Annotated in this window: 60 protein-coding genes (1 of these 60 cut by a window edge); 52 read left to right on the top strand and 8 right to left on the bottom strand. The window is 65.1% G+C overall.

Annotated features, from left to right (window positions below):
- The first annotated feature begins 349 nt into the window (after nt 1-349).
- The 35 genes from AC5RVB_RS12215 (at nt 350) to glmM (ending at nt 26,461) form a co-directional block, all read left to right on the top strand.
- Nucleotides 350-5,365: a hypothetical protein gene (locus AC5RVB_RS12215; protein ID WP_494142826.1), complete on the top strand. Its 5,016-nt coding sequence runs from the start codon at nt 350-352 to the stop codon at nt 5,363-5,365.
- Nucleotides 5,366-5,397: 32 nt separating this feature from the next.
- Nucleotides 5,398-5,529, top strand: a complete 132-nt coding sequence (locus tag AC5RVB_RS12220; RefSeq protein ID WP_494142827.1) for a hypothetical protein — start codon at nt 5,398-5,400, stop codon at nt 5,527-5,529.
- A 506-nt stretch (nt 5,530-6,035) separates the two neighbouring features.
- Entirely contained in the window at nt 6,036-6,344 is a 309-nt protein-coding gene (gene rpsJ / locus AC5RVB_RS12225; RefSeq protein WP_146361073.1) for a 30S ribosomal protein S10, read from the top strand.
- A 17-nt stretch (nt 6,345-6,361) separates the two neighbouring features.
- Nucleotides 6,362-7,018: a 50S ribosomal protein L3 gene (gene rplC / locus AC5RVB_RS12230; RefSeq protein ID WP_227903858.1), complete on the top strand. Its 657-nt coding sequence runs from the start codon at nt 6,362-6,364 to the stop codon at nt 7,016-7,018.
- A gap of 4 nt (nt 7,019-7,022) precedes the next feature.
- Entirely contained in the window at nt 7,023-7,637 is a 615-nt protein-coding gene (gene rplD / locus AC5RVB_RS12235; protein WP_227903856.1) for a 50S ribosomal protein L4, read from the top strand.
- A complete protein-coding gene (rplW, locus tag AC5RVB_RS12240) occupies nt 7,634-7,939 on the top strand; it encodes a 50S ribosomal protein L23 (RefSeq protein WP_066295939.1) in 306 nt (101 codons plus the stop codon). The genes rplD and rplW overlap by 4 nt, the downstream gene beginning before the upstream one ends.
- Nucleotides 7,940-7,969: 30 nt before the next feature.
- The gene (rplB, locus tag AC5RVB_RS12245; protein WP_146361090.1) at nt 7,970-8,809 is read left to right on the top strand and encodes a 50S ribosomal protein L2; all 840 of its coding nucleotides are present in this window, start codon (nt 7,970-7,972) and stop codon (nt 8,807-8,809) included.
- A gap of 12 nt (nt 8,810-8,821) precedes the next feature.
- Entirely contained in the window at nt 8,822-9,103 is a 282-nt protein-coding gene (gene rpsS / locus AC5RVB_RS12250; protein WP_104052734.1) for a 30S ribosomal protein S19, read from the top strand.
- A 38-nt stretch (nt 9,104-9,141) separates the two neighbouring features.
- The gene (gene rplV / locus AC5RVB_RS12255; RefSeq protein ID WP_227903853.1) at nt 9,142-9,507 is read left to right on the top strand and encodes a 50S ribosomal protein L22; all 366 of its coding nucleotides are present in this window, start codon (nt 9,142-9,144) and stop codon (nt 9,505-9,507) included.
- Nucleotides 9,508-10,347 carry a 30S ribosomal protein S3 gene (gene rpsC, locus AC5RVB_RS12260; RefSeq protein ID WP_227903851.1) on the top strand — a complete coding sequence of 280 codons (840 nt, stop codon included), beginning with the start codon at nt 9,508-9,510 and terminating at the stop codon, nt 10,345-10,347.
- Nucleotides 10,348-10,764, top strand: coding sequence for a 50S ribosomal protein L16 (gene rplP / locus AC5RVB_RS12265; protein ID WP_146361096.1), 417 nt, complete (start codon nt 10,348-10,350; stop codon nt 10,762-10,764).
- A 2-nt stretch (nt 10,765-10,766) separates the two neighbouring features.
- Complete coding sequence (gene rpmC, locus AC5RVB_RS12270) at nt 10,767-11,096, top strand: 50S ribosomal protein L29 (RefSeq protein WP_269436328.1); 330 nt, start codon at nt 10,767-10,769, stop codon at nt 11,094-11,096.
- On the top strand, nt 11,093-11,398 hold the full coding sequence (rpsQ, locus tag AC5RVB_RS12275; RefSeq protein ID WP_279326965.1) for a 30S ribosomal protein S17: 306 nt from the start codon (nt 11,093-11,095) through the stop codon (nt 11,396-11,398). Before rpmC ends, rpsQ begins: the two co-directional genes overlap by 4 nt.
- Before the next feature lie 392 nt (nt 11,399-11,790).
- On the top strand, nt 11,791-12,159 hold the full coding sequence (gene rplN, locus AC5RVB_RS12280) for a 50S ribosomal protein L14 (RefSeq protein WP_055239356.1): 369 nt from the start codon (nt 11,791-11,793) through the stop codon (nt 12,157-12,159).
- Nucleotides 12,160-12,162: 3 nt separating this feature from the next.
- Nucleotides 12,163-12,522, top strand: coding sequence for a 50S ribosomal protein L24 (gene rplX, locus AC5RVB_RS12285; RefSeq protein WP_227903850.1), 360 nt, complete (start codon nt 12,163-12,165; stop codon nt 12,520-12,522).
- Nucleotides 12,522-13,091 carry a 50S ribosomal protein L5 gene (gene rplE, locus AC5RVB_RS12290; protein WP_227903847.1) on the top strand — a complete coding sequence of 190 codons (570 nt, stop codon included), beginning with the start codon at nt 12,522-12,524 and terminating at the stop codon, nt 13,089-13,091. The genes rplX and rplE overlap by 1 nt, the downstream gene beginning before the upstream one ends.
- Before the next feature lie 90 nt (nt 13,092-13,181).
- Nucleotides 13,182-13,580 (top strand): 30S ribosomal protein S8, encoded by a 399-nt coding sequence (rpsH, locus tag AC5RVB_RS12295; RefSeq protein WP_227903844.1) that lies wholly within the window; start codon nt 13,182-13,184, stop codon nt 13,578-13,580.
- A gap of 18 nt (nt 13,581-13,598) precedes the next feature.
- On the top strand, nt 13,599-14,135 hold the full coding sequence (gene rplF / locus AC5RVB_RS12300; RefSeq protein ID WP_227903842.1) for a 50S ribosomal protein L6: 537 nt from the start codon (nt 13,599-13,601) through the stop codon (nt 14,133-14,135).
- Nucleotides 14,136-14,137: 2 nt separating this feature from the next.
- Complete coding sequence (gene rplR / locus AC5RVB_RS12305) at nt 14,138-14,521, top strand: 50S ribosomal protein L18 (protein ID WP_227903841.1); 384 nt, start codon at nt 14,138-14,140, stop codon at nt 14,519-14,521.
- Nucleotides 14,522-14,550: 29 nt separating this feature from the next.
- On the top strand, nt 14,551-15,228 hold the full coding sequence (rpsE, locus tag AC5RVB_RS12310; RefSeq protein ID WP_227903839.1) for a 30S ribosomal protein S5: 678 nt from the start codon (nt 14,551-14,553) through the stop codon (nt 15,226-15,228).
- Nucleotides 15,228-15,440 (top strand): 50S ribosomal protein L30, encoded by a 213-nt coding sequence (gene rpmD / locus AC5RVB_RS12315; protein WP_227903837.1) that lies wholly within the window; start codon nt 15,228-15,230, stop codon nt 15,438-15,440. The genes rpsE and rpmD overlap by 1 nt, the downstream gene beginning before the upstream one ends.
- A 1-nt stretch (nt 15,441) precedes the next feature.
- Nucleotides 15,442-15,897, top strand: a complete 456-nt coding sequence (gene rplO / locus AC5RVB_RS12320) for a 50S ribosomal protein L15 (protein ID WP_227903836.1) — start codon at nt 15,442-15,444, stop codon at nt 15,895-15,897.
- 247 nt (nt 15,898-16,144) lie between these two features.
- Nucleotides 16,145-17,455 (top strand): preprotein translocase subunit SecY, encoded by a 1,311-nt coding sequence (secY, locus tag AC5RVB_RS12325; RefSeq protein WP_227903834.1) that lies wholly within the window; start codon nt 16,145-16,147, stop codon nt 17,453-17,455.
- Entirely contained in the window at nt 17,452-18,024 is a 573-nt protein-coding gene (locus tag AC5RVB_RS12330) for an adenylate kinase (RefSeq protein ID WP_227903832.1), read from the top strand. The genes secY and AC5RVB_RS12330 overlap by 4 nt, the downstream gene beginning before the upstream one ends.
- 29 nt (nt 18,025-18,053) lie before the next feature.
- Nucleotides 18,054-18,878, top strand: a complete 825-nt coding sequence (gene map, locus AC5RVB_RS12335) for a type I methionyl aminopeptidase (RefSeq protein WP_227903830.1) — start codon at nt 18,054-18,056, stop codon at nt 18,876-18,878.
- A 297-nt stretch (nt 18,879-19,175) separates the two neighbouring features.
- Nucleotides 19,176-19,397 carry a translation initiation factor IF-1 gene (gene infA, locus AC5RVB_RS12340; protein ID WP_055239372.1) on the top strand — a complete coding sequence of 74 codons (222 nt, stop codon included), beginning with the start codon at nt 19,176-19,178 and terminating at the stop codon, nt 19,395-19,397.
- An 84-nt stretch (nt 19,398-19,481) separates the two neighbouring features.
- A complete protein-coding gene (gene rpmJ, locus AC5RVB_RS12345) occupies nt 19,482-19,595 on the top strand; it encodes a 50S ribosomal protein L36 (protein WP_012397712.1) in 114 nt (37 codons plus the stop codon).
- Nucleotides 19,596-19,796: 201 nt separating this feature from the next.
- Complete coding sequence (gene rpsM, locus AC5RVB_RS12350) at nt 19,797-20,174, top strand: 30S ribosomal protein S13 (protein WP_227903828.1); 378 nt, start codon at nt 19,797-19,799, stop codon at nt 20,172-20,174.
- Nucleotides 20,175-20,240: 66 nt separating this feature from the next.
- Nucleotides 20,241-20,642 carry a 30S ribosomal protein S11 gene (gene rpsK, locus AC5RVB_RS12355; protein WP_049829160.1) on the top strand — a complete coding sequence of 134 codons (402 nt, stop codon included), beginning with the start codon at nt 20,241-20,243 and terminating at the stop codon, nt 20,640-20,642.
- Nucleotides 20,643-20,820: 178 nt separating this feature from the next.
- On the top strand, nt 20,821-21,831 hold the full coding sequence (locus AC5RVB_RS12360; protein ID WP_227903826.1) for a DNA-directed RNA polymerase subunit alpha: 1,011 nt from the start codon (nt 20,821-20,823) through the stop codon (nt 21,829-21,831).
- A gap of 65 nt (nt 21,832-21,896) precedes the next feature.
- Nucleotides 21,897-22,442: a 50S ribosomal protein L17 gene (rplQ, locus tag AC5RVB_RS12365; protein ID WP_227903824.1), complete on the top strand. Its 546-nt coding sequence runs from the start codon at nt 21,897-21,899 to the stop codon at nt 22,440-22,442.
- 38 nt (nt 22,443-22,480) lie between these two features.
- Nucleotides 22,481-23,410, top strand: a complete 930-nt coding sequence (locus AC5RVB_RS12370; protein WP_494142828.1) for a tRNA pseudouridine synthase A — start codon at nt 22,481-22,483, stop codon at nt 23,408-23,410.
- A 330-nt stretch (nt 23,411-23,740) separates the two neighbouring features.
- Nucleotides 23,741-24,184, top strand: a complete 444-nt coding sequence (gene rplM, locus AC5RVB_RS12375; RefSeq protein ID WP_146361130.1) for a 50S ribosomal protein L13 — start codon at nt 23,741-23,743, stop codon at nt 24,182-24,184.
- A 39-nt stretch (nt 24,185-24,223) separates the two neighbouring features.
- Nucleotides 24,224-24,721: a 30S ribosomal protein S9 gene (gene rpsI / locus AC5RVB_RS12380; RefSeq protein WP_227903822.1), complete on the top strand. Its 498-nt coding sequence runs from the start codon at nt 24,224-24,226 to the stop codon at nt 24,719-24,721.
- 369 nt (nt 24,722-25,090) lie between these two features.
- On the top strand, nt 25,091-26,461 hold the full coding sequence (gene glmM / locus AC5RVB_RS12385) for a phosphoglucosamine mutase (RefSeq protein WP_227928794.1): 1,371 nt from the start codon (nt 25,091-25,093) through the stop codon (nt 26,459-26,461).
- A 12-nt stretch (nt 26,462-26,473) separates the two neighbouring features.
- Here the strand turns inward: glmM and coaA are convergent, their stop codons facing one another.
- Complete coding sequence (coaA, locus tag AC5RVB_RS12390; protein WP_341482220.1) at nt 26,474-27,391, bottom strand: type I pantothenate kinase; 918 nt, start codon at nt 27,389-27,391, stop codon at nt 26,474-26,476.
- A gap of 187 nt (nt 27,392-27,578) precedes the next feature.
- Between coaA and glmS the strand changes: the two genes are divergently transcribed.
- From glmS to AC5RVB_RS12425, 7 genes are all read left to right on the top strand, one after another.
- Nucleotides 27,579-29,486 carry a glutamine--fructose-6-phosphate transaminase (isomerizing) gene (gene glmS, locus AC5RVB_RS12395; protein WP_494142829.1) on the top strand — a complete coding sequence of 636 codons (1,908 nt, stop codon included), beginning with the start codon at nt 27,579-27,581 and terminating at the stop codon, nt 29,484-29,486.
- 13 nt (nt 29,487-29,499) lie between these two features.
- Nucleotides 29,500-29,850, top strand: a complete 351-nt coding sequence (locus AC5RVB_RS12400; protein WP_227903810.1) for a holo-ACP synthase — start codon at nt 29,500-29,502, stop codon at nt 29,848-29,850.
- 10 nt (nt 29,851-29,860) lie between these two features.
- Nucleotides 29,861-31,420, top strand: coding sequence for an NAD(P)H-hydrate epimerase (locus AC5RVB_RS12405; RefSeq protein ID WP_494142830.1), 1,560 nt, complete (start codon nt 29,861-29,863; stop codon nt 31,418-31,420).
- A gap of 48 nt (nt 31,421-31,468) precedes the next feature.
- Nucleotides 31,469-33,661 carry a glycogen debranching protein GlgX gene (glgX, locus tag AC5RVB_RS12410; protein ID WP_227903807.1) on the top strand — a complete coding sequence of 731 codons (2,193 nt, stop codon included), beginning with the start codon at nt 31,469-31,471 and terminating at the stop codon, nt 33,659-33,661.
- On the top strand, nt 33,658-35,991 hold the full coding sequence (treY, locus tag AC5RVB_RS12415; protein ID WP_494142831.1) for a malto-oligosyltrehalose synthase: 2,334 nt from the start codon (nt 33,658-33,660) through the stop codon (nt 35,989-35,991). The genes glgX and treY overlap by 4 nt, the downstream gene beginning before the upstream one ends.
- Nucleotides 35,988-37,739 (top strand): malto-oligosyltrehalose trehalohydrolase, encoded by a 1,752-nt coding sequence (gene treZ / locus AC5RVB_RS12420; protein WP_494142832.1) that lies wholly within the window; start codon nt 35,988-35,990, stop codon nt 37,737-37,739. The genes treY and treZ overlap by 4 nt, the downstream gene beginning before the upstream one ends.
- Before the next feature lie 200 nt (nt 37,740-37,939).
- Nucleotides 37,940-38,323, top strand: a complete 384-nt coding sequence (locus AC5RVB_RS12425; RefSeq protein WP_494142833.1) for a VOC family protein — start codon at nt 37,940-37,942, stop codon at nt 38,321-38,323.
- Here the strand turns inward: AC5RVB_RS12425 and AC5RVB_RS12430 are convergent.
- The 6 genes from AC5RVB_RS12430 to AC5RVB_RS12455 form a co-directional block, all read right to left on the bottom strand.
- Nucleotides 38,320-39,756 carry a mannitol dehydrogenase family protein gene (locus AC5RVB_RS12430; protein WP_494142834.1) on the bottom strand — a complete coding sequence of 479 codons (1,437 nt, stop codon included), beginning with the start codon at nt 39,754-39,756 and terminating at the stop codon, nt 38,320-38,322. The two genes, AC5RVB_RS12425 and AC5RVB_RS12430, sit on opposite strands and share 4 nt — an antisense overlap.
- A gap of 97 nt (nt 39,757-39,853) precedes the next feature.
- Nucleotides 39,854-40,738, bottom strand: coding sequence for an ABC transporter permease (locus AC5RVB_RS12435; protein ID WP_227903797.1), 885 nt, complete (start codon nt 40,736-40,738; stop codon nt 39,854-39,856).
- Nucleotides 40,738-41,664 (bottom strand): ABC transporter permease, encoded by a 927-nt coding sequence (locus AC5RVB_RS12440; RefSeq protein ID WP_494142835.1) that lies wholly within the window; start codon nt 41,662-41,664, stop codon nt 40,738-40,740. Before AC5RVB_RS12440 ends, AC5RVB_RS12435 begins: the two co-directional genes overlap by 1 nt.
- Entirely contained in the window at nt 41,661-42,791 is a 1,131-nt protein-coding gene (locus AC5RVB_RS12445; protein WP_494142836.1) for an ABC transporter ATP-binding protein, read from the bottom strand. The genes AC5RVB_RS12440 and AC5RVB_RS12445 overlap by 4 nt, the downstream gene beginning before the upstream one ends.
- Nucleotides 42,788-43,987 (bottom strand): extracellular solute-binding protein, encoded by a 1,200-nt coding sequence (locus tag AC5RVB_RS12450; protein ID WP_227928809.1) that lies wholly within the window; start codon nt 43,985-43,987, stop codon nt 42,788-42,790. Before AC5RVB_RS12450 ends, AC5RVB_RS12445 begins: the two co-directional genes overlap by 4 nt.
- Before the next feature lie 10 nt (nt 43,988-43,997).
- Entirely contained in the window at nt 43,998-45,056 is a 1,059-nt protein-coding gene (locus AC5RVB_RS12455) for a LacI family DNA-binding transcriptional regulator (RefSeq protein ID WP_227903790.1), read from the bottom strand.
- A 230-nt stretch (nt 45,057-45,286) separates the two neighbouring features.
- Between AC5RVB_RS12455 and uxaC the strand changes: the two genes are divergently transcribed.
- The 10 genes from uxaC (at nt 45,287) to tsaD (ending at nt 55,528) form a co-directional block, all read left to right on the top strand.
- Nucleotides 45,287-46,717, top strand: coding sequence for a glucuronate isomerase (uxaC, locus tag AC5RVB_RS12460; protein ID WP_494142837.1), 1,431 nt, complete (start codon nt 45,287-45,289; stop codon nt 46,715-46,717).
- Between the two features lie 120 nt (nt 46,718-46,837).
- Nucleotides 46,838-48,064 (top strand): D-mannonate dehydratase ManD, encoded by a 1,227-nt coding sequence (gene manD, locus AC5RVB_RS12465; RefSeq protein WP_494142838.1) that lies wholly within the window; start codon nt 46,838-46,840, stop codon nt 48,062-48,064.
- Complete coding sequence (locus tag AC5RVB_RS12470; protein ID WP_494142839.1) at nt 48,061-49,701, top strand: UxaA family hydrolase; 1,641 nt, start codon at nt 48,061-48,063, stop codon at nt 49,699-49,701. The genes manD and AC5RVB_RS12470 overlap by 4 nt, the downstream gene beginning before the upstream one ends.
- 49 nt (nt 49,702-49,750) lie before the next feature.
- A complete protein-coding gene (gene mgrA / locus AC5RVB_RS12475; protein WP_227903783.1) occupies nt 49,751-50,797 on the top strand; it encodes an L-glyceraldehyde 3-phosphate reductase in 1,047 nt (348 codons plus the stop codon).
- Entirely contained in the window at nt 50,797-51,339 is a 543-nt protein-coding gene (locus tag AC5RVB_RS12480; RefSeq protein ID WP_341482219.1) for a GNAT family N-acetyltransferase, read from the top strand. Before mgrA ends, AC5RVB_RS12480 begins: the two co-directional genes overlap by 1 nt.
- Before the next feature lie 12 nt (nt 51,340-51,351).
- The gene (alr, locus tag AC5RVB_RS12485; RefSeq protein WP_494142840.1) at nt 51,352-52,659 is read left to right on the top strand and encodes an alanine racemase; all 1,308 of its coding nucleotides are present in this window, start codon (nt 51,352-51,354) and stop codon (nt 52,657-52,659) included.
- The gene (gene tsaE, locus AC5RVB_RS12490) at nt 52,656-53,195 is read left to right on the top strand and encodes a tRNA (adenosine(37)-N6)-threonylcarbamoyltransferase complex ATPase subunit type 1 TsaE (RefSeq protein WP_494142841.1); all 540 of its coding nucleotides are present in this window, start codon (nt 52,656-52,658) and stop codon (nt 53,193-53,195) included. Before alr ends, tsaE begins: the two co-directional genes overlap by 4 nt.
- 58 nt (nt 53,196-53,253) lie before the next feature.
- Nucleotides 53,254-53,922 (top strand): tRNA (adenosine(37)-N6)-threonylcarbamoyltransferase complex dimerization subunit type 1 TsaB, encoded by a 669-nt coding sequence (gene tsaB, locus AC5RVB_RS12495; protein ID WP_494142842.1) that lies wholly within the window; start codon nt 53,254-53,256, stop codon nt 53,920-53,922.
- 26 nt (nt 53,923-53,948) lie between these two features.
- Nucleotides 53,949-54,449, top strand: a complete 501-nt coding sequence (gene rimI, locus AC5RVB_RS12500; RefSeq protein ID WP_227903995.1) for a ribosomal protein S18-alanine N-acetyltransferase — start codon at nt 53,949-53,951, stop codon at nt 54,447-54,449.
- Nucleotides 54,446-55,528 carry a tRNA (adenosine(37)-N6)-threonylcarbamoyltransferase complex transferase subunit TsaD gene (gene tsaD, locus AC5RVB_RS12505; RefSeq protein WP_227903777.1) on the top strand — a complete coding sequence of 361 codons (1,083 nt, stop codon included), beginning with the start codon at nt 54,446-54,448 and terminating at the stop codon, nt 55,526-55,528. The genes rimI and tsaD overlap by 4 nt, the downstream gene beginning before the upstream one ends.
- A 128-nt stretch (nt 55,529-55,656) precedes the next feature.
- Here the strand turns inward: tsaD and AC5RVB_RS12510 are convergent, their stop codons facing one another.
- Nucleotides 55,657-56,485: the 3' portion of a glutamate--cysteine ligase gene (locus AC5RVB_RS12510; RefSeq protein ID WP_227903775.1), read on the bottom strand. The gene runs 317 nt beyond the window's last position; 829 of the gene's 1,146 nt are visible here — the last part of the coding sequence; its start codon lies beyond the right edge, outside the window; the stop codon is at nt 55,657-55,659.

Below are 56,485 nucleotides of genomic sequence, written 5' to 3' on the forward strand. Positions count from 1 at the left end.
CTCAGCCGGGCCGGCCGCTCCCCGGGACGCGGTACAGGCCGGGCAGGGGATTGCCGGCCCGCCCGCGGGTCCGGGGCATGCCGACCGCCGCGCAGGGCAGCCCGGACAGCCGGTTCCCCCGGTATGGGCATCCCCCTCGGCACCCGCGCCGTCACGGCCGGTACCCCCGCCCTCCGTCCCGGCTGCCTCTCCCGTTACCCCGGCGGGGCAGACCGGTACGGCCTCCACCCCGGTGTCCTCAGCACCACAATCCCCTTATGTTCCGGCCCCGGGCAGCACGGGTGCTCCGGTACACCCAATAGGAACAGGCGGACGCCGTGGTCTCCCGCCCGCGACTCCCTCAACTCCCGTGCCGCCCAGGCCCGCCAGGCCCGCCAGGCCGGCTCCTCCGGTCAAAACCGAGGCACAGCTGCAGGCCGAGAAACGGCGGAGGGACCTGCGGAACATCAACATCACGCTGTACTCCGCGAGTCTGCTGCTCGTTGCGGCCGCGGCCCTGTTTATTGGGTTGGCCATCCCGGCCGGGGCACGCTTCCTCGGCGTTGTGGGGGTCACCGCACTGTTCTATGTATCCGGGCTCGTGGTGCATGCCCGCAGCCGCCGCCTTCGTCCGGCTGCCGTGGCCTTCACCGGTACGGGACTGGCGCTGATACCGGTTGTCGGGCTGGCATTGCACACAGTGGTCCTGCAGGACGGTCCGGCCGCATGGCTTATCACGTCGCTGGCGGGCACCGTGGCGTTTGCCTTTGCCGCCGCGAGGATTGACAGCCGGGTAGTTACCTACCTGGCACTGACGTTCCTGCTGTCATCCGGACTGGCCTCGGGCGCTGTCCTCCGGTCGGGGATCATCTGGTATTTCCTGTTTACCGTAGTGCTCGCAACCCTGATCAGCCTTGCCGCGATCCGGCGGCCGAAGTGGCTGAACAATCTGTATCTCGACGCCTTCGTGAGGTCGCACCGGTACCTGGTTCCTGCCGCGGCCATTGCCGCGGTCCAGATATCCGGGGACCTGACGGCGGGGCAGCTGTCCATCCTGTTCCTGGCCTTCGCTCTCCACTACGCAGTCATGATGTGGCAGGGCCCGGCGAGGAACCAGCTGGCCAACAGCTACGGCCTGCGCGCCGCTGGAACCGTGGGCCTCACCGCCCTCTGCTACTCCTTCACCGGCAGTACGCAGGCGACGCTGCTGGCGTTCGCCATACAGATCGCAGCGCAGCTGTCCGGCATCCTGCTGCGGAAACCGGTGTATGGAGCAGCGGCTCTGCTGCAGATCGCCTCACGGACTGCAGGACTGCCCCTGGACGAGGGATTGGACGCAGAAGCAGCAGCTGGTCGGCGCGGCGCAGGAACAACGGGCGTACCTTCGGGCGGGCAGGCTGCCGGCGGAGCAGTGCCGCGCCGCGGAACGCCGGACCCGGCTCCCGCCGCGGGCGGGGTCAGCCTGGCGAAGAAACCGGCCGTGGAGCCGGAAATCCGGGCGCGCAGGTTCTTCCGCACAGACGTGGCCGCCCTGCTGGTGATGCAGGCTGCCACGGGTCTTGCCGCCGGGCTGTTCCAGGCCCTTGGCACATCGGAATCGTCGGGAAGCACAATGATCTTCTCGGCCACCATCCTGGTGGTCCTGGGCACCTATCTTGCAGCGGCAAGGACAGTGGGCGGGCTGCTGGAATTCGCCGCCATTGTTCCGCTGGGCCTGTCTTTTGTCCCTCATGCTTTGCTGGCGAAGGAACCATTGTGGCCATCCGTCCTGGTCACGGCGGCGCTTACTGCGTACCTGATGGTGCGTGCCAGGGGAGAAGCAACACGCATGCAGTTTGTGCTTGGGGCCAGGGCCGCTGGTGTTCTGCTGCTCCCGTTGACCGTGCTGGCGTCGGTGTCGGGCGCGGGGGGAGCGGACGGCTGGTCCTGGGCGCTGTTAACCGCCGTAGTGGCCATGGCCGCCAATCAGACGGCGTCAGTTATCCGGGTATCCGCGGGGAAACCGGAGTACGTGCCGGGGTGGGTGATCCTCGCTTCGGCAACGGGAACCGCCGCTGGTGTCCTGGTGCTGTGCTTCGAACCGCGGTTGGAGCCAACCCATGCCGTGGCTGCGCTCTGGGTACTGGTTGCCGTCAATATCCTGACCACGCTTCGTCTTGCCCGCAGCCGGTTCCTGACGGCCGGCCCGCTGGGCTTCATGGCCGCTGCCCTGATGGGTGCCGGGCTGTTGGGCGTGCGCGGCTACGAGCTTCTGGTTGCGGCGGCACTGGTGTACTGCGTGCTCATGGTCCGGAAGTTTGGGCCGCGCGGACACCGTACCTTCTACATAGCCGTGGGACAGGTTTTGATAACCGTCCTGACGGGGCTGGCGGCAGCGGACCTGGGCATGGATGTGCACGGCATCTTCACGGCGTTGGCGGCATCACTCGCCGTCCAGCATCTCGCCCGGATCGTCCTGCATAGACGCCTGCGGCCCTTGGGACTGGCCCGGACCTTTATGTGGGCAACGCTGACGGCGCTGTCAATGACGGCACCGGCGTATTACATCCTGACCGATACGGCGGCCCGGCCCGGAACCGGGCTGGCACTGCTGGTCATTGCCGTCACTTCTGCACTGATCACGCAGGGCGTAGCCGCCTTCACAGCGGCAGGTCGGTCCCGGGTCAGCCCGGACACCGGGGCGGCAGCCGTCGTCCCCGTTTCCGGTCCCGTCGTCCCCGTTTCCGGTCCCGTCGTCCCCGCGGCCGGCCCCTTCACCACACCTGCCCCCGCCGTACGCCCCCGCGCTGCGGCTGCCGGTCCGGACCGGGGAGCCGGCCACGCCGCGCTCGCAGCCACCACCGCCGCTTCGGCGCTGGCGCTGCTGCTCAGCGTAAGCGTCCGCACCGTGGACGCGACTGACGGGACCGTCGCCCTTGCTGTCCTCGCAGGAGCCTTGGCCCTGAATATTCTCACTGCACTGCTGCTGCGGCATTCCTGGCCGGTTCTGCTGGCTCCTGCCGGTTTTGTGGCTACCGCTGCCACAGGGGCAGGGCTGTTGGGGGTGCGCGGCTATCAGGTACTGGTTTCCGCCGCACTGATCTACTGCGTCTATTTTGTCCTCGGACGCACCAACCCGTTCCGTGGTGCCTATCTGCTGGCGGCGCAGGTTCTCCTGATTGTTCTTGCCGCCCTGGTGACGGCAGACCTGACCGGGGAAATTCACAGTGTCTTTGCCGCGGCTGCGGTGGGCATCGCCGTTTGCGAAGTGCTGCGGGTACTTTTCGCCCGCCAATTGGAACCGCTGGGCCTGGCCGGTCCTGCCCAGTGGGGAAGCCTGTGTGCCGCCGGAACCGTAGCGCTGGCCTATGTGGTCCTGATGGGTTCCGGGCGACAGGACGGAACCCTTATGTTCCTCCTGACCACCGCCGCTGCGGTGGCTGTCCTGATCCAGTTGTCCACCGCGATGCGGGTGCGGCGGGGTACAGCCCTGCCGTTCGCGGCTGCACTGATGCTGTCGGCCGGACTGATTGTTGTGATTGCCGCCGCTGCGTCCCGAGGCATTGATGCGCCGGTGGTGTGGAGCCTGGCATTGATCTGGGGAGGGCTGGCAGCGAACATCGCCATTTCGCTGGTACTGCTGCGATTCGCCTCGTACGAGGTGGCAGCACCGGCGGGGTTCACCGCGGCAGCGATGCTCGGCGGTGGAGTCTTCGGGATACACGGCTATGAGGTGCTGGCGCTGGCAGCCCTCGTCTACTGTGCCTCGCTGGCACTGAACCGGGAGCTCACCACGCGTGGCCTGTATCTTCTGGGTATCCAGGCACTCGTGGTGCTCCTGTCTGTTCTCGTGGCTGTGGACCTTGGTGCGGGACGGCATGGGACATTCGTTGCCGGAACCGCCGTCCTCGCTGCCCAGCACATCATCCGGACGCTTCTGGACCGGCATTTCGGCAATCTGGGATACGCCGAAGTCTCGGGGTGGGTCAGCCTGTGCCTCCTGCTGCTGGCGCCTCTGGGATATGCAATTAACGCAGGACCCGGCGTCAGACGGGACGTCGTGACCGTCCAACTGATCCTGCTGCTGCTCAGTGCCACAGTTGCCTTTATCCGGTGGAATGCAGACCGTCAGCCGCGCTCGCAGTGGGTCATCTATATCGCCGGCCTGGCACTGGGCACACTGCCCGTAGTGCTGACCCGCCTGCCGGACTTTGACAAAGCAGGGCTGCTCCCGGAACCGGTCCTCAGCCCGGTGGCAGCCGGAGCAACCCTGCTGGCACTGGCCGCTGCCGGGCTATGGGGCGAGTTCCGGCACACCCTGGAGATACCCCTGCGCACGGCACTGCTCTCAATCTCGGCAGCGTATACGGCGGCGGCCCTGTTTCTGGCGGCAGCATCGGGCAGCGCCCTGCTGGCAGCGGCAGTCTTCGGCTTTGCCGGTGCCCTCTTTCTGGCATTGTCCTTCTCCAGACAGCGTCCCTGGCTGGCGGTCGGGCTGCCACCCCTGGTGGCGGCAGGCATGCTTTTCCTGAGCTGGTCCACGGCAGGCTCGGCGCTGGGCGGGCTGCTGGAGACGGGGTATGCCGCGCTGGTCCCTGCGTGGGCTGCCGCAGCGGTGCTGCTGGCAATCCGGTTGCTGATCCCGGGGCACGCTGCGGAAGCGGGAGCGAAGCACCGGGACGGTGTCCTGCGGAGACACATCATCGGCGCCGGTGCCTCCCTCATCCTGACCTTGGCAGCGGTCCCGGCCATGGCACCCGATGCTTCGGCGGCGGCCGGTTCCCTGACCCTGGCCGCGGCGCTGGGCGTTGGGCTGATCGAGGTGCCGGCAAGGTTCCGGGAACCGGCGGTACAGGCAGCGGCGCTCCTCACGGCGCTGGCGGTCCAGCGCATTGCATGGCTTCTCCTCGGAGACGTCAACGGCTTCTGGTCCCTGCAGTACTGGGCATGCGTCCTGGCCGGCCTGGCCGCCTACGAGTACCTCCGGAAACGAGAAAACCGGGGCACCATTGTCCTGGCGGCCGCGGCGGCAATCCTCTCGCTGAGCGGGCTCTCCACCATCATCAGCGGCGGTGCGGGCAAACAGTTGTGGGCACTGGTGGCCCACGCCGGGCTGCTGGCTTTCGGCCTGCTTGCCAGCAGGAGACTCTTTACGCTCTGGGGCGCAGCCGGCGTTGTGCTGGCGGTGCTGTGGTACCTGCGGGGCTACACCTTCCTGTGGCTGGCACTTCTGGGTATCGGCCTGATCGCGCTGGCCGTCTGGCGGCTCACACGGGTGCGCTCCGATGAGCCGGAGCGGAAGGACAGTCGCGGCGAGGGGGAGCCCGGCCCGGAGAACGCCCAGGCAGGCCCGGCGGAGGGATCCCGGGCTCCGCTGACCGGGGCAGGGGAGGAGCGGGGCTACTGACGTGCACCTGGGCCCTCGGTTAGGCTCGGAGGATGGAATTTCTTATCTTCCTGGCCATTGCCGCAGCTGCGGCGGCAGGGATTGGCTGGGCCCGCCGCCGGTTCCGTCCGGAAATTGACCGGGCACGGCGGATCCGGTGTGCCAACCGGGAGGGCAGGCCCTGACTTTCCGGCCAGGCGTGGCAGCCGGCACGGATTTTCCGCAAACCGTGACGGCCGGCACGAACTTTCCGGCCCGCCGCCCTCTGCGTTAGACTGATCAGGTCAAGCTCTCCGATGCGGCTGCGCCGCAGGGGAAAAGCCGGATTGGCCATCTGCGCCGAGGTCTGGCAGACTAGAGAAGTTGTTCAAGCGCTTTTGTGCCCACACACGCCCACGTTCCGGCTGTACAGCAGGAACAGGGAAGTGTTGAGATTCAGTCCCGGCCAGGATAATGCCTGGTGCAGGGTCGGATCCTTCAGGGGAAGAGCCCATATATAACCCGCCCCCATTCTTGCTGGGCGTCGTTGGTTTCATCACCACGACACGCCCGAGCGCGGGGGTCGGAGCCTCGACAGGGTGAGGAACCCGGATTCATCCGGATTCAGTCTGTTGGAGGGGCGCCTGGCCGTAAGGCAGTTCGGCGCAAAAACTGTACAGAGAGCATTACTCGAAGAAAGAGGCACGACGCCATGGCGGGACAAAAAATCCGCATCCGGCTGAAGTCGTACGACCACGAGGTCATCGACGTATCAGCACGGAAGATCGTTGAGACGGTCACGCGTGCAGGCGCAACGGTAGTAGGCCCCGTGCCGCTGCCCACGGAAAAGAACGTTTACGTTGTTATCCGTTCGCCGCACAAGTACAAGGACAGCCGCGAGCACTTTGAAATGCGCACGCACAAGCGCCTGATCGACATCATTGACCCCACGCCTAAGGCCGTTGACTCGCTGATGCGTCTTGACCTGCCTGCAGACGTGAACATCGAAATCAAGCTGTAGGGGGGGGAGCGGATAATATGTCTACTTCACTTACACGCCAGGTAAAGGGACTGCTGGGCACCAAGCTCGGCATGACCCAGGTTTGGGACGAGAACAACAAGCTCATCCCCGTAACCGTCGTCCAGGCTGACTCCAACGTCATCACGCAGCTGCGCAACGCGGAAAAGGACGGCTACACCGCCGTTCAGATCGGCTACGGCCAGATCGACCCGCGCAAGGTGACCAAGCCGCTGGCCGGCCACTTTGAAAAGGCCGGCGTTACGCCGCGCCGCCACGTAGTTGAACTGCGTACCGCAGACGCCGACACCTACGAGCTGGGCCAGGAACTCTCTGTTGAGATTTTCGAAGCCGGCCAGAAGGTCGACGTCGTCGGAACCTCCAAGGGCAAGGGCTTTGCCGGTGTCATGAAGCGTCACGGCTTCCACGGCGTCGGTGCCTCCCACGGTGCACACAAGAACCACCGTAAGCCGGGTTCCATCGGTGGCGCATCCACCCCGGGCCGCGTCTTCAAGGGCGTTCGGATGGCTGGCCGTATGGGCGCCGTCCGTCACACCACGATGAACCTCACGGTTCACGGTGTGGACGCCGAGAAGTCGCTCCTGCTGATCAAGGGTGCCGTTCCCGGCGCCCGCGGCCAGGTCGTCCTCGTACGCACCGCCGTGAAGGGAGCTTAGTCTCATGGCTAACGAAACCACTGTTGAATTCCCCGCAGAGATCTTCGACGTTCAGACGAACGTACCGCTGCTCCACCAGGTGGTAGTTGCTCAGCTTGCAGCCGCCCGCCAGGGTACGCACAAGACGAAGACCCGCGCCGAGGTGAGCGGTGCAGGCCGCAAGCCGTTCAAGCAGAAGGGCACCGGCCGGGCTCGTCAGGGCTCCATCCGTGCGCCTCACATGACCGGCGGCGGCGTGGTCCACGGACCGACGCCTCGCGATTACAGCCAGCGCACCCCCAAGAAGATGAAGGCTGCTGCACTGCGCGGCGCCCTGTCCGACCGGGCACGCAACGGCCGTATCCACGTCCTCGAGACCCTGGTTGCCGGCACCACGCCGTCCACCAAGGATGCACTGAGCGCCCTGCGTTCGGTCTCCGACCGCAAGAACCTGCTCGTTGTTATCGAGCGCGCCAACGATGTTGCTGCACTGTCCGTGCGCAACGTCCCGGAAGTTCACGTGATCTACGTAGATCAGCTGAACACCTACGACGTGCTGGTATCCGACGACGTGGTCTTCACCAAGGCTGCCTACGACGAGTTCGTTGGCAAGAACACTGTCAAGGAGGACGCCAAGTGAGCGCGACCACCGCTAAGGACCCGCGCGACGTAGTGCTTGCACCCGTCGTCTCGGAAAAGAGCTACGGCCTGATCGACGAAGGTAAGTACACCTTCCTGGTCGACCCCCGCTCGAACAAGACCGAGATCAAGCTGGCCGTGGAGAAGATTTTCTCCGTCAAGGTCGACTCGATCAACACCATCAACCGTGCCGGTAAGCGTAAGCGCACCAAGTTCGGATGGGGACAGCGCAAGAGCACCAAGCGCGCCATTGTCACCCTCAAGGACGGCACAATCGACATCTTCGGCGGTCCGCTCAGCTAGGGCGGAGACCACTTTAACGAGGAATAAATAATGGGAATCCGTAAATACAAGCCGACTACCCCGGGCCGTCGCGGCTCGAGCGTAGCCGACTTCACCGAAATCACGCGGTCGACGCCGGAAAAGTCGTTGGTACGTCCGCTGCCCAAGAAGGGCGGCCGTAACAACACCGGTAAGATCACGACCAGGCACAAGGGTGGTGGACACAAGCGTCAGTACCGTCTGATCGACTTCCGTCGCCACGACAAGGACGGCGTCAACGCTCGCGTTGCCGAGATCGAATACGATCCGAACCGTACCGCCCGCATTGCGCTGCTGCACTACGTTGATGGCACCAAGCGTTACATCATTGCTCCGAACAAGCTCAAGCAGGGCGACTTCGTAGAGGCCGGCGCCGGGGCTGACATCAAGCCCGGCAACAACCTGCCGCTGCGCAACATCCCCGTGGGTACCACCATCCACGCAGTTGAACTGCGTCCGGGTGGCGGCGCCAAGATGGCCCGCTCCGCCGGTGCATCTGTTCAGCTCGTTGCCAAGGAAGGCCGTTTCGCCCAGCTGCGTCTGCCCTCCGGAGAAATCCGCAACGTTGACGTTCGCTGCCGCGCCACCATTGGCGAGGTCGGCAACGCCGAGCAGTCCAACATCAACTGGGGCAAGGCCGGCCGTATGCGCTGGAAGGGCGTACGCCCGACCGTCCGCGGTGTCGCCATGAACCCGGTTGACCACCCGCACGGTGGTGGTGAAGGTAAGACCTCCGGTGGACGCCACCCGGTCAACCCGAACGGTAAGCGCGAAGGCCGCACCCGCCGCCCCAATAAAGAGAGCGACAACCTCATTGTGCGTCGCCGTCGTTCCGGCAAGAACAAGCGATAGGAGCCTGGAAACATGCCACGCAGCCTGAAGAAAGGCCCCTTCGTCGACCAGCACCTGTTTCTCAAGGTAGCGGCCGAAAACGAAAAGGGCACCAAGAACGTCATCAAGACGTGGTCCCGCCGTTCGATGATCATCCCCGACATGCTCGGGCACACGATCGCCGTACACGACGGACGTAAGCACATTCCGGTGTTTGTCACCGAGTCGATGGTCGGGCACAAGCTCGGCGAATTCGCTCTGACGCGGACATTCCGCGGCCATGTGAAGGACGACCGCAAGGGCAAGCGCCGCTAGGCGCTGCTCTTTCGGCAGAAGACGAGAGAAGGAAAGCAATGGAAGCCAAGGCAATTGCGCGTCATATCCGCGTAACGCCTATGAAGGCCCGGCGCGTCGTCAACCTTGTTCGTGGCAAGCAAGCGAATGAGGCTCTGGCAATTCTGAAGTTTGCCCCCCAGGCAGCTTCGGAGCCGGTACTTAAGGTAGTTCAGTCGGCTATGGCCAATGCACGTGTCCTCGCGGACCGTGACGGCGTGGCCTTCGACGAAGGTGACCTCTTCATCAGCGAAGCATTCGTTGACGAAGGACCCACCATGAAGCGGTTCCAGCCGCGGGCCCAGGGCCGCGCCTACCGCATCAACAAGCGGACCAGCCACGTCACCGTGGTAGTCGCAACCCCTACGATCGAGGAGGAACGCTAAGTGGGACAGAAGGTAAACCCGCACGGGTTCCGACTCGGCATCACCACTGACCACGTATCGCACTGGTTTGCTGACAGCAACAAGCCGGGCCAGCGTTACAAGGACTTTGTCCGCGAGGACATCAAGATCCGTCAGCTGATGTCCACCGGCATGGATCGCGCCGGCATCGCCAAGGTTGAGATCGAGCGCACCCGTGACCGTGTTCGTGTGGATATCCACACCGCACGTCCGGGCATCGTGATCGGTCGCCGCGGCGCCGAAGCTGACCGCATCCGCGGCGAGCTCGAAAAGCTCACCGGCAAGCAGGTTCAGCTGAACATCCTCGAGGTCAAGAACCCCGAGATGGAAGCACAGCTTGTTGCCCAGGGTGTTGCTGAGCAGCTCTCTTCCCGCGTGGCTTTCCGCCGTGCGATGAAGAAGGCCATCCAGTCCGCACAGCGTGCAGGTGCAAAGGGTATCCGTATCCAGTGCTCCGGCCGTCTGGGCGGCGCTGAAATGAGCCGTTCGGAGTTCTACCGCGAAGGCCGTGTGCCCCTGCACACCCTCCGCGCGCAGATCGACTACGGTTTCTTCGAAGCCAAGACCACCTTCGGCCGCATCGGCGTGAAGGTCTGGATCTACAAGGGCGACGTCACCGCTAAGGAACTGGCTGCACAGCAGGCTGCTGCACCGTCCCGCGGACGCTCCAACGACCGTCCGGGCCGCGGCCCCGCCGACCGTGGCGACCGTGGCGGCGACCGCCGTCGTCGTAACGACCGCGGCGACAAGGCCGCCGCGCCTGCTGCAGAGGCTCCGGCCGCTGAGGCAGCTGCCCCCGCAGCAGAAGGAGGACAGGCTTAAATGCTTATCCCACGTCGAGTCAAGTTCCGTAAGCAGCACCACCCGGGTCGCTCCGGCGCTGCAACCGGCGGCACTGCCGTCAGCTTCGGCGAGTGGGGTATCCAGGCTCTGACGCCTGCATACGTCACCAACCGCCAGATTGAAGCTGCACGTATTGCCATGACACGCCACATCAAGCGTGGCGGCAAGGTCTGGATCAACATCTACCCGGACCGTCCGCTGACGAAGAAGCCTGCTGAAACCCGTATGGGTTCCGGTAAGGGTTCTCCGGAGTGGTGGGTTGCAAACGTCAAGCCGGGCCGGGTTCTCTTCGAACTCTCCGGTGTTTCCGAAGAGGTAGCTCGTGAGGCCCTGCGCCTGGCGATCCATAAGCTGCCGTTGAAGGCACGCATTGTGCGTCGCGAGGGTGGTGAATAGAAATGGCAGTTGGATCAAAAGAGCTGACAACTGAGCAGCTGGACGGCTTCGATAAGGACCGTCTCGTCGAGGAACTGCGCAAGTCCAAGGAGGAGCTGTTCAACCTCCGCTTCCAGTCGGCCACCGGCCAGCTGGAAAACCACGGTCGTCTGCGTGCAGTCAAGCGCGATATCGCCCGCATCTACACGGTGCTGCGTGAGCGCGAGCTGGGCATTCGTCCCGAGGTAGTTGCTCCCGTTGAGGAAGCAGCACCCGAGGCACCGAAGAAGTCCAAGAAGAAGGCTACTGAGTCTGAAGCTGAAGCCAAGGTCGCTGAGGATGATGCCAAGTGAGCGAAAACAAGAATGAGGCAGCAGTGACAACTGACGCAAACGGCGCCGATGCCCGCGGGTACCGGAAGACCGCACGCGGCTACGTGGTCTCGGACAAGATGGACAAGACCATCGTTGTCCAGGTTGAAGACCGCGTGAAGCACGCCCTTTACGGCAAGGTTATTCGCCGGACCGAGAAGCGCAAGGCCCATGACGAGCAGAACGCTGCCGGCATTGGTGACCTCGTGCTGATCGCCGAGACCCGGCCGCTGTCCGCTACCAAGCGGTGGCGCCTGGTCGAGATCCTCGAAAAGGCCAAGTAACCTAGTAGTAAGCAATACCGGCCGGACCGCCGGTGTGTTCGCCAGGCTCCCCGGAGCGTGAAGAACATGCCGGCCCCGTCCACAGCGTAAGGGCCCCGGCCGCGTTATCATCTACGATTTCGCATCCGGGGCCTTTTCGCGATAAACTTGAAATCTTGTCTGTGTGGTGCGGAAGTGTGCCCGGAGAACGGCCGTGTTCGAGCCGGAATTCCGAGCCGGTTTCCTCACCGCCGAATGAGACAAAAGCCCGATAATCTTGTTCGACGCCTTGAAGGCGGCCCGCACTGGCGTGCGGCCGGCGGGCAGGCGTTGAGTACCAGTATTACGGGGTCCACCCATATCCGTTCCGCAAGGCTCATATTTGAGAACCGGCGCGACGACAGGAGTAATAAGTGATTCAGCAGGAGTCGCGACTGAAGGTCGCCGACAACACGGGTGCCAAGGAAATCTTGACCATCCGCGTTCTCGGTGGATCCGGCCGTCGCTACGCAGGCATTGGCGACACCATCGTTGCCACCGTCAAGGATGCAATTCCCGGCGGCAACGTCAAAAAGGGCGACGTGGTCAAGGCCGTCATCGTCCGTACCAAGAAGGAACGCCGCCGCCAGGACGGTTCCTACATCAAGTTCGATGAGAACGCTGCAGTGATCTTGAAGAACGACGGCGACCCCCGTGGTACCCGTATCTTCGGGCCGGTCGGCCGCGAACTTCGCGACAAGAAGTTCATGAAGATCATTTCGCTGGCTCCGGAGGTGCTGTAGTCCATGGCAAAGATCAAGAAGGGTGACCTCGTTCAGGTCATCACCGGTGCAAAGGCTGAGCGCGGCGGAGACCGCGGCAAGCAGGGCAAGGTTCTGAAGGTTTTCCCCGAGAGCAACCGCGTTCTCGTTGAAGGCATCAACCGCGTCACCAAGCACACCAAGGTTGGCCAGTCCTCCCGTGGTTCCAAGACCGGCGGCATCGAGGTTGTTGAAGCCCCGATCCACGTTTCCAACGTCGCCGTTGTCGACCCGGAAACCAAGAAGCCGACCCGTGTTGGCTTCCGCACTGAAACCGTCGAAAAAGATGGCCGTGAGCGCACAGTGCGTATCCGCGTGGCCAAGGGCTCTGGGAAGGACCTCTAATGACTGAGACTGTCACCAAGATCGTTCCCCGTCTGAAGACCCGCTACGCAGCGGAGATCAAGCAGACCCTGCAGGACGAATTCAACTACGCAAACGTCAACCAGGTTCCCCGCCTCGTCAAGGTGGTCGTGAACATGGGTGTTGGAGATGCCGCCAAGGACTCCAAGCTCATTGACGGTGCTGTCCGGGACCTCACCCAGATCACGGGCCAGAAGCCCCAGGTCACCAAGGCACGCAAGTCCATCGCGCAGTTCAAGCTGCGTGAAGGCATGCCGATCGGCGCGCACGTTACCCTGCGCGGCGACCGCATGTGGGAGTTCGTGGACCGCCTGGTTACCCTGGCTCTGCCCCGTATCCGTGACTTCCGCGGCCTGAACGGCAAGCAGTTCGACGGCAACGGCAACTACACGTTCGGTCTGACCGAACAGTCGATGTTCCACGAAATCGATCAGGACAAGATCGACCGCGTACGCGGCATGGACGTCACCGTGGTTACCACTGCAAAGACCGATGACGAGGGACGCGCGCTGCTGAAGGCGCTCGGCTTCCCGTTCAAATCCGAAGATTAATTACTACGTAACAGGTCCGACGGACATCCGTGAGGCGACGCCGCACGGGAATCCTGCAGGAAACCGTTACGAGGGAGGGCAAGAGCCCAAATGACAATGACAGATCCTGTCGCAGATATGCTCACGCGTCTGCGCAATGCAAACTCGGCATACCACGACTCCGTGTCTATGCCCTACAGCAAGCTCAAGGCGCGCGTTGCTGACATCCTGAAGGCCGAAGGCTACATCGCCGGCTGGAAGGAAGAAGAAGCCGAGGTCGGCAAGAAGCTGACCCTGGACCTCAAGTTCGGTCCGAACCGCGAGCGTTCCATCGCCGGCGTTCGCCGCATCTCCAAGCCCGGTCTGCGCGTTTACGCAAAGTCCACCAACCTGCCGCGCGTGCTCGGTGGTCTGGGTATCGCAATCCTGTCGACGTCGTCAGGTCTCCTGACCGACCGCCAGGCCGCCAAGAAGGGTGTAGGTGGGGAAGTCCTCGCCTACGTCTGGTAGCAGGGAAGGGAAAGAAAAATGTCACGTATTGGACGTCTGCCCATCCCGGTTCCTGCCGGAGTAGATATCGCCATCAACGGAAACGTTGTGTCCGTCAAGGGCGCCAAGGGCGAGCTGAGCCACACTGTGCCCAGCCCGATCACGGCTTCCCTGGAAGACGGCATCATTACCGTTACCCGCCCGAACGACGAGCGTGAATCCCGCTCCCTCCACGGCCTGACCCGCACCCTGATCAGCAACATGATCACCGGTGTGACCGAAGGCTACAAGAAGGATCTGGAAATCGTTGGTACCGGTTACCGCGTTGTCGCCAAGGGAGCGGACCTCGAGTTCGCCCTGGGCTACAGCCACCCGGTCCCCGTCACCGCCCCGGAAGGCATCACGCTTACCGTGGTCGGCCCGACGAAGGTCACCGTGTCCGGTATCGACAAGCAGCAGGTGGGCGAGGTTTCCGCCAACATCCGCAAGCTGCGTAAGCCCGACCCCTACAAGGGCAAGGGTATTCGTTACGCCGGCGAGATTGTCCGCCGCAAGGTCGGAAAGGCTGGTAAGTAACCATGGCCATCAGCATCAATAAGAAGCGAAACAGCAAGAGCAAGGCTGCCCTCCGCAGCCGTCGCCAGCTGCGTATCCGCAAGCGGATTTCCGGGACCACGGCTCGTCCGCGCCTCGTGGTCAACCGCTCCTCCCGCCACGTATTCGTCCAGGTTGTCGATGACACCCGCGGCGTAACCGTGGCATCCGCCTCCACCATGGAAGCGGATCTGCGTGCACTGGACGGCGACAAGACTGCCAAGGCCAAGCGCGTCGGCGAACTCGTCGCTGAGCGGTCCAAGGCCGCCGGCGTCGAAGCCGTTGTCTTTGACCGCGGCGGCAACCGCTACCACGGCCGTATTGCTGCAGTTGCAGACGGCGCACGTGAAGGTGGGCTGGCACTGTGACCGAGGTAAACAAGGAAAAGGAAAATCAGGTGACTGAAGCTACAGCTGCTGAGGCAACTGAGACCAAGGAAGCCGCAGCCACCGGTACCGACGACCGCCGCGGCGGACGTCGCGGCGAGCAGCGCTCCGACCGTGGAGGCCGCGGCGAACGCGGTGGCCGCGGTGGCCGCGATGGCGGACGCAACGATGATAAGGACAAGTTCATTGAACGCGTCGTTACCATCAACCGTGTTGCCAAGGTGGTCAAGGGTGGCCGTCGCTTCAGCTTCACCGCCCTCGTAGTTGTCGGTGACGGCAACGGCATGGTCGGCGTTGGCTACGGCAAGGCAAAGGAAGTTCCCTCCGCTATCGCGAAGGCCGTTGAAGAAGCCAAGAAGTCCTTCTTCCGCGTTCCCCGCATCGGTGGAACCGTTCCGCACCTCGTCCAGGGTGAAGCAGCTGCAGGCGTTGTCCTGCTGCGTCCGGCTTCCCCCGGTACCGGCGTTATCGCCGGCGGTCCGGTTCGTGCCATCCTCGAATGCGCCGGTATCCACGACGTGCTGTCCAAGTCGCTCGGGTCCTCCAACGCCATCAACATCGTGCACGCCACGGTGGATGCGCTGAAGCGTCTCGAAGAGCCCCAGGCTGTGGCTGCACGCCGCGGTCTTCCGCTCGACGAGGTCGTTCCCGCCGCGATGCTCCGCAACATGCAGAAGGCAGGTGCCTGATGTCGACTCCGAAGAACGTTGCCGTTAGCTCGGCACGGCTGGAAATCACTCAGATTAAGTCCACCATCGGTGGTAAGCAGAATCAGCGCGACACGCTGCGTTCACTGGGCCTGAAGCACATCGGCGACTCCGTCGTCCGTACTGCCGATGCAGTGACCGTTGGCATGATCAACACGGTTCCGCACCTCGTGAAGGTTGAGGAGGCGAAGTAACATGCCCGAAGATAACAAAGCTCTGAAGGTTCATCACCTGCGTCCGGCACCCGGTGCCAAGACGGCCAAGACCCGCGTAGGCCGCGGTGAAGGTTCCAAGGGTAAGACGGCAGGCCGCGGTACCAAGGGTACGGCTGCCCGCTACCAGGTCAAGGCCGGTTTCGCAGGCGGGCAGCTTCCGCTGCACATGCGCCTGCCGAAGCTGCGCGGCTTCAAGAACCCGTTCCGGGTCGAGTTCCAGGTTGTAAACCTGGACAAGATCTCGGAGCTGTTCCCCGAAGGCGGCGCCGTGACCATCGAAGCACTGGTTGCCAAGGGTGCGGTTCGCAAGAACCAGCCCGTGAAGGTTCTTGGATCCGGCGACATCACCGTCAAGGTTGATGTGCAGGCCAACGCCTTCTCCGCCAGCGCAGCTGAGAAGATCGCCGCAGCGGGCGGATCCACCACCGAGGTCTAGAACCTTGTGGCGGATCAGCCTCCTTTCCCCGCCGGACGCCCTGAGCGGACGGCGGGGGAGGGGCGTGCGACTCCCCGTGTGAAGTGACTGAACTCCTGGCGGACCGATAGAACGGTCTGGCAGGAGTTCAGTTTCGTTTAACGCAACTACCGCCGCCCGTACGCCGTTAACGCAGTACGGGGTCCGAGCGGCTAGACTCTGTTTCTGTCACAAGTCCGCATGGGACTTTCAAACTTCAGGAGGACGCTTGCTTAGCGCTATTGGCCGGGCTTTCCGGACGCCAGACCTGCGACGCAAGCTGTTGTTTACGCTGGGTATCATCACTATCTTCCGCATGGGTGCTTTTATCCCGGCCCCGGGTGTTGACTACGGCAATGTGCAGCAGTGCTTGGCTCTGGGTGCCACTTCGGGTGGCATATACGAATTCGTCAATCTTTTCAGCGGCGGCGCCCTGCTGCAGGTTTCCATCTTTGCCCTGGGCATCATGCCGTACATTACGGCCAGCATCATCGTCCAGCTGCTGCGCGTGGTGATCCCGCACTTCCAGGCACTCCATGAAGAAGGAGCGCAGGGCCAGTCCAAGCTCACGCAGTACACGCGCTACCTCACCATTGCGCTTGGCCTGCTCAACGCCACCACAGTGGTCTCCCTGGCCCGCTCCGGGGCACTGTTCAACAACCAGTGCGCGCTGCCCGTCATCCCCGATGACAGCCTGGTCACCATCCTCCTGCTCATCATCACCCTGACCGCCGGCACCGGCGTGATCATGTGGATGGGGGAACTGGTCACGGAGAAGGGCGTGGGCAACGGCATGTCGCTGCTCATCTTCACCTCCATCGCCGCTTCCTTCCCCAGCGCCCTCGGCGCCATCCTCACCGCACAGGGCTGGACCATCTTCCTGGCCGTCCTTGCCGTGGGTGTCCTCACCGTGACACTGGTGATCTTCGTGGAACAGTCGCAGCGGCGCGTGCCCGTGCAGTATGCCAAGCGCATGGTCGGCCGGCGCACCGTCGGCGGGACGAACACCTACATCCCGATCAAGGTGAACATGGCAGGCGTGATTCCCGTGATCTTCGCTTCCTCCATGCTGTACCTGCCCAGCCTGCTGGCCCAGTTCAATACCCCCGCCACCGGCACGCCGCCGGAATGGGTGGTCTGGATCAACAACTACCTGGTCAGCGGAGACCACCCGCTGTACATGCTGGTGTACTTCCTCCTGATCGTCTTCTTCACCTACTTCTACGTCTCCATCACGTTCAACCCGGACGAGGTCTCGGAGAACATGAAGAAGTACGGCGGCTTCATTCCCGGCATCCGGGCCGGCCGCCCCACCGCCGAATACCTGCAGTATGTGCTCTCACGGATCACGCTGCCCGGCGCCCTGTACCTGGGCTTCGTCGCCCTGATCCCGCTGATTGCTCTGGTGTTGGTTGGAGCTAACCAGAACTTCCCGTTCGGCGGAACGTCAATCCTCATCATGGTTGGTGTGGGACTGGAAACGGTCAAACAGATTGACGCACAGCTCCAGCAACGTCACTACGAAGGGTTATTGCGATGACAAGAATGCTCATTATCGGGCCTCCCGGTGCCGGTAAAGGAACTCAGGCCGCCCGCATTTCGGAGCGCCTCGGCGTCACGGCAATATCGACCGGCGACATCTTCCGCTCCAACGTCAAGGAACTCACGCCCCTGGGCGTGGAGGCCAAGAAGTACATCGATGCCGGCAACTTTGTTCCGGACAGCGTTACCAACAGCATGGTCCGCAGCCGGCTGCAGGACAACGACGTCGAGCCCGGCTTCCTGCTGGACGGCTACCCGCGCACCGTGGCACAGGTCGATGAACTCGACGACATCCTGGCCGGCAAGGGCCAGAAGCTCGACGCCGTGCTGCTGCTCACCGCCGACGACGACGAACTGGTTGCCCGCCTGCTCAAGCGCGCCGAACTCGAGGGCCGCAGCGACGACACCGAAGACGTCATCCGGCACCGGCTGGACCTCTACAAGCAGCAGACGGCCGACGTCGTCTCCCGCTATGAGGACCGCGGCATCGTGACCCGCGTCGACGGACTGGGCGGCATCGACGAAGTCACCGAGCGCGTGATGGAAGCACTGAAGGACCTGCGCTAAAAGTTATCCGCCAGAAAGTTAGAAGACACATGTTCGGCCAGCCTCGAATCCAATACAAAACCAACGAGCAGATGCGCATCATGCGCGAAGCCGGCCTGGTGCTGATCTCCGCACTCGACGCGGCCGTGAAATCCGCAGAGGTAGGAGTCAGCACGCGGGAAATCGACGCGGTTTTCGCCGGGGTGCTGAAGGAAGCCGGAGCCACCTCCAATTTCCTTGGCTATTACGACTACCCCGCAACGGTCTGCACTTCGGTGAATGAGGAAGTTGTCCACGGCATCCCGGGGGACCGGGTGCTGCAGGAGGGCGACATCATTTCCATTGACGGGGGCGCAGTAGTCCGCGGCTGGCATTCGGACTCGGCACGCACGGTGATCGTGGGCACGCCCGACCCCGAGGACCAGCGTCTCTCGGATGTCACCGAAAACGCCATGTGGCACGGTATTGCCGCCGCAGCCAAGGGTAAATTCGTGGGCGATATCGGTGCGGCGGTTGATGACTATGTCAGCTCCGTGCCGGGCAAGCGGCTGGGCATCCTCGAGGACTATGTCGGACACGGCATCGGAACCGAAATGCACCAGGCGCCGGACGTCCTGAACTACCGCACCAGCCATCGCGGACCGAAGCTGCGGCCCGGGCTGTGCCTGGCCATTGAGCCCATGCTCGTGCGTGGCGGGATCGAAACCAAAACCCTTGAGGATGACTGGACGGTCATCACGGTTGACGGCAGCCGGTCCAGCCAGTGGGAGCACTCGGTGGCCATCCATGAAAAGGGAATCTGGGTGCTGACGGCTCCGGACGGCGGGGCCTCCCGGCTCGAACCGCTCGGTGTCACACCGGTCCCGATTCCCTAGCAGCCGGATACCGGACAAGGACTGCAGGCTCCGTTCCCTTTGGGGAGCGGGGCCTGCAGTCTTTTCCGCCATTGCAGCTGCGGTGCAAAACGGTACCTGGGAAACTGGACAGCGGCAGCGATTTAACTTATGCGGCCTCTTCCCGTAGAGTTATCTGTTGGTTGTCTCTACGTTTGTGCCCTGATTGACCGATCTCGATGGCTTGTGCCCCGGGATCGGCGGGCGGATACGGCAGGGAAAGCCACAATCGAAAACCGTTTCCGGTCTTAGCCGGGGACACAGACGTTAGCGGAGGATATGGCCAAGAAAGACGGCGTCATTGAGATCGAGGGCTCGGTCAACGAAGCCCTGCCCAACGCGATGTTCCGCGTTGAGCTGGCCAACGGCCACATTGTGCTCGCACACATCTCGGGAAAGATGCGTCAACACTACATTCGCATCCTCCCAGGAGACCGCGTTGTAGTGGAACTTAGCCCGTACGACCTCACCCGGGGTCGGATCGTCTACCGCTACAAATAAACCGCTGCAAAGACGGAAAGCCAGCCGGCACTGCCGGTTGGCCGCCCGTTGAAGCTCAACCCTGCAACCACGCAAAGGAAAACCATGAAGGTCCAGCCGAGCGTCAAGCAGATCTGCGATAAGTGCAAGGTGATTCGCCGTAACGGTCGAGTCATGGTGATCTGCGAGAACCCGCGCCACAAGCAGCGCCAGGGCTAATCAGCCGCTCTAACGCCGGGGTCCTTACGGGCACCGGATAGAGGGCCCCTGACACCAGGGAACAGCCCACGCGTAGTTAATTGAATATGGCAGTGCAGCGTCAATACGCGTGACGCACACCCCCGGTACGGAGGCCGGGGACCTGGCAACAGGGACGCACTGCTTCAGACCTCCGGTAATAACCAAAGGAGAACCGCCGATATGGCACGTCTCGCTGGCGTTGACATTCCCCGCGAAAAGCGGGTAGTGATTGCGCTTACCTACATCTACGGCGTGGGCAAGACCCGTGCAGAGCAGACCCTTGTGGAGACCGGCATCAGCCCGGAAACTCGCGTCAAGGACCTCACCGACGCTGAACTCGTTCAGCTGCGTGACTACATCGAGGGCAACTTCAAGGTTGAGGGTGACCTCCGCCGTGAGGTGGCCGCCGACATCCGCCGCAAGGTCGAGATCGGCAGCTACCAGGGCATCCGGCACCGCCGCGGCATGCCCGTCCACGGTCAGCGCACGAAGACCAACGCTCGTACCCGCAAGGGCCCGAAGCGTACCGTTGCCGGTAAGAAGAAGGCCGGCCGCTAAATAAGCGGTCCTACGGCCAAGGCCCGAATCCGGGCCACCTAAACCAAACTCTTTGTAGGAGAAGTAATGCCCCCCAAGACTCGTGGAGCGGTCCGCAAACCGCGTCGCAAGGATAAGAAGAATATCGCGCTCGGCCAGGCGCATATCAAGAGCACCTTCAACAACACCATCGTGTCCATCACGGACCCGTCCGGTGCTGTTATCTCATGGGCTTCCGCCGGTGAGGTTGGCTTCAAGGGCTCCCGCAAGTCCACCCCGTTCGCTGCTCAGATGGCTGCTGAAGCTGCCGCCAAGCGCGCACAGGAGCACGGCGTCCGCAAGGTCGACGTCTTCGTGAAGGGTCCGGGCTCGGGTCGCGAGACCGCTATCCGTTCGCTGCAGGCCACCGGCCTGGAGGTTGGCTCCATTCAGGACGTCACCCCGAGCGCACACAACGGCTGCCGTCCCCCGAAGCGCCGCCGCGTATAAGCAGCACTGCGGTTCCGGATCCCTCCGGCGGGCACTCCACTTCGGTGGCCTGCCCGCCGGAGGGATCCGGTCCCGGGCTGGCTGTTAGCCGTCCAAGACGCCCGCGGAAGACCCGTCGTCGTCGTTTCCACCATTTGTGTTGCGTCATATAGCGGATGCTCGCTGAAAGGAAATGCAAGTGCTCATTGCACAGCGCCCCACCCTCACTGAAGAAGTCGTAGCCGACAACCGCTCACGGTTCATCATTGAACCGCTGGAGCCCGGTTTCGGCTACACCCTTGGTAACTCCCTCCGTCGTACCCTGCTCTCCTCCATTCCCGGTGCTGCTGTCACCAGCATCCGGATTGACGGCGTGCTGCACGAGTTCACGACGGTTCCCGGCGTCAAGGAAGATGTCACTGAGATCATCCTGAACGTCAAGAACCTCTCGGTTTCCTCCGAGCACGACGAGCCCGTTGTGGCGTACCTGCGCAAGCAGGGCCCCGGCGTGGTTACGGCTGCGGACATCGCTCCGCCGGCCGGCGTGGAGTTCCACAACCCCGACCTGCACATCGCCACGCTCAACTCGAAGGGCAAGTTCGAACTCGAACTGACCATCGAGCGCGGCCGCGGCTACGTGTCCGCCAGCCAGAACAAGTCCGGTGACCAGGAGATCGGCCGTATTCCGGTTGACTCCATCTACTCGCCGGTCCTGAAGGTGACCTTCCGCGTGGAGGCCACCCGTGTTGAACAGCGCACCGACTTCGACCGCCTGATCGTCGACGTCGAGACCAAGGATGCCATTGCACCGCGCGACGCCGTCGCGTCTGCCGGCACCACCCTGGTCGAGCTGTTCGGCCTGGCACGCGAACTCAACACCGCCGCTGAAGGTATCGAAATCGGTCCGAGCCCCACGGATGCCGCACTGGCAGCCGACATGGCCCTGCCGATCGAAGACCTCGAGCTGACTGTGCGTTCGTACAACTGCCTCAAGCGCGAAGGCATCCACACGGTGGGTGAACTCGTAGCCCGCTCCGAGGCTGACCTGATGGACATCCGTAACTTCGGTGCGAAGTCCATCGACGAGGTGAAGGCAAAGCTGGTTGAACTGGGTCTGTCCCTGAAGGATTCCCCTCCCGGGTTTGATCTGGCCGCCCACGCCGCAGCTATTGAAGAGGACGAGTCCGAATACTCGGACGACGAGCTCTAACTGAAGCAAATTCTTGCCGTCGGGCATTTGATGCACCGCACGGCACCGTTTGAGGAGAAAAAGTAATGCCTACACCCACCAAGGGTAAGCGCCTCGGAGGCAGCCCGGCACACCAGCGCCTGATGCTGGCGAACCTTGCCGCGCAGCTGTTCGAGCACAAGCAGATCACCACCACGGTGACCAAGGCCAAGCGGCTGCGTCCCTACGCAGAGCGCCTGATCACGTTCGCCAAGCGCGGGGACCTGTCCTCCCGCCGCCGCGTCCTCGCCCTGATCTCCGACAAGGGCATCGTTCACGAGCTCTTCACCGACATTGCTCCGGCAGTCGAGAAGCGCGACGGCGGTTACACCCGTATCACCAAGATCGGCAACCGCAAGGGCGACAACGCCCCCATGGCCGTCATCGAACTGGTCCTGGAACCGCTGTCTGCCAAGCAGTCGGTAGTGGCCGAGGCCAACACCGCAGCTGCCGCAGCCGCACCGGCTCCGGTTGCAGAGTCCGCTGACTCCGCCGATTCGGCAGATTCCGCTGACTCCGCAGAGTCGGCCGACTCCGCTGAATCAGCTGATTCCGCTGATGAGGCAGTCGTGGAGACCGAAGAGAAGAAGTAATTCTTCGCTGACGTCCCGGTGCCCTTAATATGGGTGCTATGACTATTGAAAGGCCCGCTGTCCCGGAAATGGACGGCGGGCCTTTCCGCGTCCGGATGGACCTCGCCTACGACGGCGCACCGTTCTCCGGCTGGGCTGCCCAGCCCGGCCTGCTGACTGTGCAGGGGATGGTGGAGGACGCCCTGGCCGTACTGCTGCGCCGCCCGGTCCGCCTCACGGTCGCCGGGCGGACAGACGCCGGCGTCCATGCCCGCGGGCAGGTGGTGCACTTTGACCTCACCCGGGCCGAATGGGACGCACTGGCCCGCGGCCGGGACCTGGACCCGGGGGTTTCACTGCGCCGCCGCCTGCACGGGGTGCTGAACAAGGAACTCACCGCCCCCGGCCGACGCGAAGGACGCCAGCGGCGGGTAGTGGATGCCCTGGGGGGAGCCATTGAAATCCGTTCGGCCGCTCCCGCCCCTGACGGCTTCGATGCACGGTTCTCGGCCCTGTGGCGGCGCTACAGTTACCGCATAGTCGACCTGCCCGAAACCCGCGACCCGCTCTCCCGTCACACCACACTCTGGTACAAGGCACCGCTGGACACGGACCGGATGAACGAGGCGGCGGAGGGTGTGCTGGGCATCCGGGACTTCCTGTCCTACTGCAAGCCACGGACCGGATCCACCACCATCAGGGAGCTGCAGGAGTTCAGCTTTGCCAGAGGCAGCGACGGCATCATCACCACCCACATCCAGGCTGACGCCTTCTGCCATAACATGGTGCGTTCCCTGGTGGGAGGGTCAGTGCTGGTGGGTGCGGGGGAGCGCCGGCCCCAGTGGCTGGCCGAGCGGCTCGCGGCCATGATCCGGGACTCCAAATCCATCCTTGCGCCGCCCCATCCTCTGGTGCTGGAAGAGGTCAGGTATCCCGCCGACGCCGGCCTGCAGGACCGTGCCGATCTCACCCGGGCGCACCGCGGATAGCGCGATGGAACGTCGCGGCATAAAATGAAGGCAAATCGAATACCGGTGCCCGCGGCTGTTGAAACGAACAGCTGCTGCGACAGCTTTTGACCTGACCCCGCAAGCAGGCTATTGTTTATAGTCGTTGTGCGTGTCCTACCTCGATAGGCCTATGCCCACGGGAGCGGCTCAGTTGCAGAGCCACCTGGCCCCGGGGAAATAGCCGAGATCTCAGGACCACTGGTTAATTCAGTCCTCACCTGACCATCCGGTAACGCATAGAGAAGCTGCACTGACCATGGCATCCATGGACAGCGCGCCACCTAAGAAGAAGAAACGAAGGCAAAAACCGTGCGTACGTACACCCCGAAGCCCGGCGACATCAACCGCCAGTGGCACGTCATTGACGCCACCGACGTTGTCCTAGGCCGTCTTGCCAGCCAGACCGCAACACTGCTGCGCGGAAAGCACAAGCCGACCTTTGCTCCCCACATGGACATGGGCGATTTCGTCATCATCATCAACGCTGAGAAGGTTGCCCTCACCGGCGCCAAGCTCGAACAGAAGCGTGCCTACCGCCACTCGGGTTACCCGGGCGGCCTGTCCTCCGTCAACTACGCCGAACTGCTGGAGAAGAACCCGGTGCGCGCAGTTGAGAAGGCCATCCGCGGCATGCTGCCCAAGAACTCCCTGGCTGCTGACCAGATCAGCAAGCTGAAGGTGTACCGCGGTGCAGAGCACCCGCACGCCGCGCAGCAGCCCAAGACCTTCGAAATCACCCAGGTCGCCCAGTAGTTCTGGCCCGCCAACTAAAGAATTAATTCAAGGAGAATCGTGGCTCAGAACACTGAAGAGCTGAATGAAAACACCGAGGAGCTCACCAGCTACACCTCGGAATCCTCTGACTCGGCACAGACCGCAGTCAAGGAACGCCCCGCCCTGACCGTCGCCGGCTCCGCCGTCGGCCGCCGCAAGCAGGCCATCGCCCGCGTGCGCGTTGTTCCGGGTACCGGCAAGTGGATCGTCAACGACCGCGAGCTCGAAGACTACTTCCCGAACAAGCTGCACCAGCAGGAAGTCAACGAGCCGTTCAAGCTTCTTGAACTCGAAGGCGCCTACGACGTCATCGCCCGCATCCACGGTGGTGGCCCCTCCGGCCAGGCCGGTGCACTGCGTCTCGGTGTCGCCCGTTCGCTGAACGAGATCGACCGCGAGAACAACCGCCCCGCCCTGAAGAAGGCAGGCTTCCTGACCCGTGACGCCCGCGTCATCGAGCGCAAGAAGGCCGGTCTCAAGAAGGCACGCAAGGCTCCGCAGTACTCCAAGCGCTAATTCAGCGCTTCCCCGGTCCCGTCCGCTGGCGCGTTCGGGACCGGGTCCCCTCGCGCTGAATTGGCGCTTGGCTCCACAAGCGCTAATTCGGCGCTTGGGTTCACAAGCGCTAATTCGGCGCTTGGGTTCACAAGCGCCGGATCGGTGCTTGGTTCAAAAAAGGCAGTCGCTTCGGCGGGTGCCTTTTTTGGCGTTAAGCGGCCCGGTAAGCGTCACGTTGGACACACCCACGGATGCCGATTTGGCTGCCCTCCGCATAGTTTTGACCCACCCGTTTCGGAGGGACGGGGGAAGCGGTGGCAGAATGGGCCAGTAAGTTGCCCGTTTAGCGGTACTCCGCTGTGGCCACAACCTGCTTGAGGATGCGCAATGACAAGATTATTTGGAACGGACGGCGTCCGTGGACTGGCCAACGGGCTGATCACCGCCGAAGTCGCCCTCGGCCTTGCCCAGGCCGCCGCCGTGGTACTGGGCCACAACCGCGTGGAGAACGGCCGCCGGCCGGTCGCAGTTGTGGCACGGGACCCCAGGATCAGCGGAGACTTCATTTCCGCGGCCATGGAAGCAGGCCTGGCCAGTTCCGGTGTTGACGTCTTCGACGCCGGCGTCCTGCCCACTCCGGCGGCTGCGTTCCTCGTAGCCGACCTGGACGCCGATTTCGGCGTCGTCATTTCCGCATCCCACAACGCTGCCCCGGACAACGGGATCAAGTTCCTGGCACGCGGCGGGCAGAAGCTCGACGACGCCGTCGAAGACGCGATCGAAGCCGAAATGTCACGCCCCGGCCTCCGGCCCACCGGAAGCGACGTGGGACGGATCCACCGCTTTGCCGACGCCGAAGACCGGTACGTGGTGCATTTGCTGCAGACCCTCCCCAACCGCATCGAAGGGCTCAAGGTAGTCCTGGACTGTGCACACGGCGCGGCCAGCGGCTGTTCCCCGCAGGTATTCGCCGACGCCGGGGCCGAGGTAGTGGTCATTGGTGCGGAACCGGACGGGATCAACATCAATGACGGCTACGGTTCGACCCATCTGGAGGCACTGCAGGCCGCCGTGGTGGCCCATGGCGCAGACCTGGGCATTGCGCATGACGGCGACGCCGACCGCTGCCTGGCCGTGGACCACGAGGGCAACGTCGTTGACGGTGACCAGATCATGGCGATCATGGCGATAGCCATGAAGGACGCCGGCAAGCTGAAGGACAACGCCCTCGTAGCCACCGTGATGAGCAACCTCGGGCTGAAGCTGGCCCTCCGGGAGGCGGGCATCAACCTGATTGAAACCGGGGTGGGGGACCGCTACGTCCTGGAAGGCATGCGCTCCGGCGGCTACAGCCTCGGCGGTGAACAGTCAGGACACGTAATCTTCTCCGAATACGCCACCACCGGCGACGGCGTGCTGACCGGGCTCCAGCTGGCCGCACAGGTGGCCCGCACCGGAAGCACCCTGAAGCAGCTCTCGGGTGTCATGCAGAAACTCCCGCAGGTGCTCATCAACGTCAAGGGCGTGGACAAGGCCGGCGTGCAGACCAACGAGCCGGTCCGCCAGGCCGTGGAACAGGCACAGGCAGCCCTGGGGGAAACCGGCCGCGTACTGCTGCGTCCCTCCGGCACCGAACCGGTAGTCCGGGTGATGGTAGAAGCCGCAGACATGGAGACGGCCGCATCCACGGCCCGCACGCTGGCCGCAGCCGTGGAAGGAAACCTGGCGCTCAACGCTGAGGCAGGGGCTTCGGTCTGATCCCGCCCGCTGCTACGTCTTGCGCAGCAGCATCCTCGTCACCGAGTGGTCCGCGTCCTTGGTCAGCACCAGCTGGGCGCGGCCCCTCGTGGGCAGGACATTGGTCACCAGGTTGGGTTCATTGATGCGTTTCCAGATGTCCAGGGCAGTGGCCCGGGCTTCCTCATCCGTGAGATCGGCGTACCGGTGGAAGTACGACGCCGGATCAGCGAAGGCGCCGCTGCGCAGGGACTGGAACCGCTGGACGTACCATTCCTCGATGTAGGAGGTCCGGGCGTCCACATAGATGGAAAAGTCGAAGAAGTCGCTCAGCGCCAGGCCGGAGCGCCCGTCCGCGCGCGGGCGGGCCGGTGCCAGGACGTTCAGCCCTTCGACAATGAGCACATCCGGGCGGTGCACCACAATCTCCTCGCCCGGAACAATGTCGTAGGTGAGGTGGGAGTACCGGGGAGCACGGACTTCCTCGGCGCCGCTTTTCACCTCGCTGACAAAGCGCAGGAGCCGGCGCCGGTCATAGGACTCAGGGAAGCCTTTGCGCTGCATGAGCCCGCGGCGCTCGAGTTCGGCGTTGGGGTAGAGGAAACCGTCAGTGGTAATCAGTTCGACATTGGGCGTGTCCGGCCAGCGGCGCAGCATCTCACGCAGCACACGTGCGGTGGTGGATTTGCCCACCGCCACGGAACCGGCCACACCGATGACAAACGGGGTACGCGTGGTTTTCTCACCCAGGAACGTGGTGGTGGCGCTGTGCAGGCGGCCTGCTGCGGCGACATACAGGTTTAGCAGCCGCGACAGCGGCAGATAGACCTCCCGGATCTCGTCCAGGTTCAGCTGGTCACCGAGCCCGCGCAGCCGCAGGATGTCCTCCTGGTTGAGCGGAGAACGGATCTCATGGGAGAGCCGCGACCAGGTCTTCCGGTCGAGCTCCACAAAAGGCGTGAAGCTGCTCTCAGGCGACTGGGCTCCGGAGGACTTCGTATGGCGTTCTGACACCCTAGGAATTCTGCCCTGTAGCGGCGGCAATCCCAAACGGTGTGCCCGCGCAGAGCGCGGCGCGGCACCGCCGCCGGCAGGCAGATTTCGGTAAGCCGGGCCGCTGGCCGGTACGCTTAGTGGTATGTGTGGAATTATTGGATATGCAGGCCGCCCCGGCGCCGCCGCAAGCGTTGAAGCCGCAGCAGAATCCGGACTGGCCGGGAGCCACGGCGCCCTCGACGTCGTGATGGAAGGTCTCCGGCGCCTGGAATACCGCGGATACGACTCCGCCGGTGTCGCCGTCCTGACCCCCGAAGGCATCCAGGTCCGCAAGAAGTCCGGAAAACTGGCCAACCTGACAGCCGAACTGGAAGCCACGCCGCTTCCGGCCGCCTCCACCGGCATCGGCCACACCCGCTGGGCCACCCACGGCGGACCTACCGACGAAAATGCGCACCCCCACCTGGCGGACAACGGCCGCCTTGCCGTGATCCACAACGGCATCATCGAAAACTTCGCCGAGCTGAAGACGCAGCTGCTCGCCGCCGGCACCGTCTTCGTCTCTGAAACCGACACCGAGGTTGCCGCCGCCCTGCTGGGCTCGATCTACCGCGGCGAAGGCGCCGGAGACCTGGCCCGCTCCATGCAGCTTGCCTGCCAGCAGCTTGAGGGTGCCTTCACCCTCCTTGCCGTGCACAACGATTCCCCCGGCACCGTGGTGGCGGCACGGCGCAACTCCCCGCTCGTCGTCGGTCTGGGCGAGGGCGAGAACTTCCTGGGTTCCGACGTCTCCGGCTTCATCGACTTCACCCGCCGGGCCGTGGAGCTGGGCCAGGACCAGGTGGTGACCATCACCCCCGATTCCGTGGAGATCACCGACTTCTTCGGCACGCCGGCCGAAGGCACCGAGTTCCACGTGAACTGGGACGCCGCGGCAGCCGAAAAGGGCGGCTATGACTCCTTCATGGAGAAGGAAATCAACGACCAGCCCCAGGCCGTGGGGGATACCCTGCTGGGCCGCTCCGACGCTGACGGACGCCTGACCCTGGACGAGCTTCGGGTCAGCCCCGAGGAACTGAAATCCATCAACAAGATCATGGTGCTGGCCTGCGGTACCTCCGCCTACGCCGGCCAGGTAGCCAAGTACGCCATTGAGCACTGGTGCCGCCTGCCGGTCGAGGTCGAGCTCAGCCACGAGTTCCGTTACCGGGACCCCATCGTGGACGCGAACACGCTCATCGTGGCCATCTCCCAGTCGGGCGAGACCATGGACACCCTCATGGCGGTGCGTTACGCCAAGGAGCAGGGTGCCAAGGTGCTGGCCATCTGCAACACCAACGGCTCCACCATTCCGCGCGAAGCGGACGCGGTGCTCTACACCCACGCCGGACCGGAAATCGCCGTTGCCTCGACCAAGGCCTTCCTGGCGCAGATCACTGCCGCCTACCTGCTGGGCCTTTACCTGGCACAGATCCGGGGCAACAAGTTCCAGGGCGAGATCAAGGACATCCTGGCGGACCTGTCCAAGGTACCGGACAAGATCCAGCAGGTGCTGGATAACTCGGGACAGATCAAGGAACTGGCGCAGCTGATGTCGGAGACCGGCTCGGTGCTCTTCCTGGGACGCCACGTCGGCTTCCCGGTAGCGATGGAAGGTGCGCTGAAGCTGAAGGAACTGGCGTACATCCACGCTGAAGGATTCGCCGCCGGCGAGCTGAAGCACGGCCCGATCGCCCTGATCGAGGAAGGCCAGCCCGTGTTCGTGGTGGTCCCCTCACCGCGCGGTCGGGATTCGCTGCACGCCAAGGTGGTTTCCAACATCCAGGAGATCCGTGCCCGCGGCGCCAAGACGATCGTTATTGCCGAAGAGGGCGACGACGCCGTAAAGGCCTACGCCGAGCACATCTTCTACGTGCCGGAAACGCCGCCGCTGCTGGCGCCGCTGCTGACCACCGTGCCGCTGCAGATCTTCGCCTGTGAACTGGCCACGGCCAAGGGCTTTGATGTGGACCAGCCGCGCAACCTCGCCAAGTCCGTCACGGTCGAGTAGGAAGCGGCCGCAGATGATCATCGGGATCGGCGTCGATGTAGTGGACGTACCGCGCTTCGGGCGGCAGCTGGAACGCACCCCCGGCCTGCGGGCGCGCCTGTTCGCCCCGGCGGAACGGGAACTGAACCTGCGCTCCCTTGCAGCGCGGTTTGCTGCCAAGGAAGCCGTGGCCAAGGCCCTGGGAGCCCCTGCGGGAATGAACTGGCAGGATTGCCAGGTCCGGCTGGATCCCGCCGGAGCGCCGCAGCTGCAGATCGATGGAACGGTAGCGGCCGTGGCCGCCGGGAAGGGCGTGCAGGTCTGGCACCTGTCCCTCAGCCATGACGGGGATGTAGCTACAGCAATGGTCGTCGCCGAGGGCTAAGGTGTAGCGCATGATCAGTGCCTATACCGGAACCGCCGTCCGCCGTGCCGAGGCCCCGCTGCTTGCGGAGGGGCGCGGAGCAGAACTTATGCAGCGTGCAGCCTACGGGCTGCACGCTGCTGCTGCGTCCGCCCTCAAAACCCGCAGGGGACGGCTCTACGGCGCCCGCCTCGTGGTGCTGGCCGGCAGCGGTAACAATGGAGGCGATGCCCTCTACGCAGCCGCCCGGCTGGCCGCGCGCGGAGTAGCGGCAGAAGCCGTGCTCACCGCGCCGGCAGCGCATCCGGAGGCACTGGCGGCCTTCCGCACGCAGGGTGGTAGGGTCCGGGAGCTGACCGAAGTAAACGCCGCAGAGTGTGCGGCAGCGTGTTTGGCGGCGGACGCGGTGCTGGACGGGGTGCTGGGCACCGGGGGATCCGGCGGACTGCGGAGCCCGGTCCGGGCGCTTGCCGAAGAGCTCAACGCCGCACGGGAGCGGGGTGCCGGCCCGCTGGTAATTGCCTGCGACCTGCCCAGCGGTGTGGACGCAGACACCGGGCGAATGCCGGGAACCTGCCTGCACGCGGATATGACAGTGACCTTTGGCGCGGTCAAAACCGGGCTCCTGGCCGGACCCGGCGCCGTGGCCGCCGGATCCATCCATTGCATCGACATCGGCCTCGGCGACCACCTTGGCACCCCGGACGCCTACCGGCTGCAGGAGGCGGAGCTGGCCCGTATCCTGCCGGTCCCGGGCCGGGCTGACCACAAATACAGCCGCGGTGTCCTTGGCATCGCCGCAGGTTCCTCCGCTTACCCCGGCGCGGCACTGATGGCCACCGGCGCAGCCCTGGCGACCGGCGTCGGAATGGTCCGCTATCTGGGCCCGGAGGGTGTGGCCCGGCTGATCAACCTGGCCCATCCGGAAGCTGTGTGCAGCACCGGCACGGTCACCGGAACCCATGTCCAGGCCTGGCTTGCCGGGCCGGGGGCCGGGGATGACGAAGAGCAGCGTCGCCGCGCCGTGGACGCCATGGCTTCGGGCCTGCCCGCAGTGATCGACGCCGACGCGGTGGGCGCCGCGGGTCCGGGACTTCATCCCGCCGTCGTGCTGACCCCGCACGCCGGGGAACTCACCGCCCTGCTCCGGAGCATGGGGGAGGATATCTCACGCACAGATATTGAGGGCGACCCGGTCCGCTTTGCCCGGCTCGCTGCCCAACGCACCGGTGCCACCGTCCTGCTCAAGGGCTGGGCCACGCTGGCAGCGGCGCCCACCGGAGAGCTGTACAGCCAGGCCGAGGCAACACCGTGGCTGGCGACGGCGGGCAGCGGCGACACGCTCTCGGGCATCCTTGGCGCCCTGCTCGCCACGGACCGCACGCCTGCGGACCGGCGCGGACCCGGTCATTACGCCCGTCTGGCCGCAGCGGCTGCGAGCCTGCACGGCCGGGCCGGCAGCCTCGCAGCAGCCGCCGGCCCGGTGGCCCCATCCCGCCTTGACCCGCAGATCCGATCGCTTGTCGCGGAATTCACCGCCCATCCGGGGCCGGGAATTCAAGTAAGCTCCAAGTCTGGGGTAGAAAAGTAAGCAGACATATCAATTTGGTGTTGTCACTGAACTAGTCAGGAGCTCTACATGGAAGTTTGGCCGGGAGATGCCTATCCGCTGGGTGCAACCTACGACGGAAACGGCACTAACTTCGCGCTCTACAGCGAAGTGGCGGACTCCGTAACGCTGTGTCTGTTCGATGAGGACGGCAATGAGGAACAGATCCGCCTGAGCGAGGTGGATGGATACGTCTGGCACTGTTACCTGCCGCAGGTTATGCCGGGGCAGAAATACGGGTTCCGTGTCGACGGACCGAATGATCCCGAGAACGGGAACCGGTGCAACCCCAACAAGCTGCTGCTGGACCCGTATGCCAAGGCCGTGGCCGGGGAAATCGACTGGGACCAGGCGCTGTTTGGCTACAACTTCGGTGACGAAAACTCACGCAATGACGAGGATTCGGCACCGCACATGATGATGGGCGTGGTGATCAACCCGTTCTTCGACTGGGACGGGGACCGGAAGCCCAAGACCCCGTACCACCAGTCAGTGATCTACGAGGCCCACGTCAAGGGCCTGACGGAACTGCACCCCGACGTTCCGGAAGAGCAGCGCGGCACGTACGCCGGCGTCGCACACCCCTCGGTGATCGCCCATCTGCAGAAACTGGGCATCACCGCGATTGAACTTATGCCGGTCCACCAGTTCGTGAATGACTCGACCCTGCAGGAGAAGGGGCTGTCCAACTACTGGGGTTACAACACCATCGGCTTCTTCGCACCGCACAACGTCTACAGCGCCACGGGCGACCACGGGCAGCAGGTCCAGGAATTCAAGGCAATGGTGCGCGCACTGCACCTTGCGGGCATCGAAGTGATTCTGGACGTGGTTTACAACCACACGGCCGAGGGCAACCACCTGGGCCCCACCCTCTCCTTCCGCGGTATCGACAACGCGTCCTACTACCGTCTGGTGGACGATGACAAGCGGTACTACATGGACTACACCGGCACCGGCAACTCGCTGAATGTCGGCAACCCGCACTCCCTGCAGCTGATCATGGACTCGCTGCGTTACTGGGTGACGGAAATGCACGTTGACGGTTTCCGCTTCGACCTCGCCTCCACTCTGGCCCGCGAGTTCTACGATGTGGACAAGCTGTCCACGTTCTTCGAACTGGTGCAGCAGGACCCGGTAGTTTCCCAGGTAAAGCTGATTGCCGAGCCCTGGGACATCGGACCCGGCGGCTACCAGGTGGGCAACTTCCCGCCCCAGTGGACCGAGTGGAACGGCAAGTACCGCGACACGGTCCGCGACTTCTGGCGCGGCGAGCCATCCACCCTTGGCGAATTCGCCTCCCGCATCACCGGGTCCGCCGACCTCTACGAGTCCTCGGCCCGCCGGCCCGTTGCCTCCATCAACTTCGTTACCGCCCACGACGGTTTCACGCTGCATGACCTGGTGTCCTACAACGAGAAACACAACGAAGCCAACGGTGAGGACAACAACGACGGCGAGTCCCACAACCGGTCCTGGAACTGTGGAGCCGAGGGACCCACCGATGATCCCAACGTGCTCTCCCTGCGCGCCCGGCAGCAGAGAAACTTCCTTGCCACGCTGCTGCTCTCCCAGGGCGTGCCCATGATCGCGCACGGCGACGAGCTGGGCCGGACCCAGCAGGGCAACAACAACACCTATGCCCAGGACTCCGAGCTGAGCTGGATCAACTGGGATTCCATGGACACCCCGCTCATGGAGTTCACTGCTGCGGTCAACACGCTGCGCGCCGAACATCCCACGTTCCGCCGGCGCCGCTTCTTCGACGGACGGCCCGTGCGGCGAGGCGAGGGCGAAGCGCTGCCGGACATCGTCTGGCTCACCGAGGACGGCACCCCCATGTCTCCGGATGACTGGGACACCCCGGTCAGCCGGTCCCTGGGCGTGTTCCTCAACGGGCAGGGAATCCGCGGCAAGGACGCCCGCGGACAGCGGATCACCGACGCGAATTTCCTGCTCTACTTCAACGCGCACGACGAGGCCGTGAAGGTCACAGTCCCGGCCAAGGAGTACGCCCCCATGTGGGATGTAGTCATTGACACTGCAGGTGAATATGCGGATGCGGACCCGGTACCGGCGGACAGCCAGCTGAGTGTGGCTGCCAAATCCATGGCGGTGCTGCGGGCCCATGCCGAAGAAGAGGAACACGACCACTCCGTGGCCGCTTCGCTCGCGGCGCTGGCCGGGTCGAAGGCACAGCAGAACCCCGGGACGGCCGAATGAGGACCCCGCTGTCCACGTACCGCCTGCAGATCCGCCCGTCGTTCACCCTCCACGACGCCGCCGCCCTGGTCCCGTACCTGGCGGACCTCGGCGTGGACTGGGTCTACCTCTCGCCGATCCTGACAGCGGAGGAGGGCTCCGACCACGGCTACGACGTGGTTGACCCCTCCGGTGTCGATCCGGCCAGGGGCGGAGCTGACGGGCTCAAGGCACTGTCGGAGGCCGCCCACGCAGCCGGGATGGGGGTGCTGGTGGACATTGTGCCCAACCACATGGGCGTCGCCACGCCTGCCCGGAACAAGTGGTGGTGGTCGGTACTCGAACACGGCCGCGGCTCCCGGTACGCGGAGGCCTTCGACATTGACTGGGAAGCGGGTGGCGGAAAGCTGCGCCTTCCCGTCCTGGGCGACGGCGACAACGAACTGGAGCAGCTCAAGCTGGTCAACGGTGAGTTGCACTACTACGAGAACCGCTACCCGGTGGCTCCCGGCACGGTGCGGGACGGGGATTCGGCACAGGAGGTCCACGCACGTCAGCACTATGAACTGGTGAACTGGCGGCGGGCCGACAGCGAGCTGAACTACCGCCGGTTCTTCGGCGTCAACACCCTGGCAGGCATCCGCGTGGAGGAGCCGTGGGTGTTCGACGAGGCCCACGCCGAGATCCGACGGTGGTTCGACGAGTCGCTCGTGGACGGACTGCGGATCGACCACCCGGACGGACTCGCAGACCCCAAGGGCTACCTCGCCCGGCTGCGGGAAATTACCGGCGGCGCCTACATCCTGGTTGAAAAGATTCTGGAACCGGGAGAGTCCCTGCCCCGGGACTGGGAAACCGAAGGCACCACAGGCTACGACGCGCTCGCCGACGTCGACCGTCTCTTCACCGACCCGGCCGGCGAGGAGACACTCACCGCGCTCGTGCCTACCGAGCCCTACGCCGACATGATCCACGGCACCAAGCGCGGCATCGCGGACCAGCTGCTGAACTCGGAGGTGCAGCGGCTGGTGCGGCTCCTGCCCGCGGACTCAGGACTGGATCCGGCAACCGCAGCGGACGCCCTGGCGGAGCTGCTGGCCTGCTTCCCGGTCTACCGCAGCTACCTGCCCGAGGGGAGTGAATACCTCACGGACGCCGTGGTTGCCGCGACTGTTCGTCGGCCGGACCTTGCCGGTGCCCTGCACATCCTGCACCGGCTGCTGAACCCGCTGCCGGCAGGGGAGACGTCCACTGTCCCGCTGGCTGACCTCGGAGAACTCGCGGTCCGGTTCCAGCAGACCTCCGGGATGGTGATGGCGAAAGGGGTGGAGGACACCGCGTTCTACCGCTACTCACGCCTGACCTCCCTGAACGAAGTGGGTGCCGATCCGGCGCACTTCGCCGTCACGCCGTTTGAGCTGCATGCCAGGCTGCTTCGGCGGCAGCTGGAACAGCCCGCCGCCATGACGGCCCTGACCACGCATGACACCAAGCGCAGCGAAGACACCCGCGCCCGGATTTCCGTTCTCTCGGAAATCCCCGGCGAGTGGGCAGCCGCCTTCGGGAAACTGCAGGCACTGGCACCCATGGGTGACGAGCCGATGGCGAACCTGCTCTGGCAGGCCGTCATCGGCGCCTGGCCGCTCAGCCGGGACCGTGCACATGCGTACGCGGAAAAAGCCTCACGCGAGGCATCTGCCAGCACCACCTGGACGGCCCCCGACGCAGCGTTCGAAGCCCGGATGCACGCCGCGATCGACGCCGCGTTTGACGACGCCGAGGTGAACACCCTGGTTACCTCCCTGGTGGAGCGGATCCGCACCGCGGGATACTCCAACTCGCTCTCGGCCAAGCTGCTGCAACTGACCATGCCCGGCGTTCCGGATGTCTACCAGGGCACGGAATTCTGGGACCGGTCCCTCGTGGACCCGGACAACCGGCGCGAGGTGGACTTCCAGCGCCGCCGGGACGTGGCGGCGTCGTTCGCCGGAACCGGAGCTCCGGAAGTTGATGAGGACGCAGCGGCAAAACTGCTGATCACCACCCGCGCGCTCCAGCTCAAGCGCGGCCGGCCCGAGCTCTTCAGCGGCTACGTTCCCGTCACAGCGGAGGGCCCGGCAGCCGGGCACCTTTTCGGTTTTGACCGCGGCGGAGCAGTGACCCTGGTGACCCGCCTCCCGGTGGGGCTGCAGGTGCAGGGCGGCTGGCAGGAAACCGGTGTGTTGCTGCCCGCGGGAACCTACCGCGACGTCATTACGGGAACTACCCATACAAGCGACGGCCGGGTGGCCGTCGCAGATCTGTTCGGCAGCTACCCGGTGGCGCTGCTGGTTCGGGAGGACGGCGAGTGAGGACGAACTTCGATGTGTGGGCTCCCAAAGCCAACACCATGACCCTGCTGGCGGACGGGCGCCGCCTGTCCATGAGCCGGGGTGAGAACGGCTGGTGGCACGCCCAGCATGCCGAGCTGCTCGAGGACATTGACTACGGCTATCTCATTGACGACGCCGGGACTCCGGTGCCTGATCCGCGCTCCCGCCGGCAGCCGGCGGGCGTGCATGAGCTGTCCCGGACGTTTGACCCGGAGCTCTTCGACTGGCAGGACGGGGACTGGGTGTCTCCGGGGCTCGACGGCGGGGCCATCTACGAGATGCATGTTGGCACCTTCACCCCCGAGGGAACCCTGGATGCAGCCATCGAGCGGCTGGGCTACCTGGCGGAGCTGGGCGTGCGGTACGTGGAGCTGCTTCCGGTGAACTCCTTCAACGGGACACACAACTGGGGCTACGACGGCGTGCTGTGGTATTCCGTGCAGGAAACCTACGGCGGGCCCGAGGCCTACCAGCGCTTTGTCGACGCCGCGCACCGGGCGGGCCTGGGCGTTATCCAGGACGTGGTCTATAACCACCTTGGTCCCAGCGGCAACTACCTGCCCATGTTCGGCCCCTACCTCACGGAAGGGAAAGCCAACACCTGGGGGGATTCGGTGAACCTGGACGGACCGCTGTCGGACACCGTTCGCGAGTACATCGTGGAGAACGTGCTGATGTGGTTCCGCGACTACCACGTGGACGGGCTGCGCCTGGACGCCGTCCACGCACTGCACGACGAACGGGCGGTGCACATCCTCGAAGAGATTGCTGCCGCCACCGATGAGTGCGCGGAAACACTCGGCAAACCGCTGTTCCTGATTGCCGAATCCGACCTGAACAACCCCCGGCTGATCACGCCGCGGAACGTGAACGGCTACGGCCTGGCCGGGCAGTGGTCAGATGACTTCCATCATGCCGCGCACACCAACCTCACCGGGGAAAACGGGGGCTACTACGAGGACTTCGATTCCGTCGAAGCCCTGGCGAAGGTGCTGCAGGAAGGCTTCTTCCACAACGGCACCTTTTCATCCTTCCGCGGACGAACCCACGGACGGCCCATCGACAAGGACCGGGTGTCCGCCCGGCAGCTGGTGGTCTGCACCCAGAACCATGATCAGATCGGCAACCGGGCGGCAGGGGACCGGCTCAGCGCGAGCCTGGACTATCCGCAGCTGGCGCTGGCGGCCGTGCTGAACCTGACGTCGCCGTTTACGCCCATGATCTTTATGGGCGAGGAATTCGGGGCGTCCACTCCCTGGCAGTTCTTTACCTCGCATCCGGAACCTGAGCTGGGCAAGGCGACGGCGGAAGGACGGCTGCGGGAATTCGAACGGATGGGATGGGATCCGGACACGGTACCGAATCCGCAGGACCCGCAGACCTTCGCCAATTCGAAGCTGGACTGGTCCGAAGCTGAAAGTGATGGCCACGGCCGGCTGCTGGGGTTGTACCGGCAACTCCTGGACCTGCGCCGAAACCGTCCGGACCTGACCGACCCGGATATGGACGCTACGAGTGTGGACTTCGACGAGGTGGGACGCTGGCTGGTGTTCCGGCGCGGAGACACCGCCGTGGCGCTGAACTTCGCCGATACGGCGCGGGAAGTTCCGGTTCCCCTGGGTACAGCAGCGCAGGTCCTGCTTGAGACGGGCCCGTCGGAGCTTTACGGCGACGCACTGCAGCTGCCCGGCTACGGCGCTGCGGTGCTGGGCGCAGCAGGGAACTGACGGGCCTGCCGGGCACCGGCGCACTACACCGGATCCGTGGGGCCGGCGGTGCGGGGCAAAAGCCCTGCGCCGCCGGTCTTTGCCGTATCGGGCTCCTGCGGTGTGCCCGGGCGGGTGCTGCCCGGCGGCCTGCCTGGCCTTAGGAACCGCCAGGGCGTGTTGAGGAACGTGGCCTGTCCGCTAGTCCATAGCATGAGGCCATGGACGAGGTGGTGTGGTGGGAAGTCGAGACGACAGATCCGGAGCTTTTTCAGCAGTTCCACGCGGCGCTCTCAGGCTGGTCTTTTGAGCCTGCCTTCGAGGACACGGAGCTCGGAGCGGACTACTGGATCATCAAGGCAGGCGATCGCGGAATAGGCGGGCTTCAGCGGGCGGACCCGTCGGCACCTCCTCCGTCTGCAGGACCGCGGTTGTATGTGGCGGTCGATGACCTTGAGGCAGGGCTCGACCGTGTTGCAGCGCTCGGCGGCCTGGTAGAGCGATCCCGGGTTGCTTTGGGTGGCGCCGATCGGTGGTTCGGCATTTTTCGAGATCCAACCGGGGTGTCCTTCGGCATGTGGACCGGGCACGCAACACGGCCCTAGCGCCCCGGAACCGCGGCGAGCAGCTCAGCGGCATGGACCTTGACGGCTGCACGGAAACCGGGGTGGCCGGCCACCGGGGGCGGGAACACCGCGGAGAGGTCCAGGAGCCTGTCGACAAGCCCGGATTCCGGGCCGGCAGCCTGTGCGGCCAGGGTTTCCCGCAACGGGTCCTCCAGCGGCAGCACGGAACCGTGGACATTCCGCTGCCGGTAAACGAACACCATCCACGCGGCCACCAGCCGGGCCAGGGCCTCCGGAACCGTACCCAGAGCCAACAGGTCCGCCACCGTCGCCAGGGCGCGGACCGGAAGCTTCTGGGAACCGTCCATGGCCACCTGGAGTGTGGTGTGGCCGAGGGCCGGATTACGGAACCGGGCCAGGATGGAAGCCGAGTATTCCTCCAGGTCCACCCCCGGGGGCGGAACCAGGGTGCGGATGGCCTCCGCCTGCAGCGCGGACGCGTCAGCGGCGAGGTCCTCATCCGCTGCCGCGTCGGCGATGGTGGCGTAACCCTTCAGCGCACCCAGGTATGCCAGCAGTGAGTGGGTGCCGTTGAGCAGGCGCAGCTTCGCGGCTTCGAACGGGGCCACGTCAGGGGTCAGGACCGCCCCGGCCAGTTCCCAGGCCGGCCGGGCGGCGGCGAAGTCATCCTCCAGAATCCACTGGCCGAAGGGCTCCGCCACCACGAGTGCCTCGTCCCGGAGCCCGAGTATGCCGCTGCCCAGCTGCCGGTCTGCTTCCGTGGTTGCCGGGACAATCCGGTCCACCATGGTGGAGGGGAACGTCACCGATTCCTGCAGCCAGGCACAAAAGCCGGTGCCCCCGGCTTCCGCGAGTTCCGTGACCAGTGTTCGCGTCAGGGCACCGTTGCTAATGAGGTTGTCGCAGGACACCACGCTGAGCGGGGCACCCGATGAGCGGTAGCGGGCAAACAGGCCGCGTGCCAGCAGGCCCAGCGGGGTGCGGGCGGCGACGTCGGAGGACGCCGGGCGCTGCCGGCTGTCAGCAGCAAGGGTGGCCCGGTCCGCTGCCACGCCGTCGGCCATGGCCAGATGTCCTGAGGCATCCCGGGGATAGCCCTTCTCCGTCACCGTCAGGGTCAGCACCCGGGTGTCCGGTTCTGCCAGTGCCCGGAGCACCAGTGGTGTGTCACGGCCGGGAAACACAGCGCCGCGCAGCGATCCGATGATCCGAAGTGATGCATCGGCCGCATTGCCCGCACCGGGCTGCGCTTTCGTCAGCACCGTGTACAGCCCGTCCTGCGGTTTCAGCGTGTCGGCCACCCGGGCGCTCCTGCCGGTCACACCCAGGATTCCCCAACCGGTGTCGCCGGTGGCAGCGGCAGCGTCTTCGGTGTACACCGCCTGGTGTGCCCGGTGGAAGGCCCCCAGCCCCAGATGGACCATTCCGGTCCGCAGGCTGCCCGGATCCACCGCGGGACCGAGCGCGGAACCGCATCCGGCGGACGCAAGGGACGCCCGGCTCAACCGCGGAGCCGCTTCCCCGGCAGGAGGGATCTGTGGGCCGGTCTCAGTCCACATCTTCACGCACCTGGGAAACCAGCTGCGTGGGATTCACGAACCGGAGCGCAACCACCAGGAGCACCATCATCATGAGCATGTAAATCACGGCCATGGCGTCCACCGACTGCTGTGCCCGGATGCCGGCCCCCGTCATCGCCGTGAAGAGTGCCACCACCAGGGTGTCGGAACTTGAATTGGAGGTGAGGAAGGTTAGTTCAAACATTCCGACGGTGCGCACCAGGACCAGCACAGCCGCGGCCAGCACCCCCGGAATCAGCAGCGGTGCAAGGATCCGGGTAAACAACCGTGTCATATTGGCTCCGCACATGCGCGCGGCGGACTCGATGGACGGGTTGATCTGTTCAATGAACGGCGTCATGGTCAGGATGACGAACGGTACCGAAGGCACCAGGTTGGCCAGGATGACCCCGGTCAGGCCAGGTGCCAGATGGTAGTAGGTCAGCAGTGTCGCCAGCGGAATGCCGTACGTGATCGGCGGCATCATAATCGGCAGGAGGAAGACCAGCATGACTATGTTCTTGCCGGGGAAACTGCGCCGGGCAAGGACATAGGAGGCGGGCGCACCGATGAGGACCGAAATGCCGACGACGGCCACGGCGACAATCACGGTGGTGCTGACCACCTGGGTGAGGTCGTACTGCTGCCAGGCTTCCCCGTACCAGGCGGTTGTATAGCCGGAGGGGAACCAGGAGTCGAACCACTGGCCGGCGAAGGAGTTCACCACCACGGAGGCGACAACGCCGAAAAGGAGAATCAGGAACAGGGCCATGCCGCCCCAGACCAGGAACGTTCCCGGGGTGGCCTTCAACTGCCGCCGTCCGGGCTCCGGTACCGGCGGTGCCTCGGTGTCCTTGAGGATGGTTGCGCTCATCAGCCTTTGCCTCCGGTGCTTCCCTTGTACATCCGGGACCGCCACAGCAGCACCAGGATAATGACGAGTAGTTCCACCGCACCCATGACAATTGCGGCGGCAGATGCCAGGGGATAGTCGAACTGCTGCCCCCAGGCGTTGTAGGCGACGTAGGCGATCACCCGGGTGGAGCCGGACGGGTCACCCACCAGGATGGCCGACGGAAAAACGCTGAAGGCCAGGACAAAGGTCAGGCAGAAGGTGATGGCCAGGCCGGGAGCCAGGAGCGGCAGCGTGATCTTCCGGAACCTCTGCTTCCAATCCGCGCCCAGCGTCTGTGCGGCGGCCTCCAACGAGGGGTCGATTCCGGACAGGTAGGAGAGGATCAGCAGGAAGGCGAAAGGAAACCCCGAGATGATCAGGGACCACAGCACTCCCCAGTAGTTCTGCACCAGGTCCAGGGGACCGAAACCGAAAATCTCCAGGAACCGGTTGAGCCAGCCGCGCTGGCCGAAGAAGTTCAGCAGCCCTTCGGCTGTCAGCACGGTGCCGAGGGTAATCGGAATGACCAGAACGGTGGTCAGCGCCCGCTTGCCGCGGAACTTTCCCCGCATCTTGTAGGCGATGGGAATTGAGGCGGCAACGTTAAAGACGGCGGCCGGGACTGCGAGCTTCAGCGTGATCCAGATGGATTCCAGTCCCCGCATGGAGGGATCCGTGAAGAACTTGATGTAGGCACCGAACAGGCCGCCTTCACGCGGCTGGAAGGACAGCCCGAGGCCGTAGACAAACGGATACACAAACAGCACTAGGGCGAACAGCAGGGCCGGCACCAGCAGCAGGAGCAGCCGGTCGATGCCGCGCTCGGCAAGCCGGTGGGAGAGTGCCGGGCGGGTTCCGGTTTTTTCCGGGGCGGCGCTGCGGGACCTCCCGGGCGCCTGGGTCATGGCGTGGCCTCCTGCAGCTCCGGGACGGGCGCCGCAGCCGTCAGGGCTGAAGCAAAAACAAGGACCCGTTCGTGGGGCGCCGAGACCGTGATCCGCTGCCCTGCTTCGGCCGTGCGGTGGGTCCGGATGTGGAGTGCCTGGCCGGTGTCGGTCCGGGCTTCGACCGCGAATTCCCGGCCCTGGTATTCGACCACTTCGACCACCGCTTCGAGCCGGGTATGGCCGGCGTCCGGGCCGCCCGCATCGGTGATTTCGAAGTCCTCGGGGCGGATCCCCACTTTCACTGCGTCTCCCGGGGCAAGCGGATCCCGGGTGGCGCCGGTGATGCCCGTGCCCGCTACGGAGACAGTGGCCATGCCGCCGCGCGTATGCTCCACGACGCCGTCGAGCAGGTTCCGGTACCCCATGAAGTCGGCAACGTGCCAGTTGGTGGGGTGCTCATGCAGGTCCTGGGGCGTGCCCACCTGCTGGACTTCGCCCTGGCGCAGCACCACCAGACGGTCAGCGAGGGACAGTGCCTCCTCCTGGTCATGGGTGACGTAGATCGTGGTCAGGCCGAGGGACTGGTGCAGGCGGCGGATTTCGGTCCGCATCTCCAGCCGGAGCTTCGCATCCAGGTTCGAGAGCGGTTCATCCATCAGCACCAGCGGGGGACGCAGCACTACGGCGCGCGCGATGGCGACCCGCTGCTGCTGTCCGCCGGACATCTGCCCGGGGAGTTTCCTGGCATGCGGGCCGAGCTGGACCAGCTCGATGGCCTCCGCCACCCTGGTTTTGATCTCGGCCCGGGGGATCCTGCGCATTTCCAGCCCGAACGCGATGTTTTTCTCCACGCTCAGGTGCGGAAACAACGCATAGTTCTGGAATACCATGCCGAAGCCCCGTTTTTCCGGCACCAACCGGTCTATTTGGCGGCCGTCCATGAGGATGCGTCCGCCGGTGAGGGGCAGCAGCCCGGCCAGGCAGTTCAGCGCCGTGGACTTTCCGCAGCCGGAGGGTCCGAGCAGGGCGATGAATTCGCCGCTGCGGATATTCAGGTTCAGGTCGCTAAGAGCCGCCTGTCCGCCGAAATTCCTGGCGACGTGCTCGAGCTCCAGTGTCTTGAAGGAAGTTGCCTGGATGCTCATTTCTTTTCTTCGATCTTTCCGCTCGCCACGTCGGTATCCCAGGTGTTAAAGGCCGTGACCAGATCCTCGGCACTGATCGGGGTTGCCTTGGGGTTGTCCTCAATGAGGGCGTCGTATTCAGGACGGCCGAATTTGGCGATGACGTCCTGGCTGCTCTGCGGGGCCATGTCCAGGGTCACGCCTTCAACGGCCGGACCCGGGTAGAAATAGCCGCTGTCATAGGTTTTCGCCTGCTGCTCAGGGGTCAGGGCATACTGCAGGACCTGCAGGATGGCCGACATCTTGTCCGCAGACACGCCCTTGGGGACAACCGCGTACTGGGCATCTGTCACCCAGGTAAAGCCTTCCAGCGCCTGCACCTCGAAGTTGGCCGGCACCTGCTCAAGTGCCCTCGGATTGATGTCCCAGCCGGTGGTGGTCAGTGCCATGTCCCAGGTCCCGTTTTTCAGGTTGTTCATGGTGACGCCGGTGCCGGTGGGGTAGGAGCTGATGTTCTGGTTCAGCTGCTGGAGGTAGTCCCACGTTTTCGTCCAGCCGTTCGCCGGGTCCTTGGGATCGTCGTCGCCAAGGATGTAGGGCAGCCCCATCAGGAAGGTGCGGCCGGGACCTGAGTTTGCCGGGCGCGCGTACCCGAACCGGCCGGGATTCTCCTGGGTCCAGGTCAGCAGCTCCTCGGCCGTGGTGGGCGGGTTGGGAACCTTCTCGGGGTTGTACTCCAACAGCGGACCCGAGGGGTAGTACGTCAGGGCCACCCCCTTGTCCTCGGCCAGTTTCTGCATTTCCGCTGCAGGCTCCTGGTAGTTGTCCATATTGGAGAGCCGGTCCTTGTAGTCCGCGGCGATGGGGACAAAGAGATCCTCGCTGATCCCTGCGGACAGGCCGTCGGTTCCGGTGAGCACCAGGTCAATCTGCAGGTTCCCTGCCTGCTGCTGGGCCTTGACCTTCCCCGCCATATCCGGTGCACCCGCAGTTTCCCACGTAACTCCCGAGACAACATCGGGGTGCTCGCTGACAAAGGAGTCGAAGATCCCTTCGGTCAGCTGTTTGTTGCCGGCAACGTCGAGAATGTTCAGCGTCACCGCCTCTGACGGGGCATCGGGAACGTCGCTCGTGGCGAGCTCTTCCCCGCCGGCATTTCCTCCGGGCGCCCCGCAGGCTGCTGCGAGCATCGCAGTCGCCGCGAAGACTGAAACCATCTGCAATTTCTTACTGTTTCGCATTGCTTGACCTTTCATTGAGTCCTGCGTCTTCGCGGGACGTGAGGGGCACTGCTGAACGGTGGGGAACGGATGTTGAATCGCGGATCATCAGGTGGATGGGCAGGGCCTCGGGCGGCAGATCCCGGCGTTCGGGAAGAATGCGGTCGATCAGCGCGTCCACGGCCGCCGTTCCGACCTTGCGCAGGGGAGCGCGGACGGTAGTGAGCGCTGGCGAGACCAGGGTGGCGGCGCTGACGTCATCGATGCCCACCACACTCATCTGCTCCGGTACGCGTATGCCCCGCGCCTGCAGGCGCGAGAGGATGCCAAGTGCCATGAGGTCGTTGTAGGCCAGCACCGCGGTTGCGCCCGACGCCGCCGCCAGGTCAGCTGCGGAGAGTCCGCCGTCGAAAACCGGCGGGAAGGAGCCGATGCTGACTACCTCGAGCCCCGGCAGATCGGTGAGGGCCAGGCGGATGCCGTTCCGGCGCTGGCTGTCCGACCACGACGTCGCCGGTCCGCCGGCGTAGGACACCGTGCGGTGCCCCAGGGCGTAAAGGTGTCCCAGCGCCTGGCGGACAATCTCGGTGTCATCGACAGTGATGCTGTCCACCTGCGGCAGCCGCCGGTTGATCAGCACCATGGTGGTGTCCCGGGCGATCTGCCCGAGATCCTCATCCGACATGCGCGGGGAGCAGAGAATCAGCCCGTCGACCTGGGAGGCCAGTTTCCGTACGAGCTCGATCTCCGCACGCACGTCCTCGTCCGAGTCCGCCACGAAAACGGCGTAGCCCTCGCTGAGGGCCCGGCCCTGCACACCCTTGGTGACTGAGGCGAAGTACGGGTTTTCCAGATCCGGCACCACCAGGCCGAAGTTGCTGGTGCGTCCGGTGATCAGGCCGCGTGCGGAGGTGTTCACGCTGTACCCGAGCTGGGCTGCGGCGGCGAGGATGCGGTCGCGGGTGTGCGGGGCGACCAGGTTCGATGCTGAGAGGGCACGTGAAACCGTTGATGCGGAGACGCTGGCCAGTCTCGCTACATCCCTGACAGTTACCGCACCCGCCATTGCAGGACCCGCCTCACCTCGTTGTCGCGGCCACCGGAGTGTGGCGTACACCACACAATGCAATCGTTTGCAAACCGTGTCAATACTTTCGCCGTTCGGATTTTCCAAAGCTGATTCGCTCCCGGAAAGGCCTTGCCTTCTCAGGCATTCACCCGCATATTGGAGTGCACCAGGCCGTGCAGGGCGTGGCATTTGTTGCAAACGTCGTGTTTCAAAGGAGAGGCATCAACGTGACTGAACAGCGCACCGCCTGGCAGCTGGACCCGGATCGGGCCCTGCCGGCCGAGCCCGGCGTCCGGGCCCTGGCCCGCGAAATCTACGCCTCCACCGCCGCACTGCCCATTGTGTCGATGCACGGGCACGTGGACGTGGACCTGCTGGTGCAGGACGAGCCCTTTGCCAATCCCGCCGAGATGTTCGTGATCCCGGACCACTACCTCGTGCGTATGCTCGTCTCGCAGGGGGAAAGCCCCGCAGCACTGGGTATCCCCACACAGGACGGATCCCCGTACGAGACGGATCCCCGCGAGGTCTGGCGCCGGTTCTGCCGCAACTGGAAACTCTTCCGGGGAACCCCCACCCGCTACTGGCTGGAACACGAACTGGCGGTGGTCTTCGAGGCTCCTGCACCTCCCTCGGAGGAAACCGCCGACGGGCTTTACGATTTTCTTCTTGACCGGCTGGCCCGGGACGAGTCCCGCCCCAGGGCGCTGCTGGACCGCTTCAACGTGGAACTGCTGGCCACCACCGACTCTGCCGCCTCCGGCCTTGCAGGGCACCGGAAGCTTGCAGAGCAGGAAGGGCGCCAGCGGATCCTGCCCACGTTCCGTCCCGATGACCTGCTGCACATCCGCAGGCCCGGCTGGGCGGCCGACGTCCGCCGGCTCTCGGAAGTCTCCGGCATCGAAGCGGGGGATTACGACTCGTTCCTGCTGGCCCTGCGGCAACGCCGGGCAGCGTTCCTGCAGGCGGGTGCCAGGGCCACGGACCACGGACATCTCAGCGCGTCGGCCGAGCCGTTGGATCCGGCCGACGCCCGGAGCATCTTTGCCGCCGCGCTGCGCGGTGAGTCCGATGCGGCGGCAGCCGAAGCCTTCGCCGGCGGAATGCTGTATGAAATGGCGCGCATGTCCGCCGAGGACGGGCTGGTGATGCAGCTGCATCCGGGGGTGCTGCGCAACCACAGCAGCGCCGTCCGCAGCCGCTATGGAACCGACAAGGGGTTCGATATTCCGGTGCGGGTGGAATTCACCCGTGCGCTGCAGCCCCTGCTGAACAGCTTCGGCATGGATCCGGGTTTCCGGATGATTGTCTTCACCACTGACGAAACGGTGTACTCCCGGGAGCTGGCGCCCCTGGCCGGCGCCTATCCCGCCCTGCGGCTTGGTGCGCCCTGGTGGTTCCTGGACAGTCCCGAACAGATGCGCCGGTTCCGCGAATCGGCGGTGGAGACCGCGGGCTTTTACAACACCAGCGGTTTCGTTGACGACACCCGTGCGCTGGCGTCCATCCCCGCCCGGCATGACCTGGCCCGAAGGGTCGATGCGGGTTTCCTGGCCCGTCTGGTCGCGGAAGGCAGGCTGGCGGCGGCAGAGGCCGTGGAGACCGGAATAGACCTCGCCTACAACCTTCCGCTGCAGTCCTACGCGCCCCGGCCCTGAGAACCGCGACCGGGCGCACGGTTTCATCCCGCTCAGTTCCACCCCTACCGGCGCCACACCTGTCAGCACAACCCCTATCACCACCGCCACTATCAGCACCGCCCCTACCAAGGAGAGACCATGGCAATCCGCTCTGCAGAAGTGCTGGTCACCAGCCCCGGCCGCAACTTCGTCACGCTCAGGCTGACCACCGATTCCGGGGTGGTCGGGCTGGGTGATGCCACCGTCAACGGCCGTGAACTGGCGGTGGCCGCCTATCTGAAGGAACACGCGGTGCCGCTGCTGATCGGCCGGGATGAACGCCGGATCGAGGACACCTGGCAGTACCTGTACCGCGGGGCGTACTGGCGCCGCGGCCCGATCACCATGGCAGCGATTGCCGCCGTCGACGTCGCGCTCTGGGACATCCTGGCCAAGGAGGCCGGGCTGCCGCTCTACCGGCTGCTGGGCGGGGCGTCACGCACGGGCTGCCTGGCCTACGGCCATGCCTCGGGCAGCGACCGGGATTCACTCTTCACCTCCATCCGCAATCACCTGGACCAGGGCTTCCGGGCCATCCGGGTCCAGACGGGAGTCCCCGGACTGGGTCAGATCTACGGGGTCGCCGCGGACCAGCGGCCCGGACAGCGCTACGACTACGAACCCGCGCTGCGGGCTCCGCTGCCCGCCGAGGAAGCCTGGGACACGCGGGCGTATCTTCGCCACATTCCCCAGGTCTTCGCCGATGTCCGGGCTGAGTTCGGTCCGGAACTGGTCCTGCTGCATGACGGCCATCACCGGATGACCCCCAACCAGGCTGCCGGGCTCGGAAAATCGCTCGAACCCTATGACCTGTTCTGGCTGGAGGACTGCACACCGGGGGAAAACCAGGAGGCGCTGCGCCGCGTGCGCTCGCAGACCACGGTTCCGCTGGCCATCGGGGAAGTGTTCAACAGTGTGTACGACTATCAGACCCTCATTACCGAGCAGCTGATCGACTATGTCCGCTCGGCCGTCACCCACACCGGCGGCATCACCGCGCTGCGGAAGCTGATGGACTTCGCGGCCGTTTACTCGATTAAATCCGGGTTCCACGGACCCACGGATATTTCCCCGGTGGGCCAGGCCGCCCAGCTGCACCTGGGCCTGGCGCTGCACAACTTCGGGATCCAGGAGTATATGAAACACTCCGAGGACACGCTGCGCGTCTTCCGCACCGGCTACAGCTTCAGGGACGGGCTCCTGCACCCGGGCGAGGCTCCGGGACTGGGCGTGGATTACGACGACGAGGCCGCCAAATCCTTTGACTACACACCTGCGTACCTGCCGGTCAACCGGCTGCTGGACGGGACGGTGCACGACTGGTGAGCAGCCTTCCCGGGGTGCCGGCGGGCAATACCGCCGAGCCGCACAGCGAAAGCCCGCACAGCGAAAGCCCGCACAGCGACAGCCCGCACAGCGAAAACCCGCAGAGCGGACCCGCACGGCACACCGCCGTGCTGCGCCTCGCTGACGGGGACGAAGTAGGCGTAGCCTTGCGCCTGCTCCCGGCAGGGGAGCCGGTGGAGGGGCCCGGAGGGTCCGTCCTGGTTCCCGCCGCCAACATTCCGCAGGGGCACAAGTTGGCGCTGGCGGATATCGCCGCGGGAGACCGGGTACACAAATACGGGCAGGTCATTGGGCAGGCCACCACACCGATTACCGCCGGAGACCATGTCCACAGCCACAACCTGGCGATGGCAGAAGCCGGGCAGGACATTGAGTTCGGCACGGCATGCTTCCAGCCGCCGGCGCCGGACGGTCCGCGGCCGGTCTTCCAGGGCTACCGACGGCGCAACGGGCGTGCCGGGACGCGGAATTACATCGGAATTCTGACCTCCGTCAACTGCTCCGCGAGCACCGCCCGGATGATCGCGGACCAGTTCCGCGGCCCGGTCCTTGATGCCTTCCCCAATATCGACGGCGTGATGGCACTGACGCATTCCTCCGGCTGCGGCCTGGTGGCTGGCAGTGAAGGTGCAGAGATTCTCTTCCGGACCCTGTCCGGCTATTCCCACCATCCGAACTTCGCCGGACTGCTGGTGGTGGGGCTGGGCTGCGAAATGCTGCAGGCCGACCGCCTGATCGATGCGGAGATATCCGCCGAGCTGGTTGAGCGGCTGGTCATCCAGGAATCCGGCGGGGTGCGGGCATCGGTACGTGCCGGCGTGGAGGCAGTCCGGCGCATGCTGCCGGTGCTGAACGAATGCCGGCGCGAACCGATCGATGTCTCGGAGCTGGTCCTGGGGATGAACTGCGGCGGATCGGACGGCTACTCCGGCATCACCGCCAATCCGGCGCTGGGCGTGGCCTCGGACCGGCTGGTCGGCTGGGGCGGCACTTCCGTCCTGGCTGAAACACCGGAAGTTTTCGGTGCGGAACACCTCCTTGCCGCCCGGGCGGTAACCCGCACTGTGGGGGAGCGGCTGCTGGACCGGCTGGGCTGGTGGCAGGAGTACGCGCTCCGCGGCGGAGGCAGCCTGGACAATAACCCGTCCCCGGGCAACAAGGCCGGCGGACTGACCACCATCCTGGAAAAGTCGCTGGGCGCCGTTGCCAAGGCAGGCCGTGCCGAGCTCACCGATGTCATTGGCTATGCGGACCGGATCCGCGGGCCCGGGCTCGTTTTTATGGATACACCGGGCTATGACCCGGTATCCGTCACCGGAATTGTGGCTGGCGGGGCCACGGTGGTGTGTTTCACCACCGGACGCGGTTCGGTGCTGGGCTGCCGCCCGGTGCCCAGCATCAAACTGGGCACCAACACGGAGCTGTACCGCCGGATGGCGGAAGACATCGACATCAACTGCGGCGAAATCATTGACGGCGGAACCGACCTGCAGGAGATGGGGGAGCGGATCTTCCACCGGATCCTGGCCACCGCCTCGGGCCGGCAGACCGTGAGTGAGGAACTGGAACTCGGACAGGATGAGTTTGTCCCGTGGCAGCTGGGAGCCGTGACATGAGCGGACCCGTACGCAGCGCCGCGTGGGGCACGGTGGCATTATGGGGGCCATGACTTATGAAGCTGCGGAAAACCGATACGATTCCATGCCGTACCGCCGGGTTGGCGAGAGCGGGCTGAAACTGCCGGCCGTCTCGCTGGGGCTCTGGCACAATTTCGGCGACGACAAGGACTTTGACACCCAGCGGGCCATTCTTCGCCGTGCCTTCGACCTGGGCGTCACGCACTTTGACCTGGCCAACAACTACGGCCCGCCCTACGGTTCCGCGGAAACCAACTTCGGCCGCCACCTGCGCGATGACTTCCGCCCGTACCGAGACCAGCTGGTAATCTCCAGCAAGGCGGGCTATGACATGTGGCCGGGCCCCTACGGCAACTGGGGATCGCGCAAGTACCTGCTCTCCAGCCTGGACCAGTCGCTGGAACGCATGGGGCTGGATTACGTGGACATCTTCTACAGCCACCGTCCGGACCCGGACACCCCGCTGGAGGAAACCATGGGGGCCCTGGATACCGCCGTGCGCTCCGGCCGTGCCCTGTACGCGGGTATTTCCTCCTATTCGCCGGAGAAGACGCTCGAGGCGGCACAGATCCTGCGGGAGATGGGCACCCCGCTGCTGATCCACCAGCCCTCCTACTCCATGCTCAACCGCTGGGTGGAACAGGGGGACCCCAACCTCTTCGCGGCGCTGCGTGAGGTCGGCGCGGGATCCATCGCGTTCTCACCGCTGGCCCAGGGCCTGCTCACCAACAAGTACCTGGGCGGGGTGCCGGATAATTCCCGGGCCGCCGCCGGCAAGTCGCTGGACCCCTCGCAGCTGTCGGATCAGAACCTGGAGCGGGTGCGGGGGCTGAACAGCATTGCGGAATCCCGGGGCCAGACCCTGGCGCAGATGGCCATCGCCTGGGTCCTGCGTACTCAGCCGGACGGCTCTGCCATCACCTCCGCCCTGATCGGAGCCTCCAGCGTCAAGCAGCTGGAGGACTCCCTGGCCGCCGTGAACAACCTCGAATTCAGCGACGACGAGCTGCGTCGGATCGACGACTACGCAGTGGATTCCAAGATCAACCTGTGGGCCGCCGCCCTCGAGGCGTAGTGGAGGGACTGCACATCCGGGAGGCCCGGCCGGGAGACTGGCCGGGCCTCTGGGCCATCATGGAACCGGTGCTTCGGTCCGGGGAGACCTACTGCTGGGACACCACCGCTTCGGAGGACGCAGCACGGCCCCTCTGGCTGGAGCCTGCCCCGGCCGTCGTGTTCGTCGCTGAACTGGACGGAGCCGTTGCGGGCACGGCCCAGCTGCACCCAAACCGCCCCGGCAACGGCAGCCACGTGGCCAACGCGTCGTTTATGACCGGGACGGCGTTCACCGGACGCGGCATCGCCCGTGCGCTTGCCGAGCATGTGCTGGCCGAGGCAGCCCGCCGCGGTTACCGGTCCATGCAGTTCAACGCCGTGGTGGAAACCAACACCCGGGCAGTGCGGTTGTGGCAGTCGCTGGGTTTCCGGATCCTCGCCACCGTGCCGGAGGCATTCCGGCACCCGCGGCACGGCCTGACCGGACTGCACATCATGCACCGTTCGCTGACAGAGGGTGAAACGGCGCCGGACCGGGACGGCGAAAGCGTGCGGGAGTGAAAGAATAGGGACGTGAACTACCCTGAATTCCCTTCCCCGGCAGAACGTGCCGCCGTCATCGACCTGGCCGCCATCCGGCACAACGTCCGCCACCTCTCCCACATTGTCAGTCCCGCCCGGGTCATGGCCGTGGTGAAGGCGGATGCCTACGGTCACGGTGCCGTGCAGACCGCCCGGGCCGCACTTGAAGCAGGCGCAGCCTGGCTGGGAGTGGCACACATCAGCGAGGCGCTGGAACTGCGTGCTGCCGGAATTACCGCGCCGGTGCTCGCCTGGCTGCACACGCACCAGACGAAGTTCGACGAAGCCATCCGGGAGAACATCGACGTCGGAGTATCCGGCTGGGACCTGGACGCGGTGGTGGCTGCCGCCCGCGAACTGGAGATGCCGGCCCGGGTGCACCTGAAAATCGACACCGGCCTGGGCCGCAACGGCTGCCCGGAGGAACTCTGGGAAGCCTTCGTGGGCCGTGCGCTGGCCTACCAGGAAGAGGGACTGCTGCGGGTGGTGGGCATCTTTTCCCACTTCGCCGTGGCCGACGAACCGCACCGGCCGGAAACCGATCAGCAGCTGGAGAAGTTCCGCATCGCCGTCGCCGTGGCCGAGGACGCCGGTGTGGACCGCGAGGTGCGGCACATCGCCAACACCCCGGGCGCCCTCTCCCGCCCCGACGCCCATTTCGACCTGGTCCGAATCGGGCTGGGCATGTACGGCCTGTCTCCGTTTGCCGGACAGACCCCGGCCGAGCTGGGACTGCGCCCGGCGATGACGCTGAAAACCACCATCTCCGCCTGCAAGGAGGTCCCCGCCGGGCAGGGAGTCTCCTACGGGCTGCACTACCGCACCCAGGAACCCACCACGCTGGCCCTGGTGCCGCTGGGCTACGCCGACGGCGTTCCCCGCGTAGCCACCGGCGGTCCCGTCCAGGTGGACGGGCAGGTGTATCCGGTGGTCGGCCGGATCGCCATGGACCAGATGGTCATTGACCTGGGCCGCACCGGCATCGCCGGTACCGAGGATTCCCTGGTCGGCAGGGAAGCGGTTCTCTTCGGCGGCGAAGGCCTGCCTGGGGTGGACGAATGGGCTTCGGCCGCCGGCAGCATCAATTATGAAATCATCACCCGGATCAGCGAGCGGGTTTCCCGCACCTACATCGACAGCGCCGCAGGAACCGCTGAAGAATCCGGAACCGGGCCCATTGCGCTGGAAGCCGTCCCCGAAGCGCCGTCCGGTGACGTGCCGGGCGGTGAAGCGCCGTCCGGTGACGTGCCGGGCGGAACAGCGGAAGCAACCGGGGCCGAGGCGGTCCGGGCACAGTGACGCAGTCTGCACAGTGGGAAGCTGAATACCGGACCCGCGGAGCCCAAGAAACCAAGACCCTGGCCGCCCGTCTTGCACGGACCCTCCGCCGCGGGGATCTGGTGCTGCTCACCGGGGAACTGGGTGCGGGCAAAACCACCTTCACCCAGGGCCTGGGCGAAGGCCTCGGAGTGCGGCCCGGGATCATCTCGCCCACCTTCGTGCTGGTTCGGGAACACCCCAACCTCGGCGACGGTCCGGACCTGGTCCATGTGGACGCCTACCGGCTGGCCTCCGAAGGCGAAGTTGATGATATTGATCTCGAAGCGTCGATGGACCGCGCCGTCACCGTGGTCGAGTGGGGCCACGGCCTGGTGGAACACCTGGCGGACAGCCGGCTGGAGATAACCCTTGTCCGGGAGGTCGGAGGGGATCGCCCCCTGGCCGCCGGGACCGCGCCGGGGACCGACTTTTCAGACGACGACGCCGATGAGGAGCGCGTCCTCCGGCTCGCCGGCTACGGTCCGCGCTGGCAGGACGCACCGGACCTGCGCTGAGGGGGCAGGCCGGGTCCCGCACCACGGGCACCACGGCACGCGCCGTAGAATGGAAACCGTGCTTATCCTCTCCATTGATACCTCCGCCATAGCCAGCGCGGCACTGCTCACCGGGGAGGGGGAAGTAATTGCGTCCTTCGCCACCGAAGACACCCGCTCCCACGCCGAGGTCCTCGCGCCGGGCATCGCCGGGCTGCTGGCCGGGGCAGGCGTGACCGGTGCGGACCTTGATGCCGTGGTGACCGGTGTCGGCCCCGGGCCGTTCACCGGCCTGCGCACCGGCATCGCGACCGCCCGCACCTTGGCTTTCGCCTGGGACAAGCCGCTGCACGGGGTCATGAGCCTGGACGCCATAGCCGTGGATGCGGCCCTGGACGCCTGGCGGCTGGGGATTGACGAGTTTGCCGTCGCCACCGACGCCCGGCGCAAGGAGGTCTACTGGGCTGCCTACCGCAGCACCGGCGGGACACCCGAGCTTCTCGACGGTCCGCATGTCTCGGACCCGGCGCAGGTTCCGGCCCTGCCGGTCTACGGCGCCGGTGCGGGCCTTTACCCGGAGGTCCTGCACGCCGTAAAGGATTTCGCCAACGCCCAGCCCACCGCTGAGGCCCTCGGCCGCACCGCGGCCGCCCGCCTGGTGCGCGGCCTGCCGCTGTGGCCGAGCACCCCGCTGTACCTGCGCGAATCCGATGCCAAGGTCCCGGGCCCCCGGAAGCGTGCCCTGTGAGCAGCACGGCCATCTCCATCCGTCCCATGACCGCCGAGGACATCCCCGCGGTGGATGCCTTGGAGCGCAGGCTTTTTCCCGTCGACGCGTGGCCGCTGCAGATGTTCCACGATGAACTCGCCCAGACGGACACCCGCTCCTACTACGTGGCGGAAGATCCGGCGGGCACGGTAATCGGCTACGCCGGCCTGATGTGTGTCCTGCCCATCGCGGACGTCCAGACCATCGCGGTTGTGCCCGAAAATGAGGGATCCGGCATCGGTTCCCGGCTGCTGGCCACACTCGTGGAGGAGGCGAAACAGCGCGGCGCCGAAGACGTGCTGCTGGAGGTGCGGGATGACAATCCCCGTGCCCAGCGGCTGTACCGCTGGTTCGGCTTCGAACAGATCCACATCCGCCCGCGCTACTACCGCGACGGCGCTTCCGCACTCATCATGCGCCTGCCGCTGGCCGCCTGGACCGGGGCGCCCGGCCCCGCCGTGCCCGGCCCCGCAGCATCCGAACAACAGCAAAAGGACAGCAAATGAACCGTACCGACCCGCTGGTGCTTGGCATCGAATCCTCCTGCGATGAGACGGGCGTCGGCATTGTCCGGGGCACGCAGCTGCTGACCAACACGGTGTCCTCCTCCATGGAGGAACACGTGCGGTTTGGCGGGGTGATCCCGGAAATCGCCTCCCGCGCCCATCTTGATGCCGTGGTGCCTGCCCTGCAGGCGGCCCTGGCCGAAGCGGGCGTCAGCCTCGCGGACCTGGACGCCATCGCCGTCACCTCCGGGCCCGGGCTCTCCGGCGCGTTGATGGTGGGCGTCAGCGCCGCAAAGGCACTGGCCCTGGCCACCGGCAAGCCGCTGTACGCGATCAACCATTTGGTGGCGCACGTGGGAGTGGGCGTGCTCGACGGCGGCGCGCTGCCGGATAACCTCGGTGCGCTGCTGGTCTCCGGCGGACACACGGAAATCCTGCGCGTTGCCTCCCTCACCAGTGATGTTGAACTGCTTGGCTCCACCATTGACGACGCCGCGGGCGAGGCCTATGACAAGGTGGCACGCATCCTGGGGCTGGGCTACCCGGGCGGGCCGGCCATTGACCGGCTGGCCCGTGAAGGGAACCCGAAAGCCATCCGCTTCCCGCGCGGCCTGACCCAGCCCAAGTACATGGGCACCGCTGAGGCCCCGGGCCCGCACCGCTACGACTGGTCCTTCTCCGGCCTCAAGACGGCCGTGGCCCGCTGCGTGGAGCAGTACGAGGCCGCCGGGCAGGAGCTGCCGGTGGCGGACATCGCCGCGTCCTTCCAGGAGGCAGTAGTGGACGTCATCACCGCCAAGGCCGTCCTGGCCTGCACCGAGCACGGCATCACCAATCTGCTGCTCGGCGGGGGAGTGGCGGCGAATTCCCGGCTGCGGGAGCTGACCGGGGAACGCTGCGCCGCCGCAGGAATCACGCTGCGCGTCCCGCCCATCTCCCTGTGCACGGACAACGGCGCCATGGTGGCTGCCCTGGGCGCGCAGGTGGTAATGGCCGGCGGGGAACCCTCCGGCATCGGTTTCGGCACGGACCCGTCCCTGCCCGTGACCAGCATCCATCTGGCTCCCGCCGGCGCGTAGCGTTCGACGGCAGACGGCAGACGGCAGACGGCAGACGGCGCATCCGCGCCCCGCAACTCCAGTCGGCAGAAGGGCCCCGGCAGTTATCCCGCCGGGGCCCTTCATGCTTTTTGGCAGACTCCGCCGGATCAGGCCCCGCGCAGCTGGGCGATGCCGTCCAGGACGACGGCGCGCAGGTCGCCGTCGTTCTCCGCGGCGACACGGCGCTGGCGGTGGTAGCCGGCGCCCCGTTCAATAATGGTGCGGACGTCGTTCAGCTCGTTGCTGCAGCCCAGCTGCTCCGCAATGGGCTCAAGCCGGGGCAGGACATCTTCGAGCAGATGCTCGGTAACCAGCTTTTCGTTGCCCGCGGCGTCGAGAATAACAATGGCTTCGAGCCCGTAGCGGGCAGCCCGCCATTTATTTTCCTGCACGTGCCACGGCGGCATGGTGGGGATGGTGCCGCCGGCGTCGATGATCGAGGAGAACTCGTGGACCAGGCACTGGGTAAGCGCCGCCACCGCGCCGATGTCCTGCAGGCTTGCCAGACCGTCGCAGACCCGCATCTCGATGGTGCCCAGCCCCGGAACCGGCCGGATGTCCCAGCGGATTTCGCTGATGGAGTCAATCACGCCGGTGGTGAGCATGTCCGCCACGTAGGACTCGTACTCCGCCCAGGATGCGAACTGGAAAGGCAGCCCGGACGTGGGCAGCTGCTGGAACATCATGGCCCGCTGCGAGGCGTACCCGGTGTCCTCCCCGGACCAGAACGGCGACGAGGCGGAGAGCGCCTGGAAGTGCGGGAAGTAGTTCACCAGTCCGTCCAGGACGGGGAGGACCTTGTCCCGGCTGTCCAGTCCCACGTGGACGTGCACACCGTAAATGAGCATCTGCTGGCCCCACCACTGGGTGCGGTCAATGAGCTTTGCGTACCGTTCCTTGTCCGTCACCGGCTGTGACCTCGGCGCGCTGAACGGG

Source organism: Arthrobacter sp. Y3225209 (assembly GCF_059090685.1).

What these genes read in the sequence shown, in the direction of transcription:
- AC5RVB_RS12440 (WP_494142835.1), bottom strand. Translation starts at nt 41,664, where the DNA reads ATGACCCAGGCGCCCGGGAGGTCCCGCAGCGCCGCCCCGGAAAAAACC.
- AC5RVB_RS12455 (WP_227903790.1), bottom strand. Translation starts at nt 45,056, where the DNA reads ATGGCGGGTGCGGTAACTGTCAGGGATGTAGCGAGACTGGCCAGCGTC.
- AC5RVB_RS12435 (WP_227903797.1), bottom strand. Translation starts at nt 40,738, where the DNA reads ATGAGCGCAACCATCCTCAAGGACACCGAGGCACCGCCGGTACCGGAG.
- rplB (WP_146361090.1), top strand. Translation starts at nt 7,970, where the DNA reads ATGGGAATCCGTAAATACAAGCCGACTACCCCGGGCCGTCGCGGCTCG.
- infA (WP_055239372.1), top strand. Translation starts at nt 19,176, where the DNA reads ATGGCCAAGAAAGACGGCGTCATTGAGATCGAGGGCTCGGTCAACGAA.
- AC5RVB_RS12400 (WP_227903810.1), top strand. Translation starts at nt 29,500, where the DNA reads ATGATCATCGGGATCGGCGTCGATGTAGTGGACGTACCGCGCTTCGGG.
- AC5RVB_RS12445 (WP_494142836.1), bottom strand. Translation starts at nt 42,791, where the DNA reads ATGAGCATCCAGGCAACTTCCTTCAAGACACTGGAGCTCGAGCACGTC.
- rpsM (WP_227903828.1), top strand. Translation starts at nt 19,797, where the DNA reads ATGGCACGTCTCGCTGGCGTTGACATTCCCCGCGAAAAGCGGGTAGTG.
- rpmC (WP_269436328.1), top strand. Translation starts at nt 10,767, where the DNA reads ATGGCAGTTGGATCAAAAGAGCTGACAACTGAGCAGCTGGACGGCTTC.
- rimI (WP_227903995.1), top strand. Translation starts at nt 53,949, where the DNA reads ATGACCGCCGAGGACATCCCCGCGGTGGATGCCTTGGAGCGCAGGCTT.
- rplO (WP_227903836.1), top strand. Translation starts at nt 15,442, where the DNA reads ATGCCCGAAGATAACAAAGCTCTGAAGGTTCATCACCTGCGTCCGGCA.
- rpsK (WP_049829160.1), top strand. Translation starts at nt 20,241, where the DNA reads ATGCCCCCCAAGACTCGTGGAGCGGTCCGCAAACCGCGTCGCAAGGAT.
- map (WP_227903830.1), top strand. Translation starts at nt 18,054, where the DNA reads ATGTTCGGCCAGCCTCGAATCCAATACAAAACCAACGAGCAGATGCGC.
- rplR (WP_227903841.1), top strand. Translation starts at nt 14,138, where the DNA reads ATGGCCATCAGCATCAATAAGAAGCGAAACAGCAAGAGCAAGGCTGCC.
- AC5RVB_RS12405 (WP_494142830.1), top strand. Translation starts at nt 29,861, where the DNA reads ATGATCAGTGCCTATACCGGAACCGCCGTCCGCCGTGCCGAGGCCCCG.
- rplE (WP_227903847.1), top strand. Translation starts at nt 12,522, where the DNA reads ATGACTGAGACTGTCACCAAGATCGTTCCCCGTCTGAAGACCCGCTAC.
- AC5RVB_RS12220 (WP_494142827.1), top strand. Translation starts at nt 5,398, where the DNA reads ATGGAATTTCTTATCTTCCTGGCCATTGCCGCAGCTGCGGCGGCAGGG.
- treY (WP_494142831.1), top strand. Translation starts at nt 33,658, where the DNA reads ATGAGGACCCCGCTGTCCACGTACCGCCTGCAGATCCGCCCGTCGTTC.
- AC5RVB_RS12370 (WP_494142828.1), top strand. Translation starts at nt 22,481, where the DNA reads ATGACTATTGAAAGGCCCGCTGTCCCGGAAATGGACGGCGGGCCTTTC.
- rplD (WP_227903856.1), top strand. Translation starts at nt 7,023, where the DNA reads ATGGCTAACGAAACCACTGTTGAATTCCCCGCAGAGATCTTCGACGTT.
- rpsS (WP_104052734.1), top strand. Translation starts at nt 8,822, where the DNA reads ATGCCACGCAGCCTGAAGAAAGGCCCCTTCGTCGACCAGCACCTGTTT.
- rplX (WP_227903850.1), top strand. Translation starts at nt 12,163, where the DNA reads ATGGCAAAGATCAAGAAGGGTGACCTCGTTCAGGTCATCACCGGTGCA.
- rplP (WP_146361096.1), top strand. Translation starts at nt 10,348, where the DNA reads ATGCTTATCCCACGTCGAGTCAAGTTCCGTAAGCAGCACCACCCGGGT.
- mgrA (WP_227903783.1), top strand. Translation starts at nt 49,751, where the DNA reads ATGACTTATGAAGCTGCGGAAAACCGATACGATTCCATGCCGTACCGC.
- glmM (WP_227928794.1), top strand. Translation starts at nt 25,091, where the DNA reads ATGACAAGATTATTTGGAACGGACGGCGTCCGTGGACTGGCCAACGGG.
- AC5RVB_RS12450 (WP_227928809.1), bottom strand. Translation starts at nt 43,987, where the DNA reads ATGGTTTCAGTCTTCGCGGCGACTGCGATGCTCGCAGCAGCCTGCGGG.
- glgX (WP_227903807.1), top strand. Translation starts at nt 31,469, where the DNA reads ATGGAAGTTTGGCCGGGAGATGCCTATCCGCTGGGTGCAACCTACGAC.
- rplV (WP_227903853.1), top strand. Translation starts at nt 9,142, where the DNA reads ATGGAAGCCAAGGCAATTGCGCGTCATATCCGCGTAACGCCTATGAAG.
- rplC (WP_227903858.1), top strand. Translation starts at nt 6,362, where the DNA reads ATGTCTACTTCACTTACACGCCAGGTAAAGGGACTGCTGGGCACCAAG.
- rplQ (WP_227903824.1), top strand. Translation starts at nt 21,897, where the DNA reads ATGCCTACACCCACCAAGGGTAAGCGCCTCGGAGGCAGCCCGGCACAC.
- rpmD (WP_227903837.1), top strand. Translation starts at nt 15,228, where the DNA reads ATGTCGACTCCGAAGAACGTTGCCGTTAGCTCGGCACGGCTGGAAATC.
- rpsJ (WP_146361073.1), top strand. Translation starts at nt 6,036, where the DNA reads ATGGCGGGACAAAAAATCCGCATCCGGCTGAAGTCGTACGACCACGAG.
- AC5RVB_RS12330 (WP_227903832.1), top strand. Translation starts at nt 17,452, where the DNA reads ATGACAAGAATGCTCATTATCGGGCCTCCCGGTGCCGGTAAAGGAACT.
- glmS (WP_494142829.1), top strand. Translation starts at nt 27,579, where the DNA reads ATGTGTGGAATTATTGGATATGCAGGCCGCCCCGGCGCCGCCGCAAGC.
- AC5RVB_RS12425 (WP_494142833.1), top strand. Translation starts at nt 37,940, where the DNA reads ATGGACGAGGTGGTGTGGTGGGAAGTCGAGACGACAGATCCGGAGCTT.
- manD (WP_494142838.1), top strand. Translation starts at nt 46,838, where the DNA reads ATGGCAATCCGCTCTGCAGAAGTGCTGGTCACCAGCCCCGGCCGCAAC.
- rpmJ (WP_012397712.1), top strand. Translation starts at nt 19,482, where the DNA reads ATGAAGGTCCAGCCGAGCGTCAAGCAGATCTGCGATAAGTGCAAGGTG.
- tsaD (WP_227903777.1), top strand. Translation starts at nt 54,446, where the DNA reads ATGAACCGTACCGACCCGCTGGTGCTTGGCATCGAATCCTCCTGCGAT.
- rplF (WP_227903842.1), top strand. Translation starts at nt 13,599, where the DNA reads ATGTCACGTATTGGACGTCTGCCCATCCCGGTTCCTGCCGGAGTAGAT.
- rpsH (WP_227903844.1), top strand. Translation starts at nt 13,182, where the DNA reads ATGACAATGACAGATCCTGTCGCAGATATGCTCACGCGTCTGCGCAAT.